This window comes from Ensifer sp. 1H6, from assembly GCF_001976035.1.
In the GTDB taxonomy this organism is placed as follows: domain Bacteria; phylum Pseudomonadota; class Alphaproteobacteria; order Rhizobiales; family Rhizobiaceae; genus Ensifer; species Ensifer canadensis.
This window is the reverse complement of the sequence record NZ_MOAI01000006.1, coordinates 1-53,999: the sequence shown is the minus strand read 5'-3', so window position 1 is coordinate 53,999 and position 53,999 is coordinate 1. Positions and strand designations below refer to the sequence as shown.

At 62.2% G+C, this 53,999-nt stretch carries 62 protein-coding genes and 2 pseudogenes (1 of these 64 running past the window's edge); 35 read left to right on the top strand and 29 right to left on the bottom strand.

All coding sequences use genetic code 11. The features are described 5' to 3' along the window. On the top strand, positions 1-436 hold the end of the coding sequence (gene guaA / locus BKP54_RS08955; protein ID WP_025425592.1) for a glutamine-hydrolyzing GMP synthase. Its footprint begins 1,127 nt before the window's first position; 436 of the gene's 1,563 nt are visible here — the last part of the coding sequence; its start codon lies beyond the left edge, outside the window; the stop codon is at positions 434-436. 112 nt (positions 437-548) lie between these two features. Here the strand turns inward: guaA and BKP54_RS08950 are convergent, their stop codons facing one another. From BKP54_RS08950 to BKP54_RS08935, 4 genes are all read right to left on the bottom strand, one after another. Next, entirely contained in the window at positions 549-1,406 is an 858-nt protein-coding gene (locus tag BKP54_RS08950; protein WP_025425591.1) for a sigma-70 family RNA polymerase sigma factor, read from the bottom strand. After that, entirely contained in the window at positions 1,403-2,299 is an 897-nt protein-coding gene (locus BKP54_RS08945) for an alpha/beta fold hydrolase (RefSeq protein WP_084814359.1), read from the bottom strand. The genes BKP54_RS08950 and BKP54_RS08945 overlap by 4 nt, the downstream gene beginning before the upstream one ends. Positions 2,300-2,370: 71 nt before the next feature. Further along, positions 2,371-2,685, bottom strand: coding sequence for an EthD family reductase (locus tag BKP54_RS08940; protein ID WP_025425589.1), 315 nt, complete (start codon positions 2,683-2,685; stop codon positions 2,371-2,373). A 35-nt stretch (positions 2,686-2,720) separates the two neighbouring features. Further along, positions 2,721-3,026 carry an antibiotic biosynthesis monooxygenase family protein gene (locus BKP54_RS08935; RefSeq protein ID WP_025425588.1) on the bottom strand — a complete coding sequence of 102 codons (306 nt, stop codon included), beginning with the start codon at positions 3,024-3,026 and terminating at the stop codon, positions 2,721-2,723. A 220-nt stretch (positions 3,027-3,246) separates the two neighbouring features. Between BKP54_RS08935 and BKP54_RS08930 the strand changes: the two genes are divergently transcribed. The 4 genes and pseudogenes from BKP54_RS08930 to BKP54_RS08915 all read left to right on the top strand — a co-directional run bounded on the left by BKP54_RS08930 (position 3,247) and on the right by BKP54_RS08915 (position 5,752). After that, positions 3,247-3,576 (top strand): metalloregulator ArsR/SmtB family transcription factor, encoded by a 330-nt coding sequence (locus BKP54_RS08930; protein WP_025425587.1) that lies wholly within the window; start codon positions 3,247-3,249, stop codon positions 3,574-3,576. After that, positions 3,573-4,037: an SRPBCC domain-containing protein gene (locus tag BKP54_RS08925; protein ID WP_025425586.1), complete on the top strand. Its 465-nt coding sequence runs from the start codon at positions 3,573-3,575 to the stop codon at positions 4,035-4,037. Before BKP54_RS08930 ends, BKP54_RS08925 begins: the two co-directional genes overlap by 4 nt. 173 nt (positions 4,038-4,210) lie before the next feature. After that, the gene (locus tag BKP54_RS08920; protein WP_084814358.1) at positions 4,211-4,624 is read left to right on the top strand and encodes a GFA family protein; all 414 of its coding nucleotides are present in this window, start codon (positions 4,211-4,213) and stop codon (positions 4,622-4,624) included. A 215-nt stretch (positions 4,625-4,839) separates the two neighbouring features. Further along, positions 4,840-5,752 (top strand): annotated as a pseudogene (locus tag BKP54_RS08915) (alpha/beta hydrolase). Positions 5,753-5,866: 114 nt separating this feature from the next. On the opposite strand, the gene BKP54_RS08910 reads toward BKP54_RS08915, so the two are convergent. Next, on the bottom strand, positions 5,867-6,493 hold the full coding sequence (locus BKP54_RS08910; protein WP_057219996.1) for a glutathione S-transferase N-terminal domain-containing protein: 627 nt from the start codon (positions 6,491-6,493) through the stop codon (positions 5,867-5,869). 166 nt (positions 6,494-6,659) lie between these two features. On the opposite strand from BKP54_RS08910, the gene BKP54_RS08905 reads away from it, so the two are divergent. After that, positions 6,660-7,721: a succinylglutamate desuccinylase/aspartoacylase family protein gene (locus BKP54_RS08905; RefSeq protein ID WP_025425583.1), complete on the top strand. Its 1,062-nt coding sequence runs from the start codon at positions 6,660-6,662 to the stop codon at positions 7,719-7,721. A gap of 53 nt (positions 7,722-7,774) precedes the next feature. On the opposite strand, the gene BKP54_RS08900 is transcribed toward BKP54_RS08905, so the two are convergent. Continuing rightward, on the bottom strand, positions 7,775-8,248 hold the full coding sequence (locus BKP54_RS08900) for an Lrp/AsnC family transcriptional regulator (protein ID WP_025425582.1): 474 nt from the start codon (positions 8,246-8,248) through the stop codon (positions 7,775-7,777). A gap of 227 nt (positions 8,249-8,475) precedes the next feature. On the opposite strand from BKP54_RS08900, the gene tatA reads away from it, so the two are divergent. The 4 genes from tatA (at position 8,476) to ybaK (ending at position 11,229) form a co-directional block, all read left to right on the top strand. Next, positions 8,476-9,645, top strand: a complete 1,170-nt coding sequence (tatA, locus tag BKP54_RS08895) for a tyrosine aminotransferase (RefSeq protein WP_025425581.1) — start codon at positions 8,476-8,478, stop codon at positions 9,643-9,645. A gap of 14 nt (positions 9,646-9,659) precedes the next feature. Then, positions 9,660-10,295 carry a YitT family protein gene (locus tag BKP54_RS08890; RefSeq protein ID WP_025425580.1) on the top strand — a complete coding sequence of 212 codons (636 nt, stop codon included), beginning with the start codon at positions 9,660-9,662 and terminating at the stop codon, positions 10,293-10,295. 84 nt (positions 10,296-10,379) lie between these two features. Next, positions 10,380-10,739 carry an ArsC family reductase gene (locus BKP54_RS08885; RefSeq protein ID WP_057204320.1) on the top strand — a complete coding sequence of 120 codons (360 nt, stop codon included), beginning with the start codon at positions 10,380-10,382 and terminating at the stop codon, positions 10,737-10,739. Between the two features lie 16 nt (positions 10,740-10,755). After that, on the top strand, positions 10,756-11,229 hold the full coding sequence (gene ybaK / locus BKP54_RS08880; RefSeq protein ID WP_025425578.1) for a Cys-tRNA(Pro) deacylase: 474 nt from the start codon (positions 10,756-10,758) through the stop codon (positions 11,227-11,229). Positions 11,230-11,385: 156 nt separating this feature from the next. On the opposite strand, the gene BKP54_RS08875 is transcribed toward ybaK, so the two are convergent. Then, the gene (locus BKP54_RS08875) at positions 11,386-11,841 is read right to left on the bottom strand and encodes a MarR family winged helix-turn-helix transcriptional regulator (RefSeq protein ID WP_025425577.1); all 456 of its coding nucleotides are present in this window, start codon (positions 11,839-11,841) and stop codon (positions 11,386-11,388) included. Between the two features lie 85 nt (positions 11,842-11,926). On the opposite strand from BKP54_RS08875, the gene BKP54_RS08870 reads away from it, so the two are divergent. The 4 genes and pseudogenes from BKP54_RS08870 to BKP54_RS08855 all read left to right on the top strand — a co-directional run bounded on the left by BKP54_RS08870 (position 11,927) and on the right by BKP54_RS08855 (position 15,698). Next, entirely contained in the window at positions 11,927-12,601 is a 675-nt protein-coding gene (locus BKP54_RS08870) for a glutathione S-transferase family protein (protein WP_038575818.1), read from the top strand. 76 nt (positions 12,602-12,677) lie between these two features. After that, entirely contained in the window at positions 12,678-13,565 is an 888-nt protein-coding gene (locus tag BKP54_RS08865; RefSeq protein WP_082523422.1) for an MBL fold metallo-hydrolase, read from the top strand. An 80-nt stretch (positions 13,566-13,645) separates the two neighbouring features. Further along, positions 13,646-14,898: pseudogene (locus tag BKP54_RS08860) on the top strand (aminopeptidase). Continuing rightward, positions 14,895-15,698, top strand: a complete 804-nt coding sequence (locus tag BKP54_RS08855) for a pyrroline-5-carboxylate reductase dimerization domain-containing protein (RefSeq protein ID WP_158071678.1) — start codon at positions 14,895-14,897, stop codon at positions 15,696-15,698. The pseudogene BKP54_RS08860 and the gene BKP54_RS08855 overlap by 4 nt, the downstream one beginning before the upstream one ends. 75 nt (positions 15,699-15,773) lie before the next feature. Here BKP54_RS08855 and BKP54_RS08850 read toward each other — a convergent pair whose 3' ends face one another. After that, a complete protein-coding gene (locus tag BKP54_RS08850) occupies positions 15,774-16,649 on the bottom strand; it encodes an EamA family transporter (protein ID WP_025425573.1) in 876 nt (291 codons plus the stop codon). Positions 16,650-16,749: 100 nt separating this feature from the next. On the opposite strand from BKP54_RS08850, the gene BKP54_RS08845 reads away from it, so the two are divergent. Then, entirely contained in the window at positions 16,750-17,244 is a 495-nt protein-coding gene (locus BKP54_RS08845) for a MarR family transcriptional regulator (protein ID WP_025425572.1), read from the top strand. A gap of 9 nt (positions 17,245-17,253) precedes the next feature. On the opposite strand, the gene BKP54_RS08840 is transcribed toward BKP54_RS08845, so the two are convergent. The 4 genes from BKP54_RS08840 to BKP54_RS08825 all read right to left on the bottom strand — a co-directional run bounded on the left by BKP54_RS08840 (position 17,254) and on the right by BKP54_RS08825 (position 22,252). Continuing rightward, positions 17,254-17,844 carry an NAD(P)H-dependent oxidoreductase gene (locus BKP54_RS08840; protein WP_025425571.1) on the bottom strand — a complete coding sequence of 197 codons (591 nt, stop codon included), beginning with the start codon at positions 17,842-17,844 and terminating at the stop codon, positions 17,254-17,256. Positions 17,845-18,019: 175 nt separating this feature from the next. Next, positions 18,020-18,607, bottom strand: coding sequence for an AAA family ATPase (locus BKP54_RS08835; RefSeq protein WP_057219969.1), 588 nt, complete (start codon positions 18,605-18,607; stop codon positions 18,020-18,022). Positions 18,608-18,755: 148 nt separating this feature from the next. Beyond that, on the bottom strand, positions 18,756-20,354 hold the full coding sequence (gene xseA, locus BKP54_RS08830) for an exodeoxyribonuclease VII large subunit (RefSeq protein WP_025425569.1): 1,599 nt from the start codon (positions 20,352-20,354) through the stop codon (positions 18,756-18,758). Between the two features lie 83 nt (positions 20,355-20,437). Continuing rightward, entirely contained in the window at positions 20,438-22,252 is a 1,815-nt protein-coding gene (locus BKP54_RS08825) for a hypothetical protein (protein ID WP_084814356.1), read from the bottom strand. 166 nt (positions 22,253-22,418) lie between these two features. Between BKP54_RS08825 and BKP54_RS08820 the strand changes: the two genes are divergently transcribed. From BKP54_RS08820 to BKP54_RS08805, 4 genes are all read left to right on the top strand, one after another. Continuing rightward, positions 22,419-23,417: a glycosyltransferase gene (locus tag BKP54_RS08820; RefSeq protein ID WP_038576640.1), complete on the top strand. Its 999-nt coding sequence runs from the start codon at positions 22,419-22,421 to the stop codon at positions 23,415-23,417. A gap of 28 nt (positions 23,418-23,445) precedes the next feature. Then, positions 23,446-24,156, top strand: coding sequence for a class I SAM-dependent methyltransferase (locus BKP54_RS08815; RefSeq protein WP_084814375.1), 711 nt, complete (start codon positions 23,446-23,448; stop codon positions 24,154-24,156). Between the two features lie 108 nt (positions 24,157-24,264). Further along, positions 24,265-24,627 (top strand): transporter, encoded by a 363-nt coding sequence (locus BKP54_RS08810; RefSeq protein WP_025425566.1) that lies wholly within the window; start codon positions 24,265-24,267, stop codon positions 24,625-24,627. Between the two features lie 25 nt (positions 24,628-24,652). After that, the gene (locus BKP54_RS08805; protein WP_025425565.1) at positions 24,653-24,859 is read left to right on the top strand and encodes a hypothetical protein; all 207 of its coding nucleotides are present in this window, start codon (positions 24,653-24,655) and stop codon (positions 24,857-24,859) included. A 4-nt stretch (positions 24,860-24,863) separates the two neighbouring features. On the opposite strand, the gene BKP54_RS08800 is transcribed toward BKP54_RS08805, so the two are convergent. Beyond that, entirely contained in the window at positions 24,864-25,643 is a 780-nt protein-coding gene (locus BKP54_RS08800; RefSeq protein ID WP_025425564.1) for a helix-turn-helix transcriptional regulator, read from the bottom strand. 128 nt (positions 25,644-25,771) lie between these two features. Here BKP54_RS08800 and BKP54_RS08795 point away from each other — a divergent pair, with 128 nt between their 5' ends. Continuing rightward, a complete protein-coding gene (locus tag BKP54_RS08795) occupies positions 25,772-26,179 on the top strand; it encodes a hypothetical protein (RefSeq protein ID WP_025425563.1) in 408 nt (135 codons plus the stop codon). A gap of 63 nt (positions 26,180-26,242) precedes the next feature. Here BKP54_RS08795 and BKP54_RS08790 read toward each other — a convergent pair whose 3' ends face one another. Beyond that, positions 26,243-27,229 (bottom strand): Gfo/Idh/MocA family oxidoreductase, encoded by a 987-nt coding sequence (locus BKP54_RS08790; RefSeq protein ID WP_025425562.1) that lies wholly within the window; start codon positions 27,227-27,229, stop codon positions 26,243-26,245. A 277-nt stretch (positions 27,230-27,506) separates the two neighbouring features. Here BKP54_RS08790 and BKP54_RS08785 point away from each other — a divergent pair, with 277 nt between their 5' ends. Together BKP54_RS08785 and BKP54_RS08780 are read left to right on the top strand one after the other, a co-directional pair. Continuing rightward, entirely contained in the window at positions 27,507-28,457 is a 951-nt protein-coding gene (locus tag BKP54_RS08785) for an aldo/keto reductase (protein WP_025425561.1), read from the top strand. A 19-nt stretch (positions 28,458-28,476) separates the two neighbouring features. Beyond that, the gene (locus BKP54_RS08780; RefSeq protein ID WP_025425560.1) at positions 28,477-28,950 is read left to right on the top strand and encodes a GNAT family N-acetyltransferase; all 474 of its coding nucleotides are present in this window, start codon (positions 28,477-28,479) and stop codon (positions 28,948-28,950) included. Here BKP54_RS08780 and BKP54_RS08775 read toward each other — a convergent pair. Beyond that, positions 28,902-29,546, bottom strand: coding sequence for a hypothetical protein (locus BKP54_RS08775; protein ID WP_038576634.1), 645 nt, complete (start codon positions 29,544-29,546; stop codon positions 28,902-28,904). The two genes, BKP54_RS08780 and BKP54_RS08775, sit on opposite strands and share 49 nt — an antisense overlap. Before the next feature lie 86 nt (positions 29,547-29,632). Continuing rightward, entirely contained in the window at positions 29,633-30,523 is an 891-nt protein-coding gene (locus BKP54_RS08770; RefSeq protein ID WP_025425558.1) for a LysR family transcriptional regulator, read from the bottom strand. A 227-nt stretch (positions 30,524-30,750) separates the two neighbouring features. On the opposite strand from BKP54_RS08770, the gene BKP54_RS08765 reads away from it, so the two are divergent. From BKP54_RS08765 to BKP54_RS08755, 3 genes are all read left to right on the top strand, one after another. Next, positions 30,751-31,746: an aldo/keto reductase gene (locus BKP54_RS08765; RefSeq protein ID WP_025425557.1), complete on the top strand. Its 996-nt coding sequence runs from the start codon at positions 30,751-30,753 to the stop codon at positions 31,744-31,746. 105 nt (positions 31,747-31,851) lie between these two features. Then, positions 31,852-32,211, top strand: a complete 360-nt coding sequence (locus BKP54_RS08760) for a nuclear transport factor 2 family protein (protein ID WP_025425556.1) — start codon at positions 31,852-31,854, stop codon at positions 32,209-32,211. Positions 32,212-32,252: 41 nt separating this feature from the next. Next, on the top strand, positions 32,253-32,609 hold the full coding sequence (locus BKP54_RS08755; protein ID WP_038575809.1) for a VOC family protein: 357 nt from the start codon (positions 32,253-32,255) through the stop codon (positions 32,607-32,609). A 60-nt stretch (positions 32,610-32,669) separates the two neighbouring features. Here the strand turns inward: BKP54_RS08755 and pheT are convergent, their stop codons facing one another. The 7 genes from pheT to infC form a co-directional block, all read right to left on the bottom strand. After that, positions 32,670-35,096, bottom strand: coding sequence for a phenylalanine--tRNA ligase subunit beta (gene pheT, locus BKP54_RS08750; RefSeq protein WP_025425554.1), 2,427 nt, complete (start codon positions 35,094-35,096; stop codon positions 32,670-32,672). Between the two features lie 133 nt (positions 35,097-35,229). Then, the gene (gene pheS / locus BKP54_RS08745; RefSeq protein ID WP_057204340.1) at positions 35,230-36,312 is read right to left on the bottom strand and encodes a phenylalanine--tRNA ligase subunit alpha; all 1,083 of its coding nucleotides are present in this window, start codon (positions 36,310-36,312) and stop codon (positions 35,230-35,232) included. A gap of 51 nt (positions 36,313-36,363) precedes the next feature. After that, positions 36,364-36,765, bottom strand: coding sequence for a hypothetical protein (locus BKP54_RS08740; RefSeq protein ID WP_025425552.1), 402 nt, complete (start codon positions 36,763-36,765; stop codon positions 36,364-36,366). Positions 36,766-36,856: 91 nt separating this feature from the next. After that, complete coding sequence (gene rplT / locus BKP54_RS08735; protein WP_025425551.1) at positions 36,857-37,261, bottom strand: 50S ribosomal protein L20; 405 nt, start codon at positions 37,259-37,261, stop codon at positions 36,857-36,859. Between the two features lie 39 nt (positions 37,262-37,300). After that, positions 37,301-37,504: a 50S ribosomal protein L35 gene (gene rpmI, locus BKP54_RS08730; RefSeq protein ID WP_025425550.1), complete on the bottom strand. Its 204-nt coding sequence runs from the start codon at positions 37,502-37,504 to the stop codon at positions 37,301-37,303. 172 nt (positions 37,505-37,676) lie between these two features. Next, positions 37,677-37,826 (bottom strand): hypothetical protein, encoded by a 150-nt coding sequence (locus BKP54_RS35785; protein WP_156407901.1) that lies wholly within the window; start codon positions 37,824-37,826, stop codon positions 37,677-37,679. 65 nt (positions 37,827-37,891) lie between these two features. Then, positions 37,892-38,428, bottom strand: a complete 537-nt coding sequence (gene infC / locus BKP54_RS08720; RefSeq protein WP_038576631.1) for a translation initiation factor IF-3 — start codon at positions 38,426-38,428, stop codon at positions 37,892-37,894. A 219-nt stretch (positions 38,429-38,647) separates the two neighbouring features. On the opposite strand from infC, the gene BKP54_RS08715 reads away from it, so the two are divergent. Further along, on the top strand, positions 38,648-39,457 hold the full coding sequence (locus BKP54_RS08715; protein ID WP_025425547.1) for an alpha/beta hydrolase: 810 nt from the start codon (positions 38,648-38,650) through the stop codon (positions 39,455-39,457). 287 nt (positions 39,458-39,744) lie between these two features. Then, complete coding sequence (locus tag BKP54_RS08710) at positions 39,745-40,365, top strand: transglutaminase-like cysteine peptidase (RefSeq protein WP_025425546.1); 621 nt, start codon at positions 39,745-39,747, stop codon at positions 40,363-40,365. 76 nt (positions 40,366-40,441) lie between these two features. Here the strand turns inward: BKP54_RS08710 and mbfA are convergent, their stop codons facing one another. Beyond that, positions 40,442-41,425, bottom strand: coding sequence for an iron exporter MbfA (gene mbfA, locus BKP54_RS08705; RefSeq protein ID WP_025425545.1), 984 nt, complete (start codon positions 41,423-41,425; stop codon positions 40,442-40,444). 162 nt (positions 41,426-41,587) lie between these two features. Here mbfA and BKP54_RS08700 point away from each other — a divergent pair, with 162 nt between their 5' ends. Next, on the top strand, positions 41,588-42,397 hold the full coding sequence (locus tag BKP54_RS08700) for a YiiX/YebB-like N1pC/P60 family cysteine hydrolase (RefSeq protein ID WP_038575805.1): 810 nt from the start codon (positions 41,588-41,590) through the stop codon (positions 42,395-42,397). A 29-nt stretch (positions 42,398-42,426) separates the two neighbouring features. Here the strand turns inward: BKP54_RS08700 and BKP54_RS08695 are convergent, their stop codons facing one another. Then, positions 42,427-43,668: a cyclopropane-fatty-acyl-phospholipid synthase family protein gene (locus tag BKP54_RS08695; protein ID WP_025425544.1), complete on the bottom strand. Its 1,242-nt coding sequence runs from the start codon at positions 43,666-43,668 to the stop codon at positions 42,427-42,429. A gap of 297 nt (positions 43,669-43,965) precedes the next feature. Further along, a complete protein-coding gene (efp, locus tag BKP54_RS08690; protein WP_025425543.1) occupies positions 43,966-44,535 on the bottom strand; it encodes an elongation factor P in 570 nt (189 codons plus the stop codon). 177 nt (positions 44,536-44,712) lie between these two features. Between efp and epmA the strand changes: the two genes are divergently transcribed. From epmA to BKP54_RS08665, 6 genes are all read left to right on the top strand, one after another. After that, positions 44,713-45,765 (top strand): EF-P lysine aminoacylase EpmA, encoded by a 1,053-nt coding sequence (gene epmA, locus BKP54_RS08685; protein ID WP_025425542.1) that lies wholly within the window; start codon positions 44,713-44,715, stop codon positions 45,763-45,765. Beyond that, positions 45,762-46,814 (top strand): lysine-2,3-aminomutase-like protein, encoded by a 1,053-nt coding sequence (locus BKP54_RS08680; RefSeq protein ID WP_084814355.1) that lies wholly within the window; start codon positions 45,762-45,764, stop codon positions 46,812-46,814. Before epmA ends, BKP54_RS08680 begins: the two co-directional genes overlap by 4 nt. A gap of 80 nt (positions 46,815-46,894) precedes the next feature. After that, positions 46,895-47,020 (top strand): hypothetical protein, encoded by a 126-nt coding sequence (locus tag BKP54_RS37085; protein ID WP_255569777.1) that lies wholly within the window; start codon positions 46,895-46,897, stop codon positions 47,018-47,020. A 1-nt stretch (position 47,021) separates the two neighbouring features. Further along, a complete protein-coding gene (gene sigJ / locus BKP54_RS08675; RefSeq protein WP_025425540.1) occupies positions 47,022-47,915 on the top strand; it encodes an RNA polymerase sigma factor SigJ in 894 nt (297 codons plus the stop codon). Between the two features lie 202 nt (positions 47,916-48,117). Beyond that, the gene (locus BKP54_RS08670) at positions 48,118-49,560 is read left to right on the top strand and encodes an MFS transporter (RefSeq protein ID WP_081788828.1); all 1,443 of its coding nucleotides are present in this window, start codon (positions 48,118-48,120) and stop codon (positions 49,558-49,560) included. A 153-nt stretch (positions 49,561-49,713) separates the two neighbouring features. Further along, entirely contained in the window at positions 49,714-50,529 is an 816-nt protein-coding gene (locus tag BKP54_RS08665) for a class I SAM-dependent methyltransferase (RefSeq protein ID WP_025425538.1), read from the top strand. Between the two features lie 85 nt (positions 50,530-50,614). On the opposite strand, the gene BKP54_RS08660 is transcribed toward BKP54_RS08665, so the two are convergent. After that, the gene (locus tag BKP54_RS08660) at positions 50,615-51,280 is read right to left on the bottom strand and encodes an OmpA family protein (RefSeq protein WP_025425537.1); all 666 of its coding nucleotides are present in this window, start codon (positions 51,278-51,280) and stop codon (positions 50,615-50,617) included. A 206-nt stretch (positions 51,281-51,486) separates the two neighbouring features. Here BKP54_RS08660 and BKP54_RS08655 point away from each other — a divergent pair, with 206 nt between their 5' ends. Then, positions 51,487-52,125: an exopolysaccharide biosynthesis protein gene (locus tag BKP54_RS08655; RefSeq protein WP_025425536.1), complete on the top strand. Its 639-nt coding sequence runs from the start codon at positions 51,487-51,489 to the stop codon at positions 52,123-52,125. Positions 52,126-52,311: 186 nt separating this feature from the next. Here BKP54_RS08655 and BKP54_RS08650 read toward each other — a convergent pair whose 3' ends face one another. Both BKP54_RS08650 and BKP54_RS08645 read right to left on the bottom strand, forming a co-directional pair. Then, a complete protein-coding gene (locus BKP54_RS08650; protein WP_025425535.1) occupies positions 52,312-52,665 on the bottom strand; it encodes a hypothetical protein in 354 nt (117 codons plus the stop codon). Between the two features lie 139 nt (positions 52,666-52,804). Next, positions 52,805-53,830, bottom strand: coding sequence for a histone deacetylase family protein (locus tag BKP54_RS08645; RefSeq protein ID WP_025425534.1), 1,026 nt, complete (start codon positions 53,828-53,830; stop codon positions 52,805-52,807). Positions 53,831-53,999 lie beyond the last annotated feature (169 nt).

The window sequence follows — 53,999 nt, the reverse complement described above, 5'->3', positions numbered from 1 at the left end:
GGACGAAGTCCGGGTGCTCGGCCGCGAACTCGGCCTGCCCGACAGCTTCATCGGCCGCCACCCGTTCCCCGGACCGGGCCTTGCCATCCGTTGCCCTGGTGGCATCAGCCGCGAGAAGCTCGAGATCCTGCGCGAAGCCGACGCGATCTATCTCGACGAAATCCGCAAGGCCGGCCTCTACGACGCCATCTGGCAGGCGTTTGCCGTGCTGCTGCCGGTCCAGACCGTCGGCGTCATGGGCGACGGCCGCACTTACGAGTTCGTCTGTGCGCTGCGGGCCGTCACCTCGGTCGACGGCATGACCGCCGACTTCTACCACTACGACATGGAATTCCTCGGCCGTGCGGCAACGCGCATCATCAACGAGGTCCGTGGCATCAACCGCGTGGTCTACGACGTCACGTCGAAGCCGCCCGGCACGATCGAGTGGGAATAACGGGCAATCGGCGGCAATAGCGTAGCTTTGGGCGGCGATTTTCTCGCCCGCGCTGCTGCCAGCCGTCTATTCCTCACGTGCGCCGAGCGCCATGATGGCGCTGTCCGGTCGATTAGTCCAACCGCACCCAATCGATGGCTTCGAGCACATACGGCGCGAACAGGAAGTCCCGGATCTGGATGATCCGGCTTTCCGACCAGCCGATCAGGACGAAATGTGCAGGCCGTTCCGTCGAGCCGGTGCTGTCGAACACCAGCATGGCCGGCTGTCCTTCAACCGCGCCGAAGGCGAACCGCCACTTCGTCACTTCGCCATAGCGGGTAAAATAGTGGCCGATCCTGTCGCGTCCTTCGAGTTGCAGCCGGTTTACCAGATCGAGCTTCACGTCATCGGCGAGCATGGCGCGAATTGCGTCGAAATCACCGCTCTGAAAGAGACGGACATAGGCGGTCATCTTCCGCCGGTCCGGCTCTGACATCAGCGGCAGCCTGATATCGTCGGGTGCCTGCGCAAGTTCCCGGAGTGCAACGCGCCCGCGCTGTAGCGCCGATTTGGCGGCGGCGGGCGAGCAGCCCGCGATCCCGGCGATCTCGTCGATCGAATGACCCAGGACATCCTTGAGGATCACCGCGCAGCGCTGAAGTTCAGGCAGCCGCAGAAACGTCTGGAAGCTGAACGCGACGATTTCCGCCTCAGGGATGGGCGCCGCCTCGACGTCTTCGGTGAGCGAGACGACCGTGTTGCGCGACCGCTCGCGCAGGAAATCGAGGCTCGTGTTGTGGGCGATGCGAAACAGCCAGCCCTCGAGACTATCGACCTCGACTCCTTGGGCTCGTGCGTTGAGCGCCTTGACGAGCGTATCCTGCAAGACATCCTCGCCATTGACCGCCGATCCCGTCATGCGCGCGCAGTAGCGATGAAGGCGTGGTCTGAGCGCATTCAGACGGTCCTCGAAATGGTCGGTATTCATGCACCAAGACCTCCGGCGCTTGCCCGCTCCGCCTGGGACTGGGCGCTGATTTCGATCAGTATCTTCGACAGCTTGGCCGGTTGTGACAGGAATGGCGAGTGGCTGGTCTCCAAAGTGTGGGTCGTCGTCTTGCCGCCGATGGCAACGTCTACGGTCGCAATCATGTGATCCTGACCGGCCAACGGAACCGCGCGGTCCTGTGTGGTGCGGATGTAGTGGCGCGGCACGGTGCCAAATCCTTCCGGCGTAATGGCCGATGGAGCCACGGCGCCGGCATTCGATTCGTCGTAGTGAAGATGCAGCGCCGCCTGCGCGAATTCCACCTCCGGCACGTCGCCATAAAACGAAGCCCTGAGAAGCGATCGATAGGCGACGTCTGTCGATCGCGGATTGATCCTTGTCGCACCGATGCCGACGGGGTCGCCCACGAACAACCCGGGCGACAGGGCCGAAGACATGGTTTCGTGTTGCAGCATCGCCAGCAACGGCATGCCGTTCGGCACCATGAACCCGGCGATATAAACGACTGCGAGAAGCTGGTCCGGAACCCTTTCGGCGACCGCCGAAATCGTCATCCCGCCGGCCGAGTGCCCGACCAGGATGACCTTGCCGCCGCCGAGGGCCGCGGCCTCTTTTACCAGCTCGACAACCGCTTCCGTCCGCTCCAGCTGCGTAATGCCGGCGCTGGGTGACGGCTCCGTGGCAAAAGCAATGGGGTCGAACGGACGAAGGCCGAGCGACGGTGGGGCTATGGCATTGACCCCCGCGCCGGGAAGGTCGAGCGTCAAGGCCGAAAAGCCATTGGCTTCAAGTATCGGCGTCACCTTGTCCCATGTCGAGCGGTCGTGCCAACCGCCATGGATCAGGACAAAAACTGCTTTGGTCACTGCCATTCCCTCAGTCCCCTTTACTCTGACCTTACGATATTTGCGGCCTGTGCAAGCGGCCAACTGCCAGCGTCGGTTCAAACTTCCCTGTCGTCGAAAAGGAACATTTCAACACCAGAGTCGTCAGGCGCAAAAAGTCGTCGATCCGCCGCAGCGGCCTGACCTTCCGGGCTTGCAAACGCCTTGTTGATCGCCGCAAGGTCGTCGAAATGCAGCGTTCCAATGCGATGAATTTTGGACGTTCCGACTGGCCTTGCGATCGGGCCGTCGCTGACCTCGTATTTCCTGAGCCCAGGGATCTTCTTGGCGAGAGGCACGTGGATCTCGAAATAATGCTGGTCGAACGCCTCGACATTATCAGGTGTTGGGTAAATCACGACCATGCGGGCCATTGCGATTCCTCCGTTGTTTCGGTGTGTGCCAAGCCTCACCGGGTTTCGCCAAACACCGCCGAGCCGATGATCGAATCGAGGCTCGCCAGCTCAAGGATCTCAGGGAAGTAGGCTTTCATGCGCGGGTCGCTGCGCATCGCCTCGACCGCTGCAGGGGTCTCCCACTCGGAGTAGATGACGACGCCGGTGCCGTCATTTGCCGCGATCAACCGGGTCGTCTTCCAGCCTTCAAGCGTGCGGACAACCGTGTCGGTGTTCAGCTTCAGGAGCGCGATCAGCGCATCCTGCTTCCCGGGTTTGACCTTCAGCAGATTGATCAAAATGACTGACTCGTCGGACATGGCATGTCTCCTTTTTGTTTCGAACACATCAAGGACGACCGGAAGGGTGAAAACGGATCGCGACGTTTGAAAATTTTGGGAAATGGTTCTCTGCGGAGCGGGGCCTGCTGACTGAAATAAGCAGTCCAAGCCATCGCCACAACAACGGAAGAGCCGTAGCCTTACCTGACAAAAAACAATAGTGTTGACTAATTAATCAGTATGCACTAATTGTTTTGTCATGATTGAAACCGCACCCATCACCGCCGTCATGCGCGCCCTTGCCGATCCGACCCGGCGTGCCGTGTTCGAGCGCATCGCCAATGCCGACGAGATCACGGTGGTCGAACTGACGCGCGGCAGCGGCGTGACGCAGGGTGCCATTTCGCAGCATCTCAAGTCATTGAAGCAGGCGGGCCTCGTCAGCGAGCGTCCCGAAGGCCGCAACGTCTATTACCGCGCTGAGCCCGAAGGCCTCGAGCCGCTTGTCGACTGGATGAGCCATTACGGCGCCTTCTGGCGCGAACGGTTTGCAAACCTCCGCACTCTCTTGAAGGAGATCGATCCATGAATGAAGTAGTGTTGCAGCCCCACACGCAGGACATCGTGGTAGACGAGGTCTTCCCCCACGCCCCCGAGACGATCTGGAAAACCTTGACGAGCGGCGCCTTGATAAGCCGCTGGATGATGGTTGCGACAGGCTTCGAGCCGGTCGAAGGCAACCGCTTCACCTTCCAGACCACGCCGGCCGGCGAATGGGATGGCGTCATCCACTGCCGGGTGCTGGAGGTGAAACCGAACGAGCGGTTCGTCTACGCCTGGAAAGGCGGGCACGAGGCCAATGCCGGCTATGGCTCGCGTCTTGACACGGTCGTTACATGGACCCTGTCCAGGGTCCACAACGGCACGCGCCTTCGCCTCGTTCATTCCGGCTTCGTGACGCCGAGAAACGACACCGCCTTCAAGAACATGAGCGAAGGTTGGAAGAAGGTTCTGACGCGGATCGGCACCGTGACCGAAGGGCAGGACTGAGACGACACCCAAAGCCTGACGCGGGCGCCGTGCCCGCGTCCTTGACGCGCCCGGTTCGGCAAGCGCCGTAGCGCCATCACGAACACAAGCAAAACAACTGATTGCGATGCCCGACCATCGAGCACGCTCGATGACGTACGCGTTGCCGTCCCCAGAGCCCAAGGAGCAATGACATGAGCAAGCCCTATACCGGTGGATGCGCCTGCGGCGCGATCCGTTACGAGATCTCTGGAGAACCGGTTTTCTCAAACGATTGTCAGTGTCGCGACTGCCAGAGCGAGAGCGGCACCGGACACGGATCGCACCTGACCTTCAGGCGAGACGGCGTGAAGCTCGAAGGCAAGGCGACGCTGTGGGACATGGTCGCCGATAGCGGCAACGTGAAGACCCGGGCCTTTTGTCCCACCTGCGGTTCGCCCGTCTATATGACCTTTGCCGCAATGCCCGAATTCTTCACCGTGCGCGCGGCGAGCCTCGACGATCCGAGTCGCTACACGCCCCAGGTCGTCACCTATGGATCACGCGGCTACGCTTGGGACCACCTCGACCCGACGCTGCCGAAGTTTGACAAGATGCCGCCGATGTAAAGACCAGGCGAACGGACATCGAAGTTTTCCAGGGCGCGCCGTCGCGCGCCCTACCCCATCCCCATCGCGTAGCAACCGAGCAAATGCGCCATGCCGCGTTCGGTATTGCCGAACAGTAGATCCGCCTTCTGGCGGCTAGTTCGAACAGATCACGCCTGTCATCTTCTCTCCATCGAAACGCCAATCGGCGCACACCGAAAAAACAGGAGAGACCAATGCTTCGTTCCCTCATCACCGGCGCAGCCATAGCCTTCGCCGTCCCGGCACTCGCCGACGTTCAGCCCTATCCGGCGACGTTTACAACGGAAACCATCGCCACCAACGGCACGACCCTGCATGTGCGCGTCGGCGGTTCGGGGGCCGACCGTCGTGCTGCTGCACGGCTACGGCGAGACCGGCGACATGTGGGCGCCGCTTGCTGCCGAGCTTGTCCGCGATCACCGCGTCATCGTGCCCGATCTCAGGGGCATGGGGCTCTCGGACAAGCCGGCGACCGGCTATGACAAGAAGACAGAAGCGCAGGATATCGCCGGCGTGCTCGACGCGTTGAAGGCCGACAAGGTCGACGTGGTGGCACACGATATCGGCAACATGGTCGGTTACGCCTTTGCCGCCCAGTATCCGACACGAACGACAAAGCTGGTGCTGATGGACGCGCCGCTTCCCGGCGTCGGCCCGTGGGAAGAGATCCTGAAGAACCCGCTGCTGTGGCACTTCCGTTTCGGCGGGCCTGACATGGAGCGCTTGGTGGCCGGCCGCGAGCGCATCTACCTCGACCGCTTCTGGAACGAATTCTCCGCCGATCCGAAGAAGTGGAACGAGGCCTCGCGCGAACACTACGCCAAGCTCTATGCCCAGCCGGGCGCGATGCGGGCGGGCTTCGCCCAGTTCGCCGCCTTCGATCAGGACGCGATCGACAACCAGGCCTTCCTGAAACAGGGCAAGCTCGGCATGCCTGTCCTGGCCGTCGGCGGCGAAAAATCCTTCGGCCCGACAATGGCCGTCGTAACCCGCTTTGCCGCCAACAATGTCACCGAGGTGGTCATTCCCGCTTCCGGCCATTGGTTGATGGAGGAACAGCCCGAAGCGACGGTGAAGGCGATCCGCAGCTTTCTCGACGCGGAATGATCGAGGGTGCCTACGAAGCGGCCATTGACCAGAGCCGGCGCAAGCACTTTGCGCCGGCTCTTTTCGCATCATGGCCAGCGCGCAGCGCGATAGCTCTCAAGCTCCGGCTGGGCGTCAGGTCGGCGGAATGAAAGGCTGGCTGATCGCCTGGAATACGGCCAACGCCTCCAGCATTTCCCCGTGTGCCCGTAGCGCCGGATAGTTGGAGATCGCGATCAGCTCGGGATGGACCTCGCACAGGAAACGCAGCACCACTGCCACGGCGATATCGGCATGGCCAATGCGCTCCCCGAACCAGAACTCCGAGGTACCCTCCGACCGGCCGGCCTCCAATACGCCGAGCGCCGCCTCCATCTGGTGACGGCAGCGATCGACCCAGAGGGCCGAGACTTCGCCGTGCAGACGCTTCTCGTAGAACAGGCTGACGGCCTTGTCGCCGAGCCCGGTTGCAAGCGCCGCAACCTTAAGCGCCCGATGTCGGGCGGGTTCGAACCTTGGAAACATTGCGCGTTCATCGGAAACAAGGCCGTCGAGATAATCGAGAATGATGTGGCTATCGATCAACGCGGTACCGTCGTCCAGCACCAGGGTCGGGACGCGCGTCAGCGGATTGTAGGCACGAAGCCTGTCGGCATCGCCGAAGGAGGACCAGGGGCGGTGCTCGAATTCCATGCCGTATAGCGTGAGCGCGATGCCGACGCGGCGGACGAAGGGAGAATCATATTGGCCGATCAGGATCATCTGCAGGGTCCCGTCTGGTGAGAGCGCAGCCAGAAGACAACGGATGCGCGGCAAAAGCAAAGCCTTGCTCCGCCCCCATCAACGCCCGCGCTCCCCGTTTCTAGCCACTTGCAGAGCCTATCGGGAATGCCGATAAGCCTTCGACACGAGACAAAAGGGGGAGACCATGGACATCTCGGAAATCATCATCGCCGGCGACACCGCAGGCATCGAATGGCGCCTTCCGGTCTTCCGCTTCAAGGGCAGGAGCCCCGACGCACCGAAGACCTATATTCAAGCGGCACTGCACGCCAACGAACTGCCCGGCACCGCGCTGGCGCATTTCCTCCTGCAGAAGCTCGCTGACGCGGAGAAGAACGCCGCCATTCTCGGCGACATCACCGTCGTGCCGCAGGCAAACCCCATCGGCACCGCGCAATCGCATTTCGGCGAACTGCAGGGCCGGTTCGATCTCGGCTCGCGCACCAATTTCAACCGCGATTTTCCGCTGATCGCACTCGGCGAGCGCGACAGCCTTCTCGAGGATCTTGATCGTTACTCGGCCACGGATCGGCTGAAGCGGCAATTGCTGCATATGGCGCTCGGCGCCGACTTGATGCTCGACCTGCATTGCGACGACGAAGCGCTGCAATATGCCTATATCGACGACGCCTTCTGGCCGGAGGCGGCCGACCTTGCCGCAGCTCTCGACATGGAGGCGGTGCTTCTTTCGGATGGCGAAAGCTCCGCCTTCGAAGAGGCCGTCGCCTACGCCTGGAAGTATGAGGCAGCCGGTCAGATGAAGACGAGCCTTCCGGGGCGGCTCTCCGTCACGGTCGAGCTTCGCGGCACACGCGACGTCTATCCTGACATGGCACGCAAGGATGCCGAAGGCGTGCTGCGCTTCCTCGCCCAGCGCGGCGTGGTCGCCGGCGACAGGGCAGCACTTCCAGCATTCGGCGGCATCGTCGCGCCGCTCGACAACATCGAGCTGATCCGCGCTCCGGAATCCGGCGCCATCCTCTTCCACCGCGATATCGGCGAGAGGGTGAAGGCCGCCGATCTGCTCGTGACGATCCTTAGCCGTCCCGGCCGGCCAGACGGCGCCATCGAAGTCCGCGCACCGCAGGACGGGCTGATTGTTACCCGGGTATCGACAAGGCTTGCCCGTCGCCGCGCGGACCTGATGAAAATCGCCTGCGCAACCGCGTCAAGCGCCGCACGCAAGCCCGGCCCGCTGGAAGCCTGAAGCCAAGCCAAAGCTGTGGCTTTGTCCGGAACGTCCTGAGAACGTTCCGGACATCACCGCGACATCGTCGCGGTCATCTTCGGACTGTCGAGAAGGATGGTCGAGCGCAGAGTCTTGATCTCGCCGATCTGCTCGAACTCGGTCCACAATAGCCGTTTGTAGTCGGCGACATCACGTACGGCGATCTTCAGCAGAAAGTCGAAATCACCGGCAACCGTATGGCACTCCACCACCTCGGGCATGCGCGACACCAGTTCGATGAAACGCTGCCCGACCTTGCTTGCGGTCCGCTCCAGCGTCACTTCGAGAAAGGCCTGGAAGCCGACCCCCGCCGCCTTCGGATCGACCACGACCGTTTGCCGGATAACACCTTCCGAGTAGAGCCGCGCCAACCGGCGCGACAGCGGTGCCGGCGAAAGCCCGACCCGCGCCGCAAGCTCGTTGTTGCTGCGCAACGCGTCCTCGACAAGCAATCGGATAATCCGCCGGTCGATCGCATCGAGTTTGGACGCTCCGCGCTCCGTCATAGCCAGCCCTTCCCGCTCTCTTCAGCGTTTGCGCAAATCAGCAAAAGAAATGCATCGATTTACGCAATTCGATCTATGCGAATATTGTCTCCGTGGCAAATCCGGCATCGATTTTGCGCTGTCTCTGATTTAAAGAAGAAGCCTGTCGAGAGCCGGAGGACGGTTCTCGGCGCGACCTTTCTCGATCGCCCATCGCTACTCTGTCACTGCCAAGGGGGAATTCCGGCATGTTCGACGCTCTGACCCGCCAACCCGACGATCCGTTGCTGGCCCTGATCGGGCTCTATCGCAAGGACGAGCGCCCTGGAAAGGTCGATCTCGGCGTCGGAGTCTACCGCGACGAAACCGGCCACACGCCGATCTTCCGCGCGGTCAAGGAAGCGGAAAAGCGGCTGCTCGCAACGCAGGACAGCAAGGCCTATGTCGGCCCCGAGGGCGACCTCATTTTCGTCGATCACCTCTGGACGCTGGTCGGTGGCGACACGATCAACCGAAGCCATTTGGCCGGCGTGCAGACGCCGGGCGGCTCCGGCGCGCTAAGGCTTGCGGCCGACCTCATCCGCCAGATGGGCGGCAAGCGCATCTGGATCGGCCTGCCGAGCTGGCCGAACCATGCCAGCATCTTCAAGGCCGCGGGCCTTGAGACGGCCGGCTATCCATTCTTCGACGTCCCGTCCCAGACCGTGCTCTTCGACACCATGATGAGCGCGCTCCAAGGTGCTTCGGCCGGCGACGCCGTGCTGCTGCATGCCGGCTGCCACAACCCGACGGGCGGCGTGATCACCGATACGCAATGGCTGGAGATCGCGGCCGTCGTCGCCGAGCGCGGCCTGCTGCCGTTGATCGACCTTGCCTATCAGGGCTTCGGCCGCGGATTGGACGAGGACGTAACGGGCCTTCGCCATCTCATCGGCATCGTCCCGGAAACCCTGATCGCCGTCTCCTGCTCGAAATCGTTCGGGCTCTACCGCGAGCGCACCGGCGCCATCTTTGCCGTGACCGCCTCGTCCTCGTCGGCCGACACGGTCCGCTCCAACCTCGCCGGCCTGGCGCGCACCAGCTACTCGATGCCGCCGGATCACGGCGCCGCCATCGTGCGCACCATCCTGTGCGATGCCGACCTGGCGCGCGACTGGAGAGAAGAACTTGAAACTATGCGCCAGCGTATATCAGGCATTCGCCGATCGCTTGCCGAAGGCCTGCGCGACCGCTGGCAGGCGCTTGGCGCCGTCGCCGACCAGGAAGGCATGTTCTCGCTGCTGCCGCTTTCGGAAGCGGATGTGATGCGGCTCAGGAACGAACACGGCATCTACATGCCGGGTTCCGGCCGCATCAACATTGCCGGACTGAAGACGGCCGAAGTCGATGACGTCATCGGCAAGTTCAAGAACCTCTAAGGACTGAAAAGACGATGAACGCCGAGCCAATGATCAATACCCAGGACGTGCCCGCCGAGCGCCACCACCTCTTTGAGGATGCGTTGGCGATCCTGACGGGCACGCTGATCATGTCGCTCGGCGTCATCATCTACAGCAAGGCGATGCTGCTGACGGGCAGCACCTCCGGTCTGGCCCTTCTTTTGCAATACGCGACCGGCGCGCAATTCTGGCTGGTGTTCTCGCTCATCAATCTGCCGTTCTATGTCCTGGCGATCAAACGGCTCGGCTGGATGTTTGCGCTGCGCACCTTTCTTGCGGTCACGTTGGTGGCGCTGTTTTCGAAGTTGACGGCAGGATGGGTGGAATTCGCCAAGCTCGACCCGATCTACGCGACCATTGTCGGCGGCGGATTGATGGGCACCGGCCTGCTGATCCTCTTTCGCCACCGCACCGGGCTCGGCGGCATCAACATTCTGGCGATCTATCTGCAGGAGAAGTACGGCATCCGCGCCGGCTATTTCCAGCTTGCCGTCGATCTTACGATCCTTGCCGCCGCCTTCTTCGTGCTGCCGCCGGCCAACCTGGTTCTGTCCGTAGTTGGCGCCGCCGTCGTCAACATGACGCTTGCCATCAACCACAAGCCGGGCCGCTACGTCGGCGTAACCTGAGACACCGGCAAGGTCTTCCCTCTCCCTGAGAGGGAGGCTATCACTCCCAGCACGAATTTGCCGCAAGGCAGGAAAGGCATGGGAATGACGGTCACGATCTACGGCATCAAGAATTGCGACACGATGAAAAAGGCGCGCACCTGGCTCGACGGCCAGGGCATCGCCTATCGCTTCCACGACTACAAGGTCGAGGGCATCGACCGAGCCCATCTCGATCGCTGGTGCAAGGAGGCAGGCTGGGAAATCGTGCTCAACCGCGCCGGCACCACCTTCCGCAACCTGCCCGATGCCGAAAAGCAGAACCTCGATACCGACAAGGCAATCGCGCTGATGCTGGCACAGCCCTCGATGATCAAGCGTCCGGTGATCGAGGCCAACGGCAACCTGTTGATCGGCTTCAAGCCGGACCTCTACGAGGCCCTGTTTCACAAGACCAACGCCTGACGCCGGGAGAGGCACGATGTCCAAGACCACCCGCGCAACTCAGGCGCTTGCCAAGGCCGGCGTTGTCTTCACCGTCCACACCTACGACTACGACCCGAACGCCGAGCGCGTCGGGCTGCAGGCGGCAGAAGCACTCGGCGAGGATCCGAGCCGGGTGCTGAAGACGCTGATGGCCGAGGTCGACGGCAAGCCAGTCTGCTGCGTGGTGCCATCCGATCGCGAAGTCAGCATGAAGAAACTGGCCGCGGCCTTCGGCGGCAAGTCGGCAGCGATGATGAAGCCTGCTGATGCCGAGCGCCTGACCGGATATCATGTCGGCGGCATCAGCCCGTTCGGGCAGAAGAAGCTGGTGCCGACCGCGATCGAAGAAGCGGCGCTTTCCGAAGCACAGGTCTACATCAATGGCGGCCAGCGCGGGCTTCAGGTGCGGCTGGCACCTGGCGACGCACGAACGGCACTCAAGGCCGTGGCGGCACCGCTGATCGCCTGACGCCGACATGAACACTCCAGGATGTCCTTGGGCATTCCAGGCGTGTTCTGAGATCGAGAGCGCTTCCGGTTTAGACAGAGCCGCAGAAACGCTCTATCTCCCTGTTTTGACACATTTCCTGACGGAAAACCGCTTCGCACTTTTCCTGGAAATGCTCTAGCGAAGCCTTGCGAGCAGACTAGCCAGTTGCTGCGCTTCGTCCGTACCCAGTTTTGTGCCGACATGGGCCTCGATCGAACCGGAATAGACCTCCCACATGCGCTCGCGTGTCGCACGCCCTTTGTCAGTCACGACCACCCAGCGCCCGCGCCCGTCGGCGTCGAAAGCCTCGCGCCGAACCAGCCCTTCCCGTTCAAGCCGGTCGATCAAACGCGAGAGATTGTATTGGGCAAGCAAGGTGCGGGACTCGATCTCGAAGGGACGCAGCTTGCCGTCCTCCGCCTGCACCAGTTCCCAGAGCACATCATACCAGCCGAGCGGCGGCAGACCGGCCCTCTTGAAATCCGCCTCGATCGCCGAAAGCACGCGCCGTTGCGCGCGCATGAGGCCGATCCAGGCCTGTGTGGCAGCCGGCGTCGGCCGCAGTTCTCCATTCTTCGAAATATCGCTCATAGATGCAATTACATTGATCTTGAAAGTGTTGGCAAGCACACATACATGCAGATGCATCTACATTGATCAACCCAGGAGACCACCCATGAGCAGTGCCCTTACCCTGATCAGCCATCATCTCTGCCCCTATGTGCAGCGCGCTGCGATCGCGCTTGCCGAAAAGGGTGTCGCCTTCGATCGCGCGAGCATCGATCTGGCCGCCAAGCCAGACTGGTTCCTGAAAATCTCGCCGCTCGGCAAGGTGCCGTTGCTGCAGATCCCGCAGACGACCGGCGAGGCCGTCCTGTTCGAAAGTTCGGTGATCTGCGAATACCTCGAGGAGACACAGGCTGGCGTCCGGCTTCACCCGACGGACCCTCTGGAACGGGCACGCCACCGCGGCTGGATGGAATACGGCTCGTCGATCCTCTCGGACCTCTGGGGCTTCGAGACCACCGGGGCTGCCGACGCTTTCGAGCAGAAGCGCCAGGTGATCGCCGCGAAGTTTGCGACGATCGAAACCGTTCTGGGCGACGGGCCCTATTTCGCCGGAACGGATTTCTCCCTGGTGGATGCAGTCTTTGCGCCGATCTTCCGCTATTTCGACCTGTTCGACACGTTGGTCGACCACAAGATCTTCAGCGGCCTTGCCCGTGTTTCCGCCTGGCGGCAGGCCCTGGCGGAACGCTCGAGCGTCAAGGCTGCCGTGGCATCGGACTATGGCGAGCGTCTGATGATCTTCTTGAAGCAGCACGACGCCTATCTGCTGCGTGCGCAATAGAGCGGCCCCACGGCCCTTCTTTTTCGGCGCGCGCCATCCTATGACAGATGCGAACAACGGGAGGAGCAAGCGCGCCATGCCTGATATGACGTCGACCCTGACGATATTGCAGCCCTATCCCGGCATCTTCGCCTATTACGACGGGCGGATTGCCGGGACCCGGCTCCATTCCGAGGGACCAAACTGGCTGGACGATGGCGCCTATGCGTTGGGCGTCGCGTCCTACGCAATCGTCGATGGCGGTGAGGCGCTCGTCTACGACACCCACATCTCCATCCCCCACGCCGAAGCCATTCGCGTCCATCTCGAAGGCCTTGGCGTCACCTCGATCCGGGTCGTGCTCAGCCACTGGCACAAGGACCACGTAGCCGGAAACGCCGCCTTTGCCGATTGCGAGATCATCGCTTTGTCGCTGACGGCGGAACGGCTTGCCGAAAACCGCGAGAAGATCGAAATCGCAACGCCGCCGATCCATCCCCTCGTCATGCCCAACCGCCTGTTTGAGCACGGGCTTGATCTCAAGGTGGGGCAACGAAAGGTGGAACTGCATCATTTCGCCATTCACAGCGCCGACGGCAATGTCCTCTGGCTGCCCGAGGAAAAGCTGCTGCTGGCCGGCGACACGGTCGAAGACTGCGCCACCTTTATCGCCGAAGCCGAGCAGGTCGCAACGCATATCGCCGAATTGAAGCGCCTGCGGGAATGGCCGATCGCCCGCATCCTGCCAAGCCACGGCGATCGCGATCGTATTGCTGCGGGCGGCTATGACGCGGCGCTGATCGATGCGAACCGAAGCTATCTCGAACGTTTGGTGCGCGCGGCCGCGGACGGAACTCCCATCGGGCCTCTCAAGGATTTTGCTGCCGATGAGATCGCCGCCGGTTCGATCCTCTACTTCGCGCCCTATGAAGAGGTGCACGACAGCAATGTCGCCAGAATGCGCGCTGCAGCCAAGAGCATCTGACGTTTGCAACCGCCAGCCTTCATTTTCGCCGCAAAGCGCACTAAGTCTTGTTCGTCCGATTTCATAATGACAGGCAAATCATGACCTATCCCGCCAACACCCCCACCCCGATCGACCCGGTAAAACTCGACAAGCTCGCGGAAGTCGCCATCAAGGTCGGCCTGCAGCTGCAAAAGGGCCAGGACCTGGTAATGACGGCGCCGATCGCCGCCATGCCGCTTGTGCGCGATATCGCCAAGCACGCCTACAAGGCCGGCGCCGGTCTGGTGACGACGTTCTATTCCGACGAGGAAACGACACTTGCGCGCTACGCCTACGCGCCTGACGAAAGCTTCGACCGGGCAAGCGACTGGCTTTACGAAGGCATGGCCAAGGCATTCGGCGGCGGCGCTGCCCGCCTAGCCATCTCCGGCGACAACCCGATGATGCTGTCGGCCCAGGACCCGAGCAAAGTGGCGCGCGCCAACAAGGCCAATTCCATCGCCTACAAGCCGGCGCTCGAAAAAATCACGAATTTCGACATCAACTGGAACATCGTCTCCTATCCGAACCCTGCCTGGGCGCAGCTGGTGTTCCCGAACGATCCCGAGCCGATCGCGGTGGAAAAGCTGGCCAACGCCATTTTCGCCGCGTCGCGCGTCGATCTCGACGATCCGGTTGCGGCCTGGAAGGCGCACAATGCCAACCTGGCGCGACGCTCCGCCTGGCTGAACGGCGAACGCTTCGCCTCGCTGCATTTCACCGGCCCCGGCACCGATCTCGTCGTCGGGCTGGCCGATGGCCATCTGTGGTGTGGCGGCGCGTCGGAAGCGAAAAACGGCATCATCTGCAATCCCAATATCCCGACCGAAGAGGTCTTCACGACACCGCACGCGCTGCGCGTCGAGGGATACGTCTCCAGCACCAAGCCGCTGTCGCATCAGGGTACGCTGATCGACAACATTCAGGTCCGGTTCGAAGGCGGACGCATCGTCGAGGCGAAGGCTTCGCGCGGCGAGGAGGTGCTGAACAAGGTGCTCGACACCGACGAGGGCGCGCGCAGGCTCGGTGAAGTGGCCCTCGTGCCGCATTCCTCGCCGATTTCGGCAAGCGGCATCCTGTTCTACAACACCCTGTTCGACGAAAATGCCTCGTGCCACATCGCGCTTGGCCAGTGCTACTCGGGCTGCTTCGTCGACGACACCAGCCTGACGCCGGAACAGATCCGCGCCCAGGGCGGCAATTCGAGCCTGATCCACATCGACTGGATGATCGGCTCCGGCCAGGTGGATATCGACGGCGTGCGCGCGACGGCAGTCGCGTGCCGGTCATGCGGCAGGGCGAGTGGGCTTGACGCAGTTCGGTGTCATCGGCGGCGGCGGCTGGCTGGGCAAGGCCCTGTTGCTGCCCGCCCTTGCCGATGGCGTCATCGCCGGGGAGGCGTTGACCGTCTCCTCGCGCAGCGGCACCGTCCCGGGCTTCGAGCCCTGGCCGGCTGTCCGCCAGACGAAAGGTAACGCCGCGCTCGCCGCTGACGCGGATGTGGTGATGCTGTCCGTACGCCCACAGGATCTCGACGCCATCGCGCTCGATCTCTCGGGCAAGCTCGTCATTTCGGTGATGGCGATGGTTTCGCTTGCCGACCTTGCCGCCCGCTTCGAGGCTCGTCGCATCATCAGGGCGATGCCGAATACTGCCGCCGAAAAGCGGCTCTCCTTCACACCGTGGCTTGCAAGCCCTGACACCACCGAGGCGGATTGCGCCTTCGCCGAGCGGCTCTTTGAAGCATCCGGCAAGGTGCAAAGGATCGCGACGGAAACCGAGCTCGACTACTTCACCGCCTTGACCGGCTCCGGCCCTGCCTTTCTTGCCGTCTTTGCCGATGCGATGATTTCCGATGCCGTGACGAAAGGCATCGAGAGAGGCATCGCCGAGCGCGCCGTGCGCCAGCTTTTCCTCGGCGGCAGCACCTTGCTGGCAGGCAGCAAGCAGACGCCTGACGAAATCGTGCAAACCTTCCTCGATTACGCTGGCACGACCGCGGCCGGGCTCGAGGCCATGGCTGCCGCCGATATCCACACGCCGATCGCTCGGGGGTTAACGGCCGCCGCTGCGAAAGCGGCGGCCGGCACCCGCGACTGCGACCTCGGGTAGGTTTTTGCCGGGGCGCCTGCCTTGTCCAACCTCAGCGCTTGCCTGGATTGGTGAGCGAAGGGGGCACCTTGTTCTTCACGCACGGGCCGGGCGAACGCGAGGCGCCAGTTGCGCCCGCTGGCTCAGCCAGACGCTGATTAGCACGACGAGAATGCCCAGCGCCTGGACCGGTGTCAGACGTTCATCAAGCACACCCCAGCCGAGCAGGATCGCGACGACAGGACTTAGGAAGCCGAGCGGCGCTACGGCCGAGGGCTCGAGGCGCGACAGCCCCCGGAACCAGAGCAGATAGGTGAAGGCGGCGCCGATCAGGCCGAGATAGGCGAGGCCCGCGTAGTTCGCCATCGTCAGGGTCGGCAGGGCCGGCTCAAAGAAGAGAGCGACCGGCACCAGCAGCACTCCGCCGGCGGCAAGCTGCCAGGCGGTGAAGGTCAAGGGCGGCACGGGCGGCGCCCAGTGGCGGCTCAGAACCGTGCCGAAGGCCATCGACACGGCACCGGCAAGACCGGCAACGACGCCGAGTGGATCGAGCGTTGCGCCCGGTGTCAGCACAAGCAGGCCGACGCCGACGATGCCAGCAAGGCCGGCGATGATGCTCAGCGCGCGGATCGGCGAGCCGAGAAAGACGCGCGACAACAGGATGACGATCAGCGGCTGGATCGCGCCGACCGTGGCGGCGACGCCGCCGGGCAACCGGTAGGCAGACACGAACAGCATCGCCCAGAAGAACGAGAAATTGAGGGCGCCGAGCAGGAACGTGCGCGGCCACCAGATGCCTGAAGGCAGCTGGCGGACGATCAGCAGGAGCAAGAGCCCCGCCGGCAAGGCGCGCAACATGGCGACCGTCAAGGGATAGCCCGGCGGCAGCAGTTCGGTCGTGACCAGATAGGTGCTGCCCCAGATGGCAGGCGCCAGGGCGGTCAGGGCGAGGTCGGCGTTGCGGCTGGCGATCATGTCTCTACCTCAAGTATCTCTAGATCAAGATATCTCCGTTATAACCGATATTATCTTGACGTCAAGATATCTTCGCCTTAGGCATTTCGGAAGAACGGTGGAGGCTCAGATGGATCACGTCGATAGAATTCTGGCGCAGTGGCAACGCGAACGACCAGACCTGGACGTTTCGGCCATGGGCCTTCTCGGCCGCTTCACGCGGCTGCGTAACCATATCGGACGCGAGATCGAAAAGACCTTCGCCGAGCGCGGATTGACGTCGGCGAGCTTCGACGTGCTTGCGGCGCTCAGGCGCTCCGGATCACCCTTTCAGCTCTCACCCGGCGAACTGCTGGCGACCACCATGGTCAGTTCCGGCACGATGACCAACCGCATCGACCAGCTGGAAAAGCAGGGTCTCGTCCAGCGCCTCGACAATCCGGACGACCGCCGCGGCGTGATCATAGCGCTGACGGCGGAAGGCTTGGAACGCGTCGACGAGGCTGCGACGGCCCATGTCGCCAACCAGCACCGGGTCGTTGCAAGCCTTGCACCGGACGAGCGCGAAGCGCTGGATGCGGTGCTGCGGAAACTGCTTGCAACCTATGAATAGGGCTGACGATCAGATGCGTCCGGCGAGCTGCCGCACGCGGGCAAGGTGACGCTTACGTTTCTCATCCGTGGCCCGATCCATGTCGTGCAGGCTGACCATGCGGAAATCGAGGCCCTTGGCGCAGAAGGCGGCAATACCGCGCTTCAGCAGCCGCCGCACGGGGTTGCCCATATAAAGATGCACCACCCACCAGGGCGATCCCGTCGTCGTCAGCGCCCAGAAGAGCTTGATGTTCTTCAGCCGCGGGATGATGCGGCCGCCGGCCGGATCGTTGTCGAAGGCAACGCCCGGCACGAAGACCCGATCGAAGAAGCCCTTGAGGATCGCCGGAAAATTGAACCACCATTGCGGAAAAACCAGGACGATCCCGTCCGCTGCCTGCAGCCGCGCGATCAACCCGGCCGTTAAGCTGGCATCGTAGTTGTCGGTGAAATAGCTGCCGCGCTCTACCTTGCTCAACCTCGGATCGAAATCCTCGCGATAGAGATCGAGCAGATCGACGGTATGGCCACCGGCAACAAGCGCCCGTTGCGCTTCGCGGGCGACGCTGGCGGCAAAGCTGTCTTCCAGCGGATGGGCGAGCACGAGCAGAATATGCATCCATTGTTCCTACTGCATAAGACCTGGGATCGAGATCGATCGACGGAGAAAATGATCCAAAGAATCAATCTATTGCAATGACGATCTTTTGAGCCGTAGCGCGACCCGCCCGCGACGAACGCATGTCACCGGAAAATCGGCCGATTCCAAATGCGTTTGCCAAACTCGCCCTTGCTCAGAGACCGGAGGAGTAGGCGGGCCGGGCGCGCGCTTCCAAGGCCAGTTCCTCGAACACGGATGGCGACCGGCGCGACGCCCAGGCGGAAATCAGTTGCGCAGCGTTATCTTCAACGGCTTGCCCTGAATGAAGCTGGAGATCGTAGCGCTGCCCCTCGTGAATGCGATGGAAATCGTCTGTAGCGCTGCCGATCGGCCGGTCCGCGCGCAGCGTTTCCCGTCGGACAAGTTCCTGAAGCTCACAGTGGAGCGCGACGAAGAAGACATCGAAGGACTGCAGCATCATCGCCAGCTCAGACGCCCAACCGGGCTCCTCGAGAATGTGTTCCAGCAGGAGATTGTTGCCGGCCGAGGCATAGGCGACCAGGGAGCGGTGGAACCCTTCGAAGAAACGGGCACGGTATTCCTGCCACCTGAAGTCGCCGCGCCGGAATCTTTCCGTCGGCAACGTTCCCGAATCACGAATATGGTCAATCGAGACGTGCCAGAATGGCTCGCCGATTTGTGCCTGGACCGCGCGCGCCAGAGTGGATTTTCCACTGCTGGAAGCGCCGTGAATGAAGATAATCTTGGCTCGTTCGACCATATCTGACTTCCATTCCGCAGAGTGCTGTGAGCGCGGCGTTATGCTGCCTCCGTGACAGGGAAATGAAAAGCAGGCGTCATTGATGCAGGCCGCACAGTCAACCCGTCCTCGTTGGAAAGATGAGGGCTCCCGTGATCGCAAACCTTGCCTAGAACAGGCTGCCTTGCTTCGACGGGTCGCCACCGGAACCACCGGTTTTCGGCTGCTTCTTCCTGGCGGCCGCCTGGGCTGTCGGCTCCCCACCCTCACCCGCAATCGCCGAAACGCTGCCGTCGGCAAATTCCAGCGACAGCGCCATGCCGGGCGCAACGGCCGCGGCCTGGCGAACCGGGCCGCCCTCGCCGTCGCGCACCAGCGCAAAACCGCGCTGCAGGACATTGCGATAGGACAGCGATTGCAGGATGCGGTCCTGTGCGGCGATGACACCCGTCAACCGGCGAATGTCCGTGCGGATTGCCGCGTCGGACCGCGCAACCAGCCCAGCCACGCGATCCGTCGAGCGGTGGATCTGGGCCAGCAGGCGCGACGGCAGCGCGCGCAGCGACGCATCCGCCGCCGAGACACGCGACTGTCCGCGATGGACCTGACGCTCGACGACGCGCTCGGCGCGGTTCATCGCATCGTTTAGCCGTTGCCGACGATCGCCGAGCCGCGCCTTGACCAGATCCGGCCGCAGCTCCGCCGAAGCGCGCTCGAACATCCGGCGCTTGTTCGTTGTGTTCATCATCAGACCACGCCCGAGGCCGAGGGCAGCCTCGTCGAAGCGTCGACGCGGCAGCGCCAACAACTGATCGAGCGACGGCAGCGCCCGGGCAAGCGACCGCACCACTTGGCGACGGTTTTCCATCTGCCTGACCATGCCGGCCTTCAGCCGCGCCGAAAGGCCGGATACTTCCGCTTCCAGATCGGCCTTGACCGGCACGGCCATTTCCGCCGCCCCGGTCGGGGTCGGTGCGCGTTGGTCGGCAGCATAGTCGATCAACGTCCAGTCGGTCTCGTGACCGACGGCCGAGATCAGCGGGATGACGGACGCTGCCGCCGCGCGCACGACCGCCTCGTCGTTGAAACCCCAGAGATCTTCCAGGCTGCCGCCACCGCGCGCGACGATCAGGACGTCGGGGCGGGTGATCGGCCCGCCGGCTTCGCATTCGTTGAAGCCACGGATGGCCGCCGCCACCTCGTCTCCCGAGCCTTCGCCCTGGACCCTAACCGGCCAGACGACGACATGGACGGGGAACCGGTCGGCGATGCGGTGGAGGATATCGCGAATGACGGCCCCGGTCGGCGAAGTGACCACGCCGATCACCTTTGGCATAAAAGGCAGCGGCCGCTTGCGCGTCGCGTCGAACAGGCCTTCGGCGCCAAGCTTGCGCTTGCGCTCTTCCAAAAGCGCCATCAACGCGCCGGCACCGGCCGGCTCCAGCGTCTCGATGACGATCTGGTATTTCGACGAACCGGGGAAGGTCGTGACCTTGCCGGTGGCGATCACTTCCATGCCCTCTTCCGGGCGGAAGCGCAGCCGCGAGAAGGTGCCCTTCCAGATCACCGCATCGATGCGCGCCCGATCGTCCTTGAGCGCGAAATAGGCGTGCCCCGAAGAATGCGGCCCACGATAGCCCGAGATCTCGCCACGCACACGAACCTGATCGAAGGCCTGCTCGACCGTACGCTTGATCGAGCCGGAAAGCTCGGAGACCGAATATTCGGTGAGGTTGCTCGGAGAATCGTTGTCGAAAATGGAGCTCATGCCCATTTGTAGCCGACGAGAGGCCCAAGGTCAGCAGAACCGTGCGCCTTTCTACCGGTTTCTTCCTCCGCCGTCCCCGCTCGCTATGGCTTCAGCGCGTAGAGCAAAATGCTGGATTTCTCGGAAACAGGCAGCGGCGTCAGAAACTCCGGAACCCGACCGGCGGCGAGCTGCCCGTAGAGCCCCCGAGGTTCCCGCTTGATGATCATGTCTGCCTGAACATCGTTGGCGCAAAATGCCAGGATCGGTTCGTGCAACTTGCTCAGCATCGCCTTGGCATCAGATGGCGACGCCAGCCCGATCTTCAGCTCCATAAACATGCCATCGGCATTGCGATGATAGGGCGCCGTCAAGACACGGTGGCTCGTGTATCTAAGGATCGAGGCGCCGATATCCGAAGGACCAACGATCATCGATGGCGGAAGACCTTCAAGATCTGAAAGAGCTGCCGGCGTCAGGCAGTTTTCGGTATTGGACGCCTGCGGCGCCTCCAGAGCGGCAAGGCCGTTGCGTGCCAAGGCGCCGCCGATTGCCCAGACTGCGGGCACCGAAAAAATCAGAACAAGGACATAGGCGAGCGATGCGCTCACGCCCCTGGTTCCCCCCTGCGACCAGGCTCGCATATCCACGAGCAGCAGCGAGAGCGGCAGGATTGCCAGAAGGTTGGAAAACGCCATCGCTCGCACCTGGACCATCGCGATGGCAAGATTGGCAGCAACAAGGGCGACGAGGATGAGATGCAGTCTGACCCGATCGCCCTGCCAAATGCGCCAGACACAGACGAGCGATGCAAAGACCCCACAGAAATAGTAGGCGCCGACGCTTGCCGGCTGGCGCGCCAGCACGGTCGCGAAGGATTGCGCCTCGGTCACACGGTCGAGCCAAAGTTCGATCAACAGCGGGTCAAGATCGGCAAGCGGGTTGCCAAGGCATTGGGGCGCAATAACGAGTGCGACAGCCAGGACGGAACAGGCACTGACGGCCAGCGCGACAAACCGAGCCGATATTCCGCGATCGCTAACAAATGCCGCAGACGCAGCCAGCACACAACCGCCGACAAGTGCCAGGGAGTAGAAGGCGATCGACAGGTTGTCACAGGTTGCCACGCGATAGAGGTGAGGCGGCACCGTGAGGAAGAACACAGTGCTCAAGGTAACTGCCAGTGAGATGCCGAAAGCGATGGTCGCACCAGCAACGTCCCGCCCGAGGAGCGCCCATTGCAACGCGACAATGGCACAAACGACCGCCACAAGCGGCGTCGTCTCGGCGCCGATGGCAATCGCCAGCGCCGCCGCCGCGCCGGCAATCACGTAGTTGCGCACACGATGGCGCATGTCGACCAGCATCGCGGCCATCACTGCAGCCAGGACCAGCTGGACGTTGTGGTGATCGATGGCGCCACCCATAAACCGATTGCTGGTCACCACAAAGATCGCCGTCAGACCGAGGCAGAAATGCATGCATTGCGTTCCGCCAATACGACGGCCGGCGAGCCCCATGAACACCAGCAATGGAATGGCGAGGAAGATCGGCCAGATCGCAAGCGCCAGCACTTCGGCTCTGTCGGCACCGAAGAGCGGACTGAGCAAGGAAATGAGCCCGGCTATCGGCAGGTCGATCAGCCGCGACCAATGCATCTGCGTGCCGCCATCCAGACCGAGACGAAGCTGGACCAGGTCGAACCAGCCTTGACCGTTGAGCAGGTCTCGAACCTGAACCAGCCGCATGGCGTCATCATTGTCGCGGCCCACATAATCCGATGCGCGGAGGAAACGGACGGCCAAAAACAAGACGACGGGCGCGCCATAGAACAGGACCATCCAAGGCAAGCTCGACCAGAAGCGCATTTTTGCGGTCACTGCCGCCGGGTCCTGACGTCTCGCAATTCTGTCCAGCATCTTCTTACGCCCCTATCCTCCCAGGACCCTAATCGGGCGGGATCAAAAAACCGTAAAGTTGTACCGGGCTCCCGAAGACAAAGGCGCTGACGCGCATGTGCACTTTGGCGTGTTGTTAACCGGCGACACCTATCATGCGCTGACACTTTCAAATCGAGCTGCGCCGATGTTTGAACCCTTAAGCATTGCTGTCCTTCTGCCCTGCTACAACGAAGCTTCGACCATCGGCGGCGTCGTGCGCGACTTCAGAGCCGCATTGCCGACGGCCAGCATTCACGTCTTCGACAACAACTCGACGGACGGAACCGCCTTGCAGGCAATGCTCGCCGGCGCCACCGTCGTTCGCGAAAGACGGCAAGGCAAAGGACACGTGGTCCGGCGGATGTTCGCCGACATCGACGCGGATATCTACGTGATGGCAGATGGCGACGGCACCTACTCACCGGCTGACGCCGAGGACCTGATCCGCACGCTGATTACCGAACAGTCGGACATGGTCGTGGGGACGCGGCGCAATATTCGCGAAGATGCAGGCAGGCAGGGTCACGCGCTCGGCAACAAGCTCTTCAACTACCTCTACCGGTCGATCTTCGGTACGGATTTCAGTGACATCTTTTCCGGCTATCGCGTCTTCTCGCGACGGTTCGTGAAGAGTTTTCCGGCGATATCCGCCGGCTTCGAGATCGAGACCGAGATGTCGGTGCATGCCTCGCGGTTGAAGCTGCCGGTCAGCGAACTGGAGCTGGATTATGGCAGACGCCCCGAAGGCTCGCATTCCAAGCTCTCAACTTACCGCGACGGCGCCAAGATCCTCTGGATGTTCGCAATGCTGATGAAGGAAACGCGACCCTTCGCCTTCTTTGGTCTGATCAGCCTCGCTTTCATGACAACGAGCCTGATTTTCATGACGCCGGTGCTGATCGAATATTTCGGCACGGGGCTGGTTCCCCGCATGCCGACCTGGGTGCTTTCGATGGTGCTGCTGCTGATATCGATCACGATGTTCACCGCCGGCCTGATCCTGGACTCCGTATCGCGGGCCCGCACCGAGCAGTTGCGGCTGCATTACATGGCGACCGGCCGGCGCGCAGCGCGAGAGGCTGTCGTCGAAAAGCCGGCGGTCCCGCAGCTCCGTGCCCACCGGCGCGGACCGGACGCGGCCTAAGCTCACGAGATATATGGAACCCCTGTCGATGAACCGCGAAACCACCAACCGCATACGCTTTGTCATCGAAGACATATTGCCGCCGTTCGTCAGGGACTCACGCCTGTTCAAGGGCATGGCGAGCCTCGCCTGGGGCGAGCATATCGGCCACCTCGCCCGTTTTCGCGAACGTGCCCCCTTCCTGACGGCCTTAGAATACGAGCAGCTCTACAAGCAGCATCCACGCGTTCACGAAGGAACCGACAATTCCGAAGCCTGTGTTCGCAAGATTGCGGCCGAAGTACGCGGCAAATCCGTCTGCGATGTCGGTTGCGGCACCGGCGTGCTGCTGAAGCACATCCGAGGCGCGAACCCCGATCTGCGGCGCTTGACCGGCGTCGACTTCGCCGTCGATGACGCGGCCACAATCGAGGGCGTGGAATACTTCGCGGCGATGATCGAAGAGCTTCCCTTCGCGGATGGCGAATTCGATACCGTCGTCTGCACCCACGTCATCGAGCATATCCTCGACTATCGCAAGGCGATTGCCGAACTGCGCCGTATCACCCGGCAGCGGCTGATCATCGTCGTTCCGCGCGAACGCGAATATCGCTACACCTTCAATCCGCATTTCAATTTCTTCCCCTATACGCACTCCTTCCTGCGGGCGATGCATCCTGTCCCAGCGCAACACGCGTGCATCGATATCGGTCGCGATATTTTCTATTGCGAAGACAAGGCCTACTGCATGTTTCCTTAAATCCTATTCGATTTAAGGATAAAAACATGCAGCAATTCAAAGTGCTACAGCGACCTTTGCGCGTCTAATGAGACGCGCGGCGCTGTAGCCGATGCGAGGTGCCCTGCGATGAATCTCAATCTCGCCCCGGCCGTTTGGTTTGGACTGTTCTTCACGCCGGTTTTGATCTCGGCCGGCCAGATCCTTTTCAAGCTGACGAGCGCCAAGACGGGAAGCCCTGACGCACAGGGCCTGCTGGCGCTCATCTTCAGTCCGACGCTGCTGACGGCCCTGATCGTCTACGGCTTCGGCACGATCATCTGGATCTTCACCATCAGGTCGGTACCGCTGACCATCGCCTACTCGTTCATGGCCCTGACCTTTTGCATCGTGCCGCTGCTTGCCGCCGTCTTCCTCGGCGAAGCCTTGACGCTGCGCTATGTCGGTGGCGCGGTGCTGATCATCGGCGGCATGATCATCATCAACTCCTGACGGCGATGCCAGCAATGTGGGTTTCATGATCATTATCGCCACCGTCATGCTCGGCATGCTTGTCGCAGGCCTCCGTTCGCCACGGACATGCCTGTTCGTTGCCGGCGTGCTTTCCATCCTGGCGGGTGCAGGTGGTGACTGGGTGCAGGTTGCAGCAGCGATCGGCGGCTACAACATGGGCATTGCACTGACGCTGTGCGGCGCCATCGTCGCTGGCGTGCATAACGGCTGACACGTCATCCCTTGCGTTCGAAGAAGGTTCTGGTTTCCTCGTTGGCCGGGAAGAAGGATTCGATCAGCACACCTTCCACTAGGGCGTCCTGGGTCGAGCCGAAGGTCTGCAGCGTGGTGATGAAGCTCAACGTAACCGGCCCGACGCGCAACTCGACAGGCAGAACCGGTAGCCGGTCGGTATCCGGATAGTTTTCGACCGCGCGCTTGACGGCGGGATCGGCCGCCAGTTTCTCCAGCCTCTTGCCAAGGCGACTCCTCGGCCCCTGCAGCCAGGCTTCGGTGCGAACGCGCTGGACCAGATCGGCGGCCGCAGCCTCCCAATTGACGACGAGGGCGCGGACATTTTCCGACGAGAGAAAAGCATCGAGAAAGTTCTGGCCGGGATTGAAAGGCACGTCGGCCGAAACGGCGAGCGCCGCCAGCGCCGGATTGACGATCAGGAGCGTGTATTCATGATCGAGTACCAGGCCCGGATAGGGATCGTGGCGAGCAAGGATGAGCCGGATGGCATTGGCCACGGCGGCGGGCATGGCATCGAGCCCCGACGCAGGGCGCGTCGTCATGCGCGGACGATATCCGGCGGCTGAAAACAGCGTGCCCTGGTCGCGCGCAGGAATGTCGAGCACCGAGGCCAGACGCAGGATCATGCCTTCCGATGGCTTCGATCGGCCGGTTTCGAGGAAGGAAAGGTGCCGCGTCGAGATGCCGGCAGCCACCGCCAGGTCAAGCTGGCTCATGCGGCGGTGCCCACGCCATTCCTTCAGGTGATTGCCGAATTCCATCGATGCCGATCTCCGTTGTGCCGGCAGATTGGCGCAGGCGCTGCGCAAAATCCACTACCTGCGAGGTAATTGGTTTCATGACCGGGAGGCGGCAACATCCGGATATCGACAAACGAATGGAGCCGAAAATGTTGAACCTTTCCAACCGCAGCCTGCTCAACAAGACCTTCCTCGCCGATGGCGCATTTTCGCTCCTCACCGGCGCGGTCCTCATCCTCGGTGCGGCCCCGCTCGCCGCTCTCATCAGCCCTGTCGCCACCCCGCTGATGATAAAGCTGCTTGGCGTCGGGCTTCTGGCCTGGGGGATTTTCCATCTCTCGGCCGCCCGCAACGGTGGGCCGGTTTCGGCTGCCGCCCGCGTCAGTATCGGCGGCGACGTCCTGTGGCAGATCGCAAGCCTTGCACTGCTTGCAACCGCCTATAACTCGCTGACGCCCATCGGCGTCGGGTTCTTGATCGTCGGCCTGATCGGCGTCGGCGACTTCCTGTTCTTCAAGGTGAAGGGCTTCGCCAGGGAGCGCGCGGCGCTGGCCTGATCCGACAACAACGAGAAATGCCCGCCGGCTCGCGCCGGCGGGCTTTTTCTTTCATTAGCCGGCTCAGATCTTTTCCCAGCCGTCCTTGTCGCTGGCGCGGTAGATCGCATCGATGAGCTTCTGGTTGAGCCGCGAGTTTTCGAGCGTGACCACTTCCTCGGCTTCGCCCTTTGCAGCGCGCGCAAACGCTTCCGCCTGCAGCTTGTACTGGCGTGCATCCTGGAAGCGGAAGAGCTGCGACTGGGCGTGGTTCTGGTTGGTGAGCTCCACTTCCTCGCGCCCGTAGCGGTCGGCATTGAACGGCGATTTCACCTCGATGAAACCCTTGTCGCCGTGGAAGACCATGACCTGGCGGGCGGCAAGCTGCGTGGAGATATAGAAGCTCAGTTCGAAATCACCGAAGTCGGCGCGCACGCTCGAATAGATGTCGGTGCCGAATTCCGGGTCGCGATCAGTGCTTGCCTGCACGCGCACCGGCTCCTTGGCCGTCACGAAGCGCGTGGTGATCGTCGGGTAGACGCCGATATCCGGCAGGCCGCCGCCACCGAGTGCCGGAATGTTGCGCATGTTGCCGGGGTCGCGGTTGAAATAGGTGAAGGCACCCTGCACGTGTCGAAGTCGGCCGATAGCCCCTTCGGCAAGCAGCGAGCGGGCCTTGCGCCAGACGGGGCTGTAGGTGACCATGAAGGCTTCGGCGATCAGCACCTTGTTGCGATCGCGCGCCGCGATCAATGCATCGATCTCGGATGCCCGCAGCGCAATCGGCTTTTCGCAGAGCACATGTTTGCCGGCATTGGCAGCCTTGATCGTCCACTCCACGTGCTGCGAGGTCGGCAGCGGGATATAGACCGCATCGATCGTGTCGGAGGCGAGCATCTCCTCATAGGATCCGAAGGCGTGCGGCGCGGAAAAGCGGTCGGCCATGGCGCGCGCCTTTGCGAGGTCGCGGCTGGCGACTGCCGAAACGACGCAGTTCTCGGCGTCCTGAATGGCGGGCACGACGAGATCGCGGCCGATCTTGGCCGTGGACAGAATTCCGAAACGAAACATAGCGGGGCTCCCTGATTTGGCGGCTGAGACTACTGCATGATTCCTTAAACCGGAATCGATTTAAGGAGAAAATCATGCAGCAGTTTAAAGCGTTACAGCGCCTTTAGCGCGTCATATGACGCGCGGCGCCGTAGCGGCGAGGTGCGTACCTATCAAGCGGCGACGACCGATAAAAAAGACCGGCGGCAGGTGACAAGCTTTGTTCGCTTGCCTTATGTTCGTGCCGGCATCCTCCCGATCGCGCACTTGCTTTCATCCAGTCCAATGGAGCGAAACCATGGAAAAACGCAGACTTGGCCGCACTAACCTTTCAATCGCGCCGCTTGTCTTCGGCGGCAATGTCTTCGGCTGGACAGCTGACGAAAAGACGTCCTTCGCCCTGCTCGACGCCTTCTTCGATGCCGGCCTTAATGCCATCGACACCGCTGACGTCTACTCGTCCTGGGCACCAGGAAACCAGGGCGGCGAATCCGAGACGATCATCGGCAAATGGCTGAAACAGTCCGGCCACAGCCGCGACAAGGCTGTGATCGTTACCAAGGTCGGTTCCGAGCTTGGGCCGGACCGCAAGGGCCTGTCACGCCGCTGGGTCCTGCAGGCGGTCGAGGATTCACTGAAGCGGCTGCAGACTGATTATATCGACCTTTACCTCTCGCACTGGCCAGACCCCGAAACGCCTTACGAAGAAACACTTGCCGCCTATGACCAGCTTTTGTCTGAGGGCAAGGTGCGCGCCGTCGGCGCCTCGAACCTGAACTCGCTGCAGCTGCGCGAAGCGCTCGATGTCAGCGCCAATGGCGGCCTGCCGCGCTATGCGGTGCTGCAGCCGGAATACAATCTCTACGATCGCGACAGTTTCGACGGGCCGTTGCGCGATCTTTGCGTCAGCGAAGAGATCGGCGTCATCAGTTATTTCGGCCTGGCGCGCGGCTTCCTCTCGGGCAAATACCGCACGCACAAGGACCTTGAAGGGTCGGCGCGCGGCTCGGGCGTCGAAAAATATCTCGACGGCCGCGGCATGCGCATCCTCGGCGTGCTCGACGAAATCGCTGAAGAGACCGGAGCAACGCAGGCCGAGATTGCGCTCGCTTGGGTGCGAAACCGCAAGGGCATCACCGCTCCCATCGCCAGCGCCACCAATCTCGACCAGTTGACGAGCCTCATCCGTTCGACCCAGCTGACCTTGAGCGACGAGGCAATTCGACAGCTCAACGACGTCAGCGAATAGCAGGAGCAAGGCAAGGACGATGGCATTGAGCATACGGGCGGCGACCGCCAGCGACGAAACGCATTGGCGCCGCCTGTGGGCCGGCTATGTCGCCTTTTCCGGCATTGAGCTGGCGGAGGACATCGTCAGTCTGACCTGGAGCCGCCTCATCGATCCCGCTGCACCGCTCTTTGCCCGGCTGGCGATCCTCGATGGCGAACCGGTCGGTTTCGTGATCTGCCAGGAACAGCTCGCGACCTTCTTCCGACACCCCATCTGCTACATCGAGGATCTCTACGTTGATCCATCAGCGCGCGGCCAAGGCGTCGCCCGCGCCATGATCGACGACCTGATCGCGCTCTGCCAGGCGTCGGACTGGGACCGGCTCTATTGGTATACCGAACGCGACAATGCCGTGGCGCGCCGTCTCTACGACCGCTACTCGGCAACCGACGACCACGTGCGCTACAAGTTGACTTTCGGCACGTTCACCGGCTCGGGCAAGAGTGCGTAGAACGCATGATGGCTGCCGTGCTGGTTCGCCATGCCGGGCTTGGTCAGCATCCCGCGCGGCTCGGCGAAGCTTCGGATCCGGCGCGCCGGCCGCTCGTGCCATTGGATATTGAACGCCCAGAGTTTCGGAAAGAAACAGAGCGATGAATAGGGCAGATGGTCGTGGATCCACCAGGCGATCGACTGCCAGCCGCCGAGCTCGTGGCGACGGTCCCAGACCCAGGGAATGACGATGCAGGCGGATGCGCCGATGCAGCCGTCCGCATCGCGCATGTCCCAGATGTGATCGGCCGCCGACGCCGCATTGCTCGAGCAGTTGAGACCGCGGGCATTGCCAAAACCGTTGACCGCGCGGTTTCGGTATCCGGAGCGAATGGTCAAACGGCCGAAGGTCGCTTCCAGCGGTTCCAGTAGCTCCTCGCACAACCGCCGCCCGGCCTCGATCGCCAGCTCGGGATCATCGGGTATATTCGGGATACGATGAAAATCGGCGATCTCCGAATGCAGGAACTCGCGCAAGAAGAAGTTTTTCGACAGCCGCACGCGCCCGAGATCTTCCAATGCGGTTTCTTCACTGCGCTTCCCCTCGTGACACACCGCGTGAGCGCGACTTTGCCCGGCCGACCGGCGATTGCAAGTCCGATGCAAACGCCGATAGCCGTTGATGAGGGCCATCAACCGGCCTAGCTCGCATGCTTGAAGAAATCGATGAAGGCGCGAAGGGCCGGGCGCATCTGGCGCCGGCTCGGATAGTAGAGAAACGGGCCGGCATAGGGCGCGCACCAATCCTCGAGCACGCGGATCAACCGCCCTTCGGCGATTGGCGTTTCCACCCGCGAGAGGAAGAGATAGGCAAGCCCTGCTCCACCCATCGCCGCCTTGATAATCGGCCGGTCTTCCCCAAGGATTAACGGCCCCTCGACGGAAACCGTCAATTCCTCGCCGTGCCTCTCGAACTCCCAGCGATAGAGCGTGCCATTGGAAAAGCGTCGCCGGATGCAGCGGTGGCCGGCGAGATCGCTCGGATGAAAGGGGCGGCCGAAACGCTCGAAATAATCGGGCGATGCAACAACCGCACTTTCCAGCTCCGGCCCGACCTTGACGGCGATCATATCGGCTTCGAGGCTTTCGCCGAGTCGGATGCCGGCGTCGTAGCCTTGTTCGACGATGTCGGTGAAACCATCCTCGTTGGCGATTTCCAGCACGATCTCCGGGTAGCGGTTGAGAAAGGCACCAAGCCGGGGCGCCAGGATAAGATCGGCGGCAAATCGCGGCGCCGTGATGCGCAGATTGCCGGCCGGACGGTCGCGCGTGTCCGTGGCAGCCTCCAGCGCGTGGGCGATCTCGTCGAGCGCCGGTGCCAGTCGTTCAAGGAGGCGCCGCCCCTCCTCGGTCGGCGCGACGCTGCGGGTGGTGCGCGATAAAAGCCGCACACCAAGGCTCGCTTCAAGGCTGCCGACCGCGTGGCTGACGGCCGATGGTGCGATGGCAAGCTCGCGGGCGGCACCACGGAAGCTGCCATGGGCGGCAACCGCGGCAAGGACGGCGAGTTGGGAAAGCTGGGTCCTGTTCATTGATCTAAATAATAGAACAGCCCGTGAGAGTTGACAGAGATTTTCAACCGCATGCTGCGGCCCTATCCTTTGATCATCGTCGTAGCCAGACGGCACCGGGAAGAGCGGCATGCAGGACGCCGCTTGGAGCCGACTGGCCAAGCGCCGACGAATACCGGGCGTTTCGATGCGTTCGCGGGCCACCTTGGCGCGCCTGCATGGTCGCCCCTACCCCGAAAGGACATGACATGAAGACCCGCAAACTCGGGAATGAACTGACCGTCTCCGCCATTGGTCTTGGCTGCATGGGCATGAGCTTTGCCTATGGCGGCGCCGACGAGGCGGAATCGATCCGCACGCTGCAGCGCGCCGTCGACCTCGGCGTCACCTTCTTCGACACGGCCGAAGTCTATGGCCCTTACGAGAATGAAAAGCTTGTCGGCCGGGCGTTGAAGCCGCTACGCGACAAGGTCACGATCGCGACTAAATTCGGCTTCCGCATAGAGCCCGGCAAACCAGCGGCCGAGGCGATCAAAGGCATCGACGGTCGACCGGAAAACGCAAGGGCCGTGGCTGACGCCTCGCTGAAGAGGCTTGGGATCGATGTGATCGACCTCTACTACCAGCACCGCGTCGATCCCGGGGTTCCGATCGAGGAAACCGTCGGCGCCATGGCCGATCTGGTGCGCCAGGGCAAGGTGCGCACGCTCGGGCTTTCCGAGGCAAGTTCCGAAACGATCCGACGTGCCCACAAGGTGCATCCGATCGCGGCGGTCCAGAGCGAATATTCGCTTTGGTCGCGAGACCCGGAAGAGGACGTGCTGGCGACCTGCCGCGACCTCGGCATCGGCTTCGTGCCCTATAGCCCGCTTGGGCGCGGCATGCTGACGGGCACGATCCGCAAGGCTGACGATCTTGCAGCGGACGATTTCCGTCGCTCGTTGCCGCGCTTCCAGGCGGAAAACCTCGGCGCCAACGCCGCCCTTGTCGAAACGCTGGAAGCGCTCGCGCGCGAAAAAGGCGTAACCGCCGCCCAGCTGGCGCTCGCCTGGGTGATCAATCAGGGCGACTTCATCGTGCCCATCCCCGGCGCGCGCAAGCTCCACCACCTGGAGCAGAATGCGGCCGCGGCCGATATCGTGCTGAGCGCTGACGAACTTGCCCGGCTCGGCGATGCGCTGTCGCCGGCGCTCGTTGCTGGCAAGCGCTATACGGAAGCATCGCTGGCGCTCACCAATCGTTGAACGCGCATGCCCCGCCTCCTTGCCGAGGCGGGGCATTCACCCATCGAATTTTCAGCCGGATGCACTACCTTTCCTGTCGTGACCAACAATTTCGGAGGATCGGGAATGTCCGACGAGCAGGCGATCAGCGCGGTGGTGCATCTCTATGTGGACGGCATGGCCTTTGCCAACGAAGGTGCGTTGCGCAAGGCGTTTCACCCAGACGCGGCGATCATCGGCAACTACAGAGGCGCGCTCGAATGGATGACGCGCGACGGCTTCATCAAGGCGGTTCTGGACCAGGGGGCCGCGCCGCCCGGGAGCCAGCCGGAGATGGATGTGGAGATGACCGACATTACCGGCGATGCGGCAACGGTGAAGGTGATCGACAGCTTCGCCGGCGAACGCTTTTCCGATTATCTGTCGCTGGTCAAGATCGACGGGCGCTGGGTGATCGTCAACAAGATCTACCACCTTCACGCCTGATGGCGGGATCAAGCGGGAGCCTCGAGGCCATAGGTCAAATCATGGCGCTCGACCATGTCCAGCTGGCCATGCCTGCCGGGATGGAGGATGTAGCACGGGGTTTCTATGAAGGGCTGCTCGGCCTAACCGAGGTGCAGAAACCATTGAACCTTGCCGGACGTGGTGGCTGTTGGTTCGAGCGAGGAGAGGCAAGAATTCACCTCGGTATCGACCCGGCTTTCTCGCCTGCGCGCAAGGCTCATCCCGCCTTCCTTGTCGACGACCTTGCCCTGCTCCTTTTGCGACTCGAAGCCTCCGGCGTGTCGATCACGCGTGACGCGCCACTTGCCGGATATGCCAGGTGTTACGTCAGCGATCCCTTCGGCAACCGGATCGAGCTGATGCAACGCATTGGTTAGCCGCATGGCAAAGGCCGCTGCAAGCAGCGGCCTTTGCCATGGTTATAAACCGAACGGCCTTCAGGCGCGCAACACGCCGCCTGTCGTCTTGGTGACGTTGGCGACGATCTTGGCCGTCAAAGCCTCGAAGTCCTCGTCGGTCAGCGTGCGCTCGACCGGCTGGATCGTCACTTCGATGGCGATCGACTTCTTGCCTTCGCCAAGGGACGCTCCCTCGAACACGTCGAAGACGCTGACGCCGGTCACCAGCTTGCGGTCGGCGCCGGAGGCTGCACGCAGGATGGCACCTGCCTCGACGCCCTTGTCGACGACGAAGGCGAAGTCGCGCTTGACCGCCTGGAACGGCGAAAGATCAAGTGCCGGCTTGGTGCGGGTCGCCTTCTTCTTCGGTTCCGGCATGGCGTCGACATAGATTTCGAAGCCGCAGAGTGCACCGGAGACATCGAGCGCCTCAAGCGTCTTCGGGTGGAATTCACCGAAGGAGCCAAGCACGATCTTCGGACCGAGCTTGATCGTGCCGGAACGGCCGGGATGATACCAGGCGGGACCGCCGGCTTCGAACTGGACATTGCCCATCGGCACGCCGCAGGCTTCCAAGACCGCGATCGCATCGGCCTTGGCGTCGAAGACGTCGACCGGCTTGCCGCCGCCCTTGGCAGCATTCGACCAGAGACGACCGGCGCCGTTGAGCGATGCGGTGCCACGGCGTACGCCACCGGCAACGCGGCGCTGCTGATCCGGGCCATCGCCTTCATAGGTGCCGGAGACTTCGAAGAGCGCAACGTCGCCAAAGCCCTTGTCGGCATTGCGCTGTGCCGCCGACAGGAGACCCGGCAACAGCGACGGGCGCATGTCCGACATATCGGCCGCGATCGGGTTGGCAAGCTTCAGCGCCGGCTGACCGCCGCCGAAGAGCTTCGCCTGGTCTTCGGAAATGAACGACCAGGTGACGGCCTCCAGCATGCCGCGGCTCGCCAACGCGCGCTTGGCAAGGCGGGTGCGGATCTGCAGCGTCGTCAGGATCTTGCCATTGACGGTGCCATGGCTCGGCAAGGGTGCTGCAACAATGTTGTCGACGCCGTGGATGCGCATGACCTCTTCGACGAGATCGGCCTTGCCGTCGACATCCGGGCGCCAGGACGGCACCGAAACGTTGACGCGCTCGCCCGAGCCCTGGACGCCGAAGCCAAGCTTCTTCAGGATCGTGACGCTCTCTTCCGAGGAAACCTCGAGCCCCGTCAGGCGCTTGACCTCGGACATCGGGAAATCGACGATCTTCGGGCTATAGCCGGCATAGCCGACGACTTCTGCCTTGGCCGGCTTGCCGCCGCAAAGCTCGAGGACCAGTTCGGTGGTGCGCTCGAGACCGGGCACCATGTATTCCGGATCGACACCACGCTCGAAGCGGTAGCGCGCGTCGGTGATGATACCGAGCGTGCGGCCGGACTTGGCGATGTTCATCGGGTCCCAGAGCGCCGATTCGATCAGCACGTCTGTGGTGTTCTCATCGCAGCCGGAGTGTTCGCCGCCCATGATACCGCCGATCGACTCGATGGCCTTTTCGTCTGATATGACGACGTTGTTCGGGCCGAGCTTGTATTCGCGCTGGTCGAGCGCAAGCACGGTTTCGCCTTCCTTGGCGCGGCGCACAGTCAGGTTGCCCGTAACCTTGGCCGCGTCGAAGACGTGCATCGGCCGGCCCTGGTCGAAGGTCATGTAGTTGGTGATGTCGACCAGCGCGTTAATCGGACGAAGACCGATCGACAGCAGCCGCTGCTGCATCCATTTCGGCGACGGGCCGTTCTTGACGCCGCGCACGAGCCGCAGGCCGAAGCCTGGGCAAAGGTGACGATCTTCGCCAAGGTCGATCGTCAGCTTGACCGGGGTCTCGCCTTCGACCGCAAAGGCGGGTGCCGCGCGGGCCTTCAGCGTACCGAGGCCAGAGGCTGCGAGGTCGCGGGCGATGCCGTAAACGCTGGTGCAATCCGGGCGGTTCGGCGTCAGGTTGATCTCGATCATCGGATCGTCGAGGCTGGCATAGGCCGCATAGCTCGTGCCAACAGGCGCATCATCCGGCAGGTCGATGATGCCGTTGTGGTCGTCGGAGATCTCGAGTTCCTTTTCCGAACACATCATGCCGTGGCTTTCGACGCCGCGAATGTTGCCGACGGAGAGCGTGACGTCGATGCCCGGCACGTAGGTGCCCGATGCGGCGAAGGCGCCGACGAGGCCGGCGCGGGCGTTCGGCGCGCCGCAGACGACCTGAACCGGTGCGCCTGTGCCGGTATCGACCATCAGGACCCGAAGCTTGTCGGCATTCGGATGCTGCTCGGCGGAAACGACCTTGGCGATGACGAACGGCTTGAAGGCGGCCTTGTCGTCGACATCCTCGACTTCAAGCCCGATCATCGTCAAGCGCGCACAGATCTCGTCCAGCGAAGCGTCGGTATCAAGGTGGTCCTTGAGCCAGGAAAGCGTGAATTTCATGATTTCACCTGTGTCCTCGAGCGTTTCCGGCTTAAACCGGGTTGCAGAAACACTCTATCCCTTTGTTTTTACACATTTCCTGGCGGAAAACCGCTTCGCACTTTTCCTGGAAATGCTCCAATTTTCAGCGCGATCAGGCCGAGAGGCCGCCGAACAATGTCGGCATGTCGAGCGGGCGGAAGCCGTAATGGTTCATCCAGCGGACATCGGCGTTGAAGAAGTCACGCAGGTCCGGCATGCCGTATTTCAGCATGGCGATGCGGTCGAGACCCATGCCCCAGGCAAAGCCCTGATACTCGTCCGGATCGAGCCCGCCGGATCTGAGCACGTTCGGGTGGACCATGCCGCAGCCGAGGATCTCCATCCAGTCGGTGCCCTCGCCGAACTTGACGATCGGGCCGGAGCGGTCGCACTGGATGTCGACCTCGAAGGACGGTTCGGTGAACGGGAAGAACGACGGGCGGAAACGCATCGTGACCTGATCGACCTCGAAGAAGGCCTTGCAGAATTCTTCCAGCACCCAGCGCATGTTGGCGACGTTCGCGGACTTGTCGACGACCAGGCCCTCGACCTGATGGAACATCGGCGAGTGGGTGGCGTCGGAATCCTGGCGATAGGTCTTGCCGGGGATGATGATGCGGATCGGCGGGTCCTGCGCCTCCATCGTGCGTATCTGCACCGGCGAGGTATGCGTGCGCAGCACCTTGCGCTCGCCCTTGTCATCTTCATTGAAGAAGAAGGTGTCGTGCATCTCGCGGGCCGGGTGGCCTTCCGGGAAGTTCAGCGCCGTGAAGTTGTAGTAGTCGGTCTCGATGTCAGGACCTTCGGCGATCGAGAAACCCATGTCGCCGAAGATCGCGGTGATCTCGTCGACGATCTGGCTGATCGGATGGATACGGCCACGTTCGGCCGGGGACGAGCGCACCGGCAGGCTGATATCGACGGTTTCGCGGGCCAGACGCTCGGCGATCGCCTGGTCCTTCAACGCCGACTTGCGGGCGGTGATCGCTTCTGCAACCGTGGTCTTCAGCGCGTTGATCTGGGCGCCACGGGTCTGGCGCTCTTCCGGCGTCATCGTGCCGAGCGTCTTCAGTAGCTCGGAGATCGAGCCCTTCTTGCCGAGCGCGCCGACGCGCACCGCCTCGATCGATCCTTCGTCGCCGGCGGCATCGATGTCCGCCAGCAGTGTCCGTTCCAGTGTTTCCAGTTCGCTCATTCTGTCCTGCCTCGATGCGGGAATGGGTTCGGTCTATATCGGTTGTTGTCTTCAGGATTGTGATTGCGTCGCCAGTGAGTCCGTCGCCGCCACGAGGCGCACGGGGTCATGACCGTTCTGGATGCGCAGGAAGAAGCGCGCCAGCGGCAACAATCGCGTAAAGAGCGGTTTGATCTCTGAGGGAGCGACGGCGGCTTCCGCTGGCGCCGCAAGCTTCCAGGCGGCAAAAGCCCGGTCCGGCGTTTCTGGCTTCAGCGCGCGGCTTGCGATCTGCAGGAAGAGCAGTCCGAGACGCGGGCCAACGCGCCGGTCACGCTTGATCCAGACCATACGATCCCTAGGCTGGCGTCGTTCGACACGGGATGATCCGCCGGCAAGTGCTGCCAGCAGAGCCGCCATGTCCTCGTCGTCAAGCTCGCGAACCGCAAGCGGCCCCTTTCGATCGTCGTACACTTTCGTCCCGCCAAATAAGAAAAACCCGCGCTAGCCCTGCCAGCGCGGGTTTCCCAACAAAAATCAAGAACGGTTTTGGGAAAACGCTGGCTTAACGAACAGCGCTTTCAAACTCGTTGGTCGTACCGGCTTCCTTGAGGTAGGCAAGTGCCTTCTTGGAAGCTTCGACGAGGGCGCCGAATGCTGCCGGCTCATGGATAGCCATGTCGGACAGAACCTTGCGGTCGACTTCGATGCCAGCCTTGTTCAGGCCGTCGATGAAGCGGCCGTAGGTCAGGCCGAATTCGCGGACGGCAGCGTTGATGCGCTGGATCCAGAGAGCGCGGAAGTTGCGCTTGTTGACCTTGCGGTCGCGGTAAGCGAACTGCTTCGAACGATCAACCGCAGCCTTTGCAGCGCGGATGGTGTTCTTGCGGCGGCCGTAGAAGCCCTTGGCTGCCTTGAGTGTCTTCTTGTGCTTGGCGTGAGCGGTTACGCCGCGTTTTACACGTGCCATGTCATGATCTCCTTAACGTGTCCAAAATGCCTGAAAGTCTTAGAGACCGTTGGGCAGGTAGTTCTTGATGACCTTCTTGCCATCGGGCTCCGCGAGAACCATGGTTCCACGTGCGTCGCGGATGAACTTGTTGGAACGCTTGATCATGCCGTGGCGCTTGCCAGCAGCTGCTGCACGAACCTTGCCGGTAGCGGTGATCTTGAACCGCTTCTTGGCAGACGATTTCGTCTTCATCTTGGGCATTTTGCTACTCCATTTTTCTTAAGAATTCGAAACGGACAGACGAGGTCCATTTCCAGCGTTAAGAACGGCCACGGCATGCCCTGCCGGACCGTTCGGACGGGCGCTTATACCCGGACCTCCCCGAAAGCGCAACTGCGGAATCGACGAAGCGTCATAGAAGCGACATACAACGTCAAACCGGATCGCGCCGACGCTTGCGCCGGCCGGCCGTTTCGAAGGCGAGCACCGCCTCCAGTCCGCCGAGCGGCGACTGCCCGAGGATCAACTTCGCGCCATAGGCATCGGCGATATCGGCGCTGATGGCAAGGACCCTCAAACGCAAAAAGCCGCCCTTCGGGCGGCTTCCTACCTGATCCAGTTTCCGGACATTGCGCCCGGACACCTCGGTCAACGCGGAGCGAGGACCATCATCATCTGGCGGCCTTCGAGCTTCGGCTCGGCCTCCACCTTGGCGATCGTCTGGGTGTCATCCTTGACCTGAAGCAGGAGCTTCATGCCGAGTTCCTGGTGCGCCATTTCGCGACCGCGGAACTTCAGGGTCACCTTGACCTTGTCGCCCTCTTCGAAGAAGCGATTCATCGCCCGCATCTTCACTTCATAATCATGCGTGTCGATGTTGGGACGCATCTTGATCTCCTTGATCTCGACGATCTTCTGCTTCTTGCGCGCTTCGGCCGCCTTCTTCTGGTTGGCGTATTTCAGCTTGCCGAGATCGAGGATCTTGCACACCGGCGGCTCGGAGTTCGGTGCGATCTCTACCAGATCAAGACCGGCCTCTTCCGCCATGCGGAGCGCCTGGTCGATCGGGATGGCACCGATATTCTGGCCTTCGGCATCGATAAGCTGAACCCGGGGCACCCGGATTTCCTTGTTTGAGCGCGGTCCCTCCTTGACGGGGGCGTCCGTTTTGAACGGTCTGCGAATGGTCGTACTCTCCTCGAGCTGTTTCCGAAAATGCGGTTCAATTATTAGTCGGCGCGGCCTTGGCCGAAATGCTTCAATCTGCCGCCGACGGCAATGTGTGAATTGCGACGGGAGAGTCAATAGCATGGCTCGCAGGGAAAATCACCACCTGTCGAAGCCAAGACGAATCTGTTTTAGAAAGAAATTCGCCGCCAATCCGGGCATTTGGAGAGAATTGAGATGCAAACGACGCCAGCCGAAACCGAAACAACCTTCATCGAGGTTGGCAAGGATGCCGCCCGTCGCCGCATCGCCATGCGGATCCTGCGGGCACAAAAGCGCTCCGATCGGCCGACGCTTGTGTGGCTTGGCGGCTACCGCTCCGACATGACCGGGACGAAGGCGGTCGAGGTCGAGCAGCTTGCGAGAGACAGGGCAACCGACTGCATCCGCTTCGACTATTCCGGCCACGGCGCCTCCGGCGGCGCCTTCAAGGACGGCACGATCTCGCGTTGGCTGGAAGAAAGCCTTGCCGTCGTCGAACATGCCGCCCCCGGGCAGCGCCTGATCCTGATCGGCTCATCGATGGGCGGCTGGATCGCGATGAGGCTGATCCAGGAACTACGCCAGCGCGGCCTCAGCGAACGCATCGCCGGGTTGGTACTGATCGCGCCTGCTCCCGACTTTACCGCCGAACTCATCGAACCAAACCTGACGGAGATCGAGCGGCACTCGCTTGCCGAGCGCGGCTATTTCGAGGAACCGTCCGAATACAGCCCCGAGCCCAACATCTATACGCGCGCCCTGATCGAGGACGGCCGCGACAACCGCGTGCTCGTCGGCACCATCACCACCGGCTGCCCGGTTCACATCCTGCAGGGCATGCGCGACCCGGATGTGCCCTACACGCACGCGCTGAAACTGATGGAGCACCTTCCGGCCGACGACGTCGTCATGACGCTCATCCGTGACGGCGACCACCGTCTTTCGCGCGAGGAAGACATTGCTAAAATGAAACAGGCGATCGGAAACATGCTGCCTTCGGCTTAAGCCGATAGGCCGGCGCTCGACGCCCTTTCTACCCCCAATTTCCGCGTCCATGCGCCGCAGACCGCCTGCTGCGCAGGGCTTTGCGCTGCGTTTCGGCAACGGCTTTAACCATAAAGTCCAATGGCCGAATCAGTAGATTGACTCTCCGACCCCAACGCTATTAACTCTTTATTAACGATTAGAGCAGCGTGAGGCGGAAGACCTGAACAAGCTGCCCTCAACTCAGGATTGCGCGAATACGTCCGGACAGGAAGAGCCCGGCATACCGCGTCACGCAGGGGATTTGTATGGCGTCTTGGACCGGGGTTAAGGGAAGTATCGCGGCGTTTTGCGCACTTTTCATTTCAGCGAACACGGCAATTCCCGCACAGGCGGGATCCTCTCCTTGGATGCAGACCGGCTCGGTTACCTCGCAGCCGATCGGACATTACGAGTTCTGTCAGAAGCACAAGGGCGAATGCAGCGTCAAATCGAAGACGAGCGTGGCGCCGCGTGTCACCGAGCGCGGCTGGGCGACGATCCGTCAGGTCAACGCTGCCGTGAACCGCGAAATCACGCCGGTGACCGATCAGGAACTCTTCGGCAGGGATGAAGTCTGGTCCTACCCGCAGGACGCCGGCGATTGCGAGGACTTCGTTCTCGAAAAGCGCAAGCGTCTGATGCGCAAGGGCTTTTCCCCCAGCGAACTGCTGATCACTGTCGTTCGCAAACCCGATGGCGAGGGCCATGCCGTGCTGACGGTGCGCACCGCCCAGGGGGATTTCGTCCTCGACAACCTCGAAAACGGCGTGCGGCTCTGGACCCAGACGCCCTACCGTTATCTCAAGCGCCAGGCTTCGTTCAACAGCGGTCGCTGGGTCACCATCGACAACGGCGCGGAAGTGGTCGTCGGCTCGGTCGGCAACTGATACCGCAGCATCATCGCTTTACGAAAAAGGGCCGGTCAAACCGGCCCTTTTTTCGTTTCAAACGCTGCACGCCCGATCAGGCATTACCGATCAGGATGCCCGCTGCCAGCACTAGGCCGCCGCCCAGCACAACCTGGAATGCGGCGCGCAGGAACGGCGTTTCCATGTAGCGGTTCTGAATGAACGCGATTGCCCAAAGCTCGAAGAAGACGACGACTGCGGCCGTGATCGTCGCCGTCCAGAAATGCGGAATGAGATAGGGCAGTGCGTGCCCTAGACCGCCGAGCGCGGTCATGATGCCCGATGCGAGGCCGCGCTTGATCGGCGAACCGCGGCCCGACAGCTTGCCGTCATCATGGGCCGCCTCTGTGAAGCCCATGGAAATACCAGCGCCGACCGAGGCCGACAGGCCGACGAGGAAGGTCTGCCAGGTATCCTGTGTCGCAAAGGCAGCAGCAAAGATCGGTGCGAGCGTCGAAACCGAGCCATCCATCAGCCCAGCCAGCCCCGGCTGAACGTAGGTCAGGATGAACTGTCGGCGCGCCGTCTGCTCCTCCTCCTCGCGAACATCGTCCGGTGTGTGCTTTTCACCGAGCCTGCGGGCGAGCGATTCGTGCGTTTTTTCCGCGATTGCCAGGTCGCCCAGCAGCTTGCGCGTCGCCGCATCCTGGGTGCGCGCCGCCGCCTCGACATAGAAGCGGTGCGCCGTCTCCTCCATTGCCTCGGCTTCCGCCCGCGCCTTCTCGATCGGCATTTCGGCGATCAGCCACTCAGGCTTGCGATCGGGGAAGTCGCGGACATGCTCGCGGCGGATCAGCGGGATCCGGTTGCCGAAGCGCTGTACGTGCATGTCGATCAGCCATTGCCGATGATGGCTCTCCTCCTCCGCCATTTCTTCGAACACTTTTGCCGAGTGCGGATATTTCTCTCTCAACGCATCCGCATAGGCGAGATAGATGCGTCCATCGTCCTCCTCCGACGAGATCGCCAGTGCCAGGATTTCCTGTTCGTTGAGGGAGAGAAACGGACGCTTGGAGCGGGAGAAGAGACGGGAAAACATCGTTGAAAACCTTCTTTAGAATAATTCTAAATAGAAACCCCGGGAATGTGCGTCAAGGTCAAAGCCATGCAATCACGCGACAATCACTCGACAGAGTGTCGCGGCTCGGCCACCATGCAGGCGCATGCGAATCCTCTTCCCGCGGCTGGAGCAATCGCCTCCATGAGGACCATCTACCCGCTTTCGGAAAGCAAGGATACGTTTCTGGACCGGCTCGGCGCCCGTATGGCCGCAAGGTTGCAGACGCAGACCCTTGGCTACGAACCCTACACGCCATCCGACCCGGAAACGCTGGCGCGCACGCTGCGTCCGGGCGACGTCCTCTTGATCGAAGGCAACCAGAAGGTTTCCGCCGCGATCAAATACCTGACGCAATCCACCTGGTCGCACGCGGCATTTTTCGTCGGCGACGAGATGCCGCTGACGCTCGACCAGGCGACCCTGCCGGTGATCGAAAGGCCTCAACTGATCGAGGTGAATATCGGCGAAGGTTGCGTCGCGGTGCCGCTGAAGAAATATGCATCGTTCAACACGCGCATCTGCCGACCGGTGGCGCTGACGCCCGACGATCGTACCGCGCTGGTCGGCTTCATGATCGCCCGGCTCGGCATGAAATACGACCTGAAGAACATTCTGGATATGCTGCGCTATTTCATGCCGGCACCGCCGGTGCCCGTGCGCTGGCGTCGTCGCCTGCTGGCGCTTGGTTCAGGCGATCCGACGCGGGCGATCTGCTCGACGCTGATTGCCGAAGCCTTCGAGCAGATCCGCTATCCGATCCTGCCGGAGGTCACGCGCGCGCCTGGGCGTGCGTCGGCCGCCTCCACCTATTCACGCGAAGAGATCCTGCATATCCGCCACTATTCGCTCTATACCCCGCGCGACTTCGATCTCTCGCCGTTCTTCTCGATCGTCAAGCCGACACTCGAATTCGGCTTCGACTACAAGCGGCTGCGCTGGAACGGAGATTGACCGGCACGATGCCGGTCAAATGGGGCCGGTCAGATGTTGAGGTCGAGCGCGTGCTCGCGGGCCATGAAGTCGCGCTGGCGGTCGGTGATGTAATCGCGCACGATCGGTGCTGCGTCACGCGAGCGCGACAGCTGCATGTGGAAGACCAGCTGGCTGCCGGTGCGGAACATCATTTCGGCACTGATCAGATAGAACTCCCACATGCGGGCAAAGCGCTCGTCATACATCGCGATCACCTTGTCGCGGTTTGCCTCGAACCGCTCCCCCCAATGCGCCAGCGTCGTGGCATAGTGCACGCGCAGGAACTCTAGATCGGTGACCCAAAGGCTGTTGCGCTCGACGACGTCGAAGACCTCCGAAAGTGCCGGCGAATAGGCGCCGGGGAAGATGTATTTGCGCAGCCAGGCGCTCGCCATGCCGGGCGGGCTCATGTGGCCGATCGAATGCAGCACCGCAACGCCGTCATCCGGCATCAGCGCATTGAGTTTCTTGAAAAACTCGTCGTAGTGATTCACACCGACATGCTCGAACATGCCGACCGAAACGATGCGATCGAACGGTCCCTGCACATCCCGATAGTCTTTCAGTTCGAAGCGAACACGATCGGCGAGCCCGGCCGCCTGTGCGCGTTGCGAAGACAGCGCCTGCTGCTCCTTGGAAAGCGTCACACCCAGAACCTCGACGTTTTCGAGTTTCGCCAGGTACATCGCCAGATCGCCCCAGCCGGAACCGATATCGAGCACCTTCATGCCCGGCTCCAGGCAGAGCTTGGAGGCGAGCAGCCGCAGCTTGTTGCGCTGGGCTTTTTCCAGGCTCTCGTTCGGCTCGCGGAAATAGGCGCAGGAATAGAGCATGTTCTCGTCGAGGAACAACTTGTAGAAGTCGTTGCCGAGATCGTAGTGATGGGCGACGTTCTCCTGCGCCTTGCCCTTGGGATTTGCCTGCTGGCGCTTGCGGAAGCGCATCTTTATCGCGCGCAGCACCTTCTGGATCGGGTAGGAGCCGAGCGAGAGCCGGTTGATCGAAAACAGCGTCAGGAAATCCTTGAGCGTCGAGCCTTCCTCGAAGCGCATGGTACCGTCCATGTAGGCCTCGCCAGCCGCCAGCTCCGCATTGAAGACAAGGCTGCGATAGAGCTTCTTGTCGGTGAGCCGCATGGTGACTTCAGGCCCCGGCTCGCCGGAGAAGACATGCCTCCTGCCATCAGCGTCGATCACCGTCAGGCGACCCTTGCGAATGAACGACTTCATCATATGCGACAATGGAAACATGCGGGCCCTCTCATGGCGGAAACGTCGTAGCGCCGGCATCCTAGCACCCGTTTTTCGAAATGCTCCCCCTAAATTTGCGGTTGCTTATCCGATCTCTGCCACAGCTTCCGGGCTCTGCGGCGTCGCGCATCCGGTGACGCGCCGAGGACGCTGTAACGCTTTGAACTTGCTGCCTGGTTTTGCCCCTGAAACACCAACGGTCGAAGGAGCCCAGCAGTAGAAACGACAACGGGGACGGCAGGTTGAACCTGCCGTCCCCGTTCGATGCGATCGCTCGATCGTCAGTGCTTGAGCGTGTCAGTCCTTGGCGCGCTCGACATAGGAGCCGTCTTCGGTCGCGATGATGACGCGGGTGCCAGCCTGGATATGCGGCGGCACGAGCGTGCGAACGCCGTTCGACAGAATAGCCGGCTTGTAGGACGACGATGCCGTCTGGCCCTTGACGACCGGCTCGGTCTCGGTGATTTCGAGCGTCACGTGGCGCGGCAGGTCGATGGCGATCGCCAGGCCTTCGTGGATCGAAAGAATGCAGGCCATGCCTTCCTGCAGGTAGGCCTTGAGGTCGCCGATGTCGTCAGTGGTCATGACCAGCTGGTCGTAGCTTTCCGGGTTCATGAAGTGGAAGCCTTCGCCATCTTCATAAAGGAAGGTGTGCTCGCGGTCTTCGACGAAGGCGCGCTCGACCTGTTCGGTCGTGCGGTAGCGTTCGGAGACCTTCACGCCGTCGGAAATGCGGCGCATGTCGACCTGGGTGACCGGCGTGCCCTTGCCCGGATGGAAGTTCTGCGCGGTAAGAACGACATAGAGCTTGCCGTCAACGTCGAGAACGTTGCCCTTGCGGACAGATGAAGCGATGACCTTGACCATTAGTCTTCCTTGTAACAGAGGTATGCGCGACACGGCGCGCCGGGAAAGCCGGCCCCGAAAGACGCGAAAATTATGATATCGCGCCGCCACTACCCTAATTTCGTGCAAATAGCCAGCCTGCGCCGGCATTGACGCGAAGATAGCCTAGGGCGCGAAGAAAGCCTGGATCGAACGACCATGTCGCATGCCTCACCCTGGTGGACGCCGCACGTCCATGCCGACCGGCGCCCGTTTCTTCTCGGACGCAACCGGATCCAGTCGGCGCTGCGCCGGTTTTTCGACGAGCGCGACTTCATCGAGGTCGATACCGCGACGCTGCAGGTCTCACCGGGCAACGAAGCCCATCTGCACGCCTTTGCCACCCAGGCGCTCAACCATGACGGCTCCGCCGATCCGTTCTATCTGCACACCTCGCCGGAGTTTGCCTGCAAGAAGCTCATCGCTGCCGGTGAAAAGCGCATCGCCTGCTTTGCCCATGTCTATCGCAACCGCGAGCGTGGGCCGCTGCACCATCCGGAATTCACCATGCTCGAATGGTACCGCGCCGGTGAGACCTACGAGACGCTGATGCGCGACTGCGCCGAGATCCTGACGCTCGCGGCACAGACGACCGGCGTCAGTCAGTTCACCTTCCAGGGCCGCACCTGCGACCCCTTCGCCGAGCCCGAACGGCTGGCGGTGGCCGAAGCCTTCAAGCGTTTTGCGAAAATCGACCTGCTCGCTTCGATCGCCTCCAACGGAGAAACGGACCGGGACGCGCTTGCTAGCGCGATGGTATCGGCCGGGCTGCGGGTCGCCGCCGACGATAACTGGGCCGACCTGTTCAGCCGCGTGCTTGTCGAAAAGGTCGAACCGCATCTCGGCTTTGGCCGCGCGACGATCCTCGATGAATATCCGGTCGCTGAAGCAGCCCTTGCCCGGCCGACCGCGCGCGACCGCCGCGTTGCCGAGCGCTTCGAGCTCTATGCCTGCGGCGTCGAACTCGCCAATGCCTTTGGCGAACTGACCGATGCGGCCGAGCAGCGCCGTCGTTTCGAGATGGAAATGACGGAGAAGGCCCGCGTCTATGGCGAGACCTATCCGCTCGACGAGGATTTTCTGGCAGCGCTCGCCATCATGCCCGAGGCGAGCGGCATCGCGCTCGGCTTCGACCGGCTGGTCATGCTGGCGACCGGTGCGTCGCGCATCGACCAGGTGCTCTGGGCACCGGTGGCGGAGACGGCATCATGAACGTTCACCGGCCGATCAAGACAGCCGGCGAATTGGTTGATGCCGGCCTTATCGAACCGTCACAGCAAACCGTCGTTTCGCAGGTCGCCGAGCGCTACGCGGTCGCCATCAGTCCTGCTATCGCCAAGCTGATCGACCGCAACGACCCGAACGATCCGATTGCCCGCCAGTTCGTACCCGATGCCGCCGAGCTGACGCTGCTGCCGGAAGAGCGCGAAGATCCGATCGGCGACAAGGCGCACAGCCCGGTCGCCGGCATCGTGCATCGCTATCCCGACCGGGTGCTTTTGAAGGCCGTGCATGTCTGCCCGGTATATTGCCGCTTCTGCTTTCGCCGCGAAATGGTCGGACCGCAGGGACTGGGTACGCTGACACCCGCCGAACTCGATGCGGCGATCGCCTATATCGCCGAACATGACGAGATCTGGGAGGTCATTCTCACCGGTGGCGACCCGCTGGTGCTTTCGCCGCGCCGCCTCACCGAAATCATGGAGCGGCTGAAGCCGATCGCCCATGTCAAGATCGTGCGCTTCCACACCCGCGTACCGGTGGTCGAGCCCGAGCGCATCAACGCCGATCTCGTTTCAGCCCTCAAGGCCAGCGGCAAGGCGACCTATGTGGCGCTGCACGCCAACCATCCGCGTGAACTGACACAGGAAGCGCGCGACGCCTCGGCCCGGCTGATCGATGCCGGCGTCGTCATGGTCAGCCAGTCGGTGCTGCTGAAAGGCGTCAATGACGATGCGGACGTGCTTGCCGCACTGATGCGCGCCTTCGTCGAAACCCGGATCAAGCCCTACTATCTGCACCACCCGGATCTGGCACCCGGCACCAGCCACTTCCGGCTCTCGATCGAGGAGGGCCAGGCACTCGTCGCGTCCTTGCGCGGCCGGGTCTCTGGCCTCTGCCAGCCGACCTATATCCTCGACATTCCCGGCGGTCACGGCAAGACGGTGATCAGCGCGGCATCGATCGCTGCGGACGACGGCGGTTGCTACACCGTGACCGACTTCCGCGGCAAAGAGCACGCCTACCCGCCAAAAATCTGAGAAAAATTTCAAGACGGCGTCACAGCGGCCGGAAGCCAATCGTCAGTTGGTCATGAGCAACGATCGACGGAGTTGTAATCATGACCGATATGAAAACCGTCCGTTACGAGCAGAAAATCCCCGACGGGCTCGGCGCGCTTGCCGGCGGACGCAAGACGATCGACCAGGACAGCATTGACCGGACCAAACAGATATCGAGGCATTGAGATGGGCGGCGCAAACAGCACGGCAATTTTCGAGGAGGCGCGTCCCCGCCTTCTCGGTCTGGCTTACCGGATCCTTGGTTCGCGCGCGGACGCGGAAGACGCGGTGCAGGACACGTTCGTGAAGTGGCAGGAGGCCGATCAATTGGCGATCGAAAGCCCGGCCGCTTGGCTGACGACCGCCTGCACCCGCCGCTGCCTCGACCTCTTGAAGGCGGCACACCGCAAGCGTGTCGACTATGTCGGTGCCTGGCTGCCGGAGCCGATCCACACGGCAAGCGACGACAATGCCGAGGAGAAGCTGGCACTGACCTCGTCGCTGACCACCGCCTTCCTCTTGATGCTGGAGCGGCTGACGCCGAAGGAAAGGGCTGCCTATCTGCTGCATGAAATCTTCGGCCAGCCCTATGAGGAGGTGGCTGAAACGCTCGACATGCAGGAGGCGGCCGCACGCAAGCTGGTGTCGCGCGCCAAGACCAATATCGGCGTGGAGAAGAGCCGTCACCAGACGCCGCGCGAACGCCAGGACGAGTTGCTGTCGGCTTTCCACACGGCGATCCACGGCGGCAATATTGCCAGCCTTTCGAGCCTGCTTTCCGCCGACGTACGACTGACGGCCGATGGCGGCGGCAAGGTGGCGACGGTGCTCGGCGTGCTCTCGGGCAAGCAAACCGTGCTTGCCTTCATCGCCGACCGGCTGACCGAATACTGGGCGCACTATGTCTGGGACGTTGCCGATATCAACGGCGGCCGCGGCATTGTGCTCCGGGGCGAGACCGAAAATGATATCGCCGCCAGCGTTTCCTTCGGCTATGATGGCGACGGAAACGTCAACGACATCTTCATCGTTCGCAATCCGGACAAGCTCACCCATCTCGGTGATGCCGTCGTCCACTGAATCAGAACATTTCCACGAAAAATGCGAAGCGCTTTTCCGTCAGGAAATGCGTAAAAACAATAGGATAGAGCCGCTCCAAAACTCCATTTGAAACGGGAGTGCTCTATCGGCGCCGACGGGGCAAGCCCGACGCGGCCGCGCAACGATGCACGGCGCGTTACTTGCCCGGCAGTCGTGAGGCGACAGGAAAAGGTGCACACATATGCTCGACAAGACATCCAGACCCGCTGAAAAAGCCGACAGCGGCTGGCTCGCTCTGCTGTCGGGCGAAAACGCCATCCATTCCGTCGTGCTGAGCGGCGGCGTAGCTCTCCATGCGCTCAACATCTATGTCGTAACGACGATCATGCCGTCGATCGTGCGCGAGATCGGCGGGCTCGAATATTACGCCTGGAGCACCACCGTCTTCGTGGCCGCATCCATCCTCGGCGCAGCACTCTCGGCCCGCTTGCTTGCCGTCGTCGGCGCCGGCTCGGCCTATGCGATCGGCGCGCTCGTCTTCGGCCTCGGCACGCTCATGTGCGCCTCCGCTCCCGATATGCTGGTGCTGCTTGGCGGCCGGGCGATCCAGGGCTTTGGCGGCGGCCTGCTCTATGCGCTCGCCTATGGCGTCATCCGCCTGGTGTTTGCGCCGGCGCTCTGGACCCGTGCCATCGGCCTGATCTCGGCGACCTGGGGCACGGCAACGCTTATCGGCCCGGCTGTTGGCGGCATGTTTGCGGAATTCGCCACCTGGCGCGCCGCCTTCTGGTCGCTGCTGCCGCTGACGGCACTTCTGGCAGCACTCGCCTTCTGGACGTTGCCGCGCAACGCTTCGTCCGAAGGAAATCGCACGCCGCTGCCGGTCGTGCAACTGCTGCTTCTGGTCGGCATCGTTCTGGCTCTTTCGATCGCAAGCACCCTGTCCACATCGGGCGAACAGCTCGCCTCGGTCGGCGCGGCCATCCTCATGTTCGCAGTGCTTCTCGTCGTCGAACGCCGGGCTGCCGGCAAGCTGCTGCCGAGCAGCAGCTTCACCATAACCTCCCCGCTGGCAGCGCTTTATGCTACGATCACGCTGTTGATGATCGGCATGCAGCCGGAGATCTACGTACCGTATCTGCTGCAGGAATTGCATGGGCTGTCGCCGCTGGTTGCCGGCTACATCGCCGCACTGATGTCGATCGGCTGGACCGCCGGATCGATGACCAGCGCGCACTGGCACGGCGACAGGGCGCAGCGCACGATCTTCGCCGGACCGGCCTTCGGCCTTGCCGGCCTGGCGCTGATCGCCATGTTCATGCCGATGGCCGGCACCGGGTTTGCCGCGATCTCCGCACCGCTTTCCGCCGGTATCATGGCGGTCGGTTTCGGCATGGGTTTCGCCTGGCCGCATATCGTGACGGCCGTCTACGAACTGGCACCACAGGGCGAGGAAGAGAAGGCATCGAGCTCGATCACCACCGTGCAGCTTTTTGCCGCCGCACTGGGTGCTGCCCTTGCCGGCCTGACCGCCAATCTGGCGGGTATCGAAGCAAGCACCACCGACGGCGTTGCCCGCGCGACGCAGTGGCTTTTCTGGCTGTTCGCGCTGGCACCGGCACTGGCGATGCTGACGGCGAGGCGCGTCCGTCGGGCGCGTGCGGTGAAGGCAGCCGACGACTAGGCAGCGGATACGTGCCACCGTTTCCGAGGCCGTGCCTCCTGCATAATTCCGTAAATCGGATCCGATTTAAGGATGAAATTATGCAGCACGTTTAAAGCGCTACAGCATCCTTTGTGCGTCATATTTGACGCGCGGCGCTGTGGGGAGGAAACGATGGATGCCGACGGGATCGGCCTGAGTGGCGCGCAAGAAACACTGCTGATCACGCTGCAGGCAAAGGCCGCCGAAAGCGCGCTTCCCGATTCCCTGCTGCGCGACCATTTCGCCGCCGATGCCATGCGTCGTCTCGGGCAAGCTGCGCAGCATCTCGACGTCGGCCACGACATGACGATCGGGATCGCCATGCGCGCCTATCTCCTCGACCAGTGGACACGGGCTTTCGTCACCAGGCACCCGGATGCAACTGTGCTGCATCTCGGCTGCGGCCTCGATTCCCGCGTTTTCCGCGTCGATCCGCCCGACGAGGTGCGGTGGTTCGACGTCGATTTTCCCGATGTGATGACGTTGCGCCGCACGCTCTATCCGGATCGCGCCAACTATACACAGATCGCATCTTCGGTGACGGAGGCGGGATGGCTTGCGGCGATACCGGATGACGCGCCGGCGATCGTCGTCGCCGAAGGCGTCCTGCCCTACCTTGCGGCAGAGGACGTCTACGATCTGCTTCGGCGTCTGCTGGAACGCCTGCCGGCGGGCGAGGTCGTCTTCGACGGCTATAGCCACCTGGGCATTCAATTGCTGCGCTTCAACCCCGCCATCCGCGCCACCGGTGCTGCGCTTCGCTGGGGCATCGACGATCCACGCATGCTGGAGCGGCAGGTGCCGGGCCTCAGTCTGCTGGAGGAGGTCAGCGACTACGATCCGAGCCAGATAGAAAGAATGTCAGCGGCCGCGCGCATCGCCATCCAGATCTTCAGCGTCATGCCCATGCTGCAGCGGATGGGGCGGCTTTTGCGCTACCGCTTTTAGCAGTACGGCGACGGGACGTCCGATCGACGAAGGGCCGCACTGTTCCCGGTGCGGCCCTTCTATATCAAGGTATCGCAGAGACCTATCAGCCCTGCTTGATCGGCGCGATCGAGATTTCGACGCGGCGGTTCTGCGCCCGGCCGGCCTCGCTGCCGTTGGAGGCGATCGGCCGTTCCTGGCCGAAGCCCATGGTGGCCATGCGGCGCTGGTCGACGCCCTGGCTTGCCAGATAATTGGCAACTGAGGCTGCGCGACGCTCGGAAAGGCCCTGGTTGTAGGAGGCGCTGCCGGTCGAATCGGTGTGGCCGTCGACGTCGATCAGCGTCTTGTTGAACTTGCGCAGCACGATCGCCACGGAGTTCAGCGTGTCGTAGAAGGCTGGGATTACCTGGTCGCGGTCGGTGGCGAAGGTGATGTTCGACGGCATGTTCAGGATGATGCGGTCGCCTGCGCGGGTAACGGAAACACCGGTACCCTGCAGCTGGGCGCGCAGTTCCGCTTCCTGGCTGTCCATGTAGTTGCCGACCAAGCCACCGCCGAGCGCGCCGATACCGGCACCGACGAGAGCGGCATCACGCCGTCCCGCAGCACTGCCGCCGACAAGAAGGCCGGTCGCTGCACCGAGACCCGCGCCGATCAGCGCGCCGCCGGCGGTGTTCGACATCTTCTGCTCACCCGTATAGGGATCGGTGGTCGTGCATCCCGAGAGATAGATGGCCGCTACAGCCAGTATGGCGCATTTCTTGATCATAGAATCAATGGTCCCCATTCGTGCTCAAAGGTGCTTCATACTAGCGATTGCGGCAGGAAGATGAAGAGACGTCCCACTGATGCCATTGTTTGGCGACAAATGGCGCCACGGCCACAGTCATCGTCATGACAGGGCCGGATACTAACCGATCCTTCACACGCTCTTGATAACAAGCGCGTTCGAGGAAAATCGAGGCGGACTATCTGATGGCAATCGAGTTTGGCGATACGCAACGCAGTCTCAGCGACACGCTCAACGGGATGATCGGGTCGATTCGCGGCAACACCATCACGCTTCGCGACCTGATGACGGGCATCGGCGAACAGGGCTTTCTCTTGCTGTGCGCGCTGCTGACGCTGCCGTTTCTGCTGCCGGTCTCCATTCCCGGCGTCAGTACCGTTTTCGGCGCCGCCATCATCCTGATCTCGATTTCGATTACCCTCAACCGCCTGCCCTGGATGCCGCAGCGCATCCTCGACCGGCAGATCGAAACCGAAAAACTGGTGCCGACGCTGCAGAAGGGGGCAGCGCTTGTCTCCAAGCTCGATCGCTTCGTCAGGCCGCGCTTCGGCTTCCTGACGCAAGGCGCACTGATGAACCGCTTCAACGGCCTGATGATCATGGCCGGAGGCGTGCTGCTGATGTTTCCGCTCGGCCTCATTCCGCTATCGAACACGCTGCCGGGCATCGCCATCCTGCTCCTGTCGCTCGGCATCATCCAGCGCGACGGACTGATGGTCGCTGGCGGCTATCTCTTCCTGATCGCAACCACGGTCTACTTCACCGTCCTCGCCTATATGGCAGTTGCGGCCGGCCAGGGCCTATCCAACTTCTTCGTTTCTTAAAACGTATCGCCATCGTGAACCTGACGCGTCGTCATCGACGCGCCGGTCGCGAGTCCGGCCGGCTACAGCGCCGTGCGTCAAATATGACGCGCAAAGGACGCTGTATCGCTTTAAACTTGCTGCATAATTTTATCCTTAAATCGGATTCGATTTAAGCAATTAAGCAGTAGCCGGAACGGCGCGATCTCATGCCGATGTCGCCTGGAAGCTCTTGTAGCTGGCGGAATCGGTCTCAACCCCGAGCTTTTCCATCAGCGCCGCACGATCGATGTTGAGGCTTCTATCGAACGCGCCGATCGCTGCTGCAACCTTCGGCGCGACCTCTTCGCTTTCGAATTCGATCATGGTGCAGAAGTTGAACTTTCCCGGGCCCGCATGCTGCTCGAGGAACAGGTCCTTGACGTAGCCGTCCTGGCTGCGGATCACTTCGAGGGTCTTTTCCACCAGTTCCAGAAACTGCGTCCGTGCGGCGGTCGGCACCGCAAACTTGTTGATACGATAGAGCGGTGCGACGATACCCGCCTTTGTATTGCTGCTCATTGAACTCTCCTTGAGTATCCCTTCAAATCCCGTCGGCGGCCATTCGGCGACGGGCAGGAACACTCGTACGACCTCAAGTAAAGTTGAGGTCAACAGGGGTTCGTGAGAAATCTGCGGCTGCCTGACGGCCGGAGTAGGCTCAGGTAGCAATGCCCTTGAGCACATTGGCGACGTTGAGGCCGATTTCGGGCACACCGTAGCCGCCCTCCATGCAGACGACGACCGGCAGGCCCGTCCTCTTCAACCTCTCGCCCATGCGCAGATAATCCTCCGACTTCAGCTTGAACGACGAAATCGGATCGCGCTCGAACGTGTCGACGCCGAGCGAAACCACCAGCGCCTCGGCGCCGAAGGTCTCGATGCGATGAAGTGCATCGTCCATCGCGGCCGACCAGGCCGAATAGGCCGTGCCGCGCGGCAGGGGATAGTTCTTCGTGGTGCCGAGGCCTTCGCCAGCCCCCTCTTCATCGGCAAAGCCGAGAAAGTACGGGAAAGCGTCGACGGGATCGCCATGCAGCGAGGCGAAGTAGACGTCGCCGCGTCCATAGAAGATGTCCTGCGTGCCGTTGCCATGATGGAAGTCGACATCGAGCACTGCGACCCTGGCAGCACCGAGATCGCGTAGCCGCTGGGCGGCGCAGGCGGCGTTGTTGATGAAGGAGTAGCCGCCATAGAGATCGATCGCCGCGTGATGGCCGGGCGGGCGGCAAAGCGCAAAGGCGGCCGTGTTGCCGGCGTCCACATGCTCGGCAGCCGAAAGCGCGCAATTCATCGCCGCGCGCGCGGCGACGTAGGTGCCTTCAGTGATCGATGTTTCCGCGGCAAAGGCGTAATAGCCGAGCGCGCCGTCGATATCCTTGGGCGGGTGCTGGCGCATCCGGCGCGCCGGGAAGCACGTCGGGATCGCTTCGCCGCGATAACCGTCAGCGACCCAGCGCGCCCAGGCGGTTTCGAGAAAGTCGAGATAGTCGGCCGCGTGGAGCTTGAGGGCCGTTTCCAGGCCGTGATGCGTGGGCGCAACCACATCGGCAAAGCCAGCCTCCTTCACCGCCGCCAAAATCCATTCGGCACGAAACGGCGCCTCGAACGGCGCCACCAGTTCGCCACCGAAGAGTTCTGTCCTGGCCTCACGGAGCTTGTGATCTTCGGAATAGAAAACGCGCATGGCAATGTCCCGGTTGAGTTCGTGAAGCGAGCGAAGCGTCGGCAAGCTAGCGCAGGGTTCGGGCCGTTGGCTACCTCAGCGGGCGCCCCTCATCCGGCCTGCCGGCCACCTTCTCCCCGCAAGCGAGGCGAAGGAGACGCGCGGCAAACTCCAGTCCCCCCTCTCCCCG

What these genes read in the sequence shown, in the direction of transcription:
- BKP54_RS08950 (WP_025425591.1), bottom strand. Translation starts at nt 1,406, where the DNA reads ATGAATACCGACCATTTCGAGGACCGTCTGAATGCGCTCAGACCACGC.
- BKP54_RS08945 (WP_084814359.1), bottom strand. Translation starts at nt 2,299, where the DNA reads ATGGCAGTGACCAAAGCAGTTTTTGTCCTGATCCATGGCGGTTGGCAC.
- BKP54_RS08940 (WP_025425589.1), bottom strand. Translation starts at nt 2,685, where the DNA reads ATGGCCCGCATGGTCGTGATTTACCCAACACCTGATAATGTCGAGGCG.
- BKP54_RS08935 (WP_025425588.1), bottom strand. Translation starts at nt 3,026, where the DNA reads ATGTCCGACGAGTCAGTCATTTTGATCAATCTGCTGAAGGTCAAACCC.
- BKP54_RS08930 (WP_025425587.1), top strand. Translation starts at nt 3,247, where the DNA reads ATGATTGAAACCGCACCCATCACCGCCGTCATGCGCGCCCTTGCCGAT.
- BKP54_RS08925 (WP_025425586.1), top strand. Translation starts at nt 3,573, where the DNA reads ATGAATGAAGTAGTGTTGCAGCCCCACACGCAGGACATCGTGGTAGAC.
- BKP54_RS08920 (WP_084814358.1), top strand. Translation starts at nt 4,211, where the DNA reads ATGAGCAAGCCCTATACCGGTGGATGCGCCTGCGGCGCGATCCGTTAC.
- BKP54_RS08910 (WP_057219996.1), bottom strand. Translation starts at nt 6,493, where the DNA reads ATGATCCTGATCGGCCAATATGATTCTCCCTTCGTCCGCCGCGTCGGC.
- BKP54_RS08905 (WP_025425583.1), top strand. Translation starts at nt 6,660, where the DNA reads ATGGACATCTCGGAAATCATCATCGCCGGCGACACCGCAGGCATCGAA.
- BKP54_RS08900 (WP_025425582.1), bottom strand. Translation starts at nt 8,248, where the DNA reads ATGACGGAGCGCGGAGCGTCCAAACTCGATGCGATCGACCGGCGGATT.
- tatA (WP_025425581.1), top strand. Translation starts at nt 8,476, where the DNA reads ATGTTCGACGCTCTGACCCGCCAACCCGACGATCCGTTGCTGGCCCTG.
- BKP54_RS08890 (WP_025425580.1), top strand. Translation starts at nt 9,660, where the DNA reads ATGAACGCCGAGCCAATGATCAATACCCAGGACGTGCCCGCCGAGCGC.
- BKP54_RS08885 (WP_057204320.1), top strand. Translation starts at nt 10,380, where the DNA reads ATGACGGTCACGATCTACGGCATCAAGAATTGCGACACGATGAAAAAG.
- ybaK (WP_025425578.1), top strand. Translation starts at nt 10,756, where the DNA reads ATGTCCAAGACCACCCGCGCAACTCAGGCGCTTGCCAAGGCCGGCGTT.
- BKP54_RS08875 (WP_025425577.1), bottom strand. Translation starts at nt 11,841, where the DNA reads ATGAGCGATATTTCGAAGAATGGAGAACTGCGGCCGACGCCGGCTGCC.
- BKP54_RS08870 (WP_038575818.1), top strand. Translation starts at nt 11,927, where the DNA reads ATGAGCAGTGCCCTTACCCTGATCAGCCATCATCTCTGCCCCTATGTG.
- BKP54_RS08865 (WP_082523422.1), top strand. Translation starts at nt 12,678, where the DNA reads ATGCCTGATATGACGTCGACCCTGACGATATTGCAGCCCTATCCCGGC.
- BKP54_RS08840 (WP_025425571.1), bottom strand. Translation starts at nt 17,844, where the DNA reads ATGCATATTCTGCTCGTGCTCGCCCATCCGCTGGAAGACAGCTTTGCC.
- BKP54_RS08835 (WP_057219969.1), bottom strand. Translation starts at nt 18,607, where the DNA reads ATGGTCGAACGAGCCAAGATTATCTTCATTCACGGCGCTTCCAGCAGT.
- xseA (WP_025425569.1), bottom strand. Translation starts at nt 20,354, where the DNA reads ATGAGCTCCATTTTCGACAACGATTCTCCGAGCAACCTCACCGAATAT.
- BKP54_RS08825 (WP_084814356.1), bottom strand. Translation starts at nt 22,252, where the DNA reads ATGCTGGACAGAATTGCGAGACGTCAGGACCCGGCGGCAGTGACCGCA.
- BKP54_RS08820 (WP_038576640.1), top strand. Translation starts at nt 22,419, where the DNA reads ATGTTTGAACCCTTAAGCATTGCTGTCCTTCTGCCCTGCTACAACGAA.
- BKP54_RS08815 (WP_084814375.1), top strand. Translation starts at nt 23,446, where the DNA reads ATGAACCGCGAAACCACCAACCGCATACGCTTTGTCATCGAAGACATA.
- BKP54_RS08810 (WP_025425566.1), top strand. Translation starts at nt 24,265, where the DNA reads ATGAATCTCAATCTCGCCCCGGCCGTTTGGTTTGGACTGTTCTTCACG.
- BKP54_RS08805 (WP_025425565.1), top strand. Translation starts at nt 24,653, where the DNA reads ATGATCATTATCGCCACCGTCATGCTCGGCATGCTTGTCGCAGGCCTC.
- BKP54_RS08800 (WP_025425564.1), bottom strand. Translation starts at nt 25,643, where the DNA reads ATGGAATTCGGCAATCACCTGAAGGAATGGCGTGGGCACCGCCGCATG.
- BKP54_RS08795 (WP_025425563.1), top strand. Translation starts at nt 25,772, where the DNA reads ATGTTGAACCTTTCCAACCGCAGCCTGCTCAACAAGACCTTCCTCGCC.
- BKP54_RS08790 (WP_025425562.1), bottom strand. Translation starts at nt 27,229, where the DNA reads ATGTTTCGTTTCGGAATTCTGTCCACGGCCAAGATCGGCCGCGATCTC.
- BKP54_RS08785 (WP_025425561.1), top strand. Translation starts at nt 27,507, where the DNA reads ATGGAAAAACGCAGACTTGGCCGCACTAACCTTTCAATCGCGCCGCTT.
- BKP54_RS08780 (WP_025425560.1), top strand. Translation starts at nt 28,477, where the DNA reads ATGGCATTGAGCATACGGGCGGCGACCGCCAGCGACGAAACGCATTGG.
- BKP54_RS08770 (WP_025425558.1), bottom strand. Translation starts at nt 30,523, where the DNA reads ATGAACAGGACCCAGCTTTCCCAACTCGCCGTCCTTGCCGCGGTTGCC.
- BKP54_RS08765 (WP_025425557.1), top strand. Translation starts at nt 30,751, where the DNA reads ATGAAGACCCGCAAACTCGGGAATGAACTGACCGTCTCCGCCATTGGT.
- BKP54_RS08760 (WP_025425556.1), top strand. Translation starts at nt 31,852, where the DNA reads ATGTCCGACGAGCAGGCGATCAGCGCGGTGGTGCATCTCTATGTGGAC.
- BKP54_RS08755 (WP_038575809.1), top strand. Translation starts at nt 32,253, where the DNA reads ATGGCGCTCGACCATGTCCAGCTGGCCATGCCTGCCGGGATGGAGGAT.
- pheT (WP_025425554.1), bottom strand. Translation starts at nt 35,096, where the DNA reads ATGAAATTCACGCTTTCCTGGCTCAAGGACCACCTTGATACCGACGCT.
- pheS (WP_057204340.1), bottom strand. Translation starts at nt 36,312, where the DNA reads ATGAGCGAACTGGAAACACTGGAACGGACACTGCTGGCGGACATCGAT.
- rplT (WP_025425551.1), bottom strand. Translation starts at nt 37,261, where the DNA reads ATGGCACGTGTAAAACGCGGCGTAACCGCTCACGCCAAGCACAAGAAG.
- rpmI (WP_025425550.1), bottom strand. Translation starts at nt 37,504, where the DNA reads ATGCCCAAGATGAAGACGAAATCGTCTGCCAAGAAGCGGTTCAAGATC.
- BKP54_RS08715 (WP_025425547.1), top strand. Translation starts at nt 38,648, where the DNA reads ATGCAAACGACGCCAGCCGAAACCGAAACAACCTTCATCGAGGTTGGC.
- BKP54_RS08710 (WP_025425546.1), top strand. Translation starts at nt 39,745, where the DNA reads ATGGCGTCTTGGACCGGGGTTAAGGGAAGTATCGCGGCGTTTTGCGCA.
- mbfA (WP_025425545.1), bottom strand. Translation starts at nt 41,425, where the DNA reads ATGTTTTCCCGTCTCTTCTCCCGCTCCAAGCGTCCGTTTCTCTCCCTC.
- BKP54_RS08700 (WP_038575805.1), top strand. Translation starts at nt 41,588, where the DNA reads ATGAGGACCATCTACCCGCTTTCGGAAAGCAAGGATACGTTTCTGGAC.
- BKP54_RS08695 (WP_025425544.1), bottom strand. Translation starts at nt 43,668, where the DNA reads ATGTTTCCATTGTCGCATATGATGAAGTCGTTCATTCGCAAGGGTCGC.
- efp (WP_025425543.1), bottom strand. Translation starts at nt 44,535, where the DNA reads ATGGTCAAGGTCATCGCTTCATCTGTCCGCAAGGGCAACGTTCTCGAC.
- epmA (WP_025425542.1), top strand. Translation starts at nt 44,713, where the DNA reads ATGTCGCATGCCTCACCCTGGTGGACGCCGCACGTCCATGCCGACCGG.
- BKP54_RS08680 (WP_084814355.1), top strand. Translation starts at nt 45,762, where the DNA reads ATGAACGTTCACCGGCCGATCAAGACAGCCGGCGAATTGGTTGATGCC.
- BKP54_RS37085 (WP_255569777.1), top strand. Translation starts at nt 46,895, where the DNA reads ATGACCGATATGAAAACCGTCCGTTACGAGCAGAAAATCCCCGACGGG.
- sigJ (WP_025425540.1), top strand. Translation starts at nt 47,022, where the DNA reads ATGGGCGGCGCAAACAGCACGGCAATTTTCGAGGAGGCGCGTCCCCGC.
- BKP54_RS08670 (WP_081788828.1), top strand. Translation starts at nt 48,118, where the DNA reads ATGCTCGACAAGACATCCAGACCCGCTGAAAAAGCCGACAGCGGCTGG.
- BKP54_RS08665 (WP_025425538.1), top strand. Translation starts at nt 49,714, where the DNA reads ATGGATGCCGACGGGATCGGCCTGAGTGGCGCGCAAGAAACACTGCTG.
- BKP54_RS08660 (WP_025425537.1), bottom strand. Translation starts at nt 51,280, where the DNA reads ATGATCAAGAAATGCGCCATACTGGCTGTAGCGGCCATCTATCTCTCG.
- BKP54_RS08655 (WP_025425536.1), top strand. Translation starts at nt 51,487, where the DNA reads ATGGCAATCGAGTTTGGCGATACGCAACGCAGTCTCAGCGACACGCTC.
- BKP54_RS08650 (WP_025425535.1), bottom strand. Translation starts at nt 52,665, where the DNA reads ATGAGCAGCAATACAAAGGCGGGTATCGTCGCACCGCTCTATCGTATC.
- BKP54_RS08645 (WP_025425534.1), bottom strand. Translation starts at nt 53,830, where the DNA reads ATGCGCGTTTTCTATTCCGAAGATCACAAGCTCCGTGAGGCCAGGACA.